The sequence below is a fragment of the Fictibacillus aquaticus genome (genome assembly GCF_002245695.1).
Lineage (GTDB): Bacteria > Bacillota > Bacilli > Bacillales > Fictibacillaceae > Fictibacillus > Fictibacillus aquaticus.
This window is the reverse complement of record NZ_NOII01000001.1, coordinates 1,257,509-1,315,179: the sequence shown is the minus strand read 5'-3', so window position 1 is coordinate 1,315,179 and position 57,671 is coordinate 1,257,509. Positions and strand designations below refer to the sequence as shown.

Here is a 57,671-nt window from a genome sequence, read left to right as displayed (position 1 = left end):
AAGTGATTTGTCTTATCAGTTGGCAATGTGAAGATGAACGTCCATCGGAAGAGTGTCGTCTTCTCAAAGATCTTTGTCTGCAGATCGCCGGTTCGGGCTGTTGCCTTCCAGTGAATCCTTCCAAATGAATCACCTGGTTCATATTCACGGACGCCTGAAGGAAACGTAACGTCTTCATAAAGCGAGTGAGGATAACGGTGGTCGCCCAGTCCTGATTGCTGAAGTTTTTCTAAGCCAATAACGTGAAGAGGCTCAGGGTAAACAACAATTTCAGTGTGAAAAGTCTTGTCATACTGCAAATATTGTATTCCAAAAGAAAACATGTCACGAACTTGAACGTTCATATTGCTTATGCGCGTCACACCCCGCCGCAATCCTTCAATTTGAAAAAGGTGGCGCTGCTGCTGTCCGCCGCCTATAAAGAATGACCGGTCTAGCAATTTCAGCTTTTTTTCACCAAGCGAGACCTCTTCAACCTCAACATCTCTCACAATATCTTTATAAGCAAACGACAAGCACCCTTTTATTGACGGCCAGCGTCCGTTGTATCCGATTTCGATGGTAATGTTTTCTATGTCTCCGGGAAAAAGACGGTAAACCCGTTTTTCGTTAACAATATATAGACCGTTGTGAGCTGATTTAAAGAAGTTAACAGTAGCCCAATAAAGCATCACAATAAGGACACCTATGAAAAATAGAAGTGCTCTTCCTTTAAACATGCCGATCAATATTAGAAATGGCGGAAATAAGAGCAGCAACTGAAAAATTTTGGTTAAAGAAGATTGTTCACGCCACAGCATTATAGTCCAGCTCCTGACTCTACTGGCACCTCGACCTTCTCAAGAATTTCCTGCAATACTTGGTTCTTTGTTTTCCGCATTGCTCCCTCCATAGAAAGAACGATTCTGTGAGAGAGTACATAGCCGGCTACACGCTGAACATCATCAGGTGTGGCAAACAGTCTTCCGCTAATATAAGCAGCCGCTTGAACGGCACGCATAAATGCCAATGTACCTCGCGGACTGGCACCCGTCTCAATGTATTCATGGCTTCTAGTCAGATGAACGATAGACAAAAGATAGTCCTCAACATCACTTGCAATCCTGACCGATTTAACTTCCTGCTGCATGTGCAGCAGTTCATCAATTGTGAAAACAGGAGCTAATGATTCAAGCGGTTCTTCATCACGATATATTTGCAAAATCCTTTTTTCTTCCTCAAAAGTTGGATAACCTGAAGGTACTTTCATGAAAAAACGGTCAAGCTGAGCTTCAGGAAGCGGGAATGTACCTTGAGATTCAATAGGGTTCTGTGTGGCGATAACCAAGAACGGAGAGGGAAGCTTGAGCGTTTCTCCATCGATTGTCACTTGCCGCTCTTCCATTACTTCAAGCAGGCTGGACTGCGTTCTTGGTGTCGCACGGTTAACCTCATCGGCCAACAGTATGTTCGTCATAACAGGACCAGGTTTCATAATGAATTCCTGCTCTTTTGGATGAAAAAACTGGATGCCTGTGACATCGCCTGGAAGGATATCGGGTGTGAACTGAATCCTTTTGAAAGTACCGCTTATTGATTTAGCGAGGCTTTTGGCAAGTGCAGTTTTTCCAGTACCGGGCACATCCTCAAGCAGCAGGTGGCCTTTACTTACTAAAGCAATCATCGCAAGCTCAGCAAGGTTCTCTTTGCCAATCAGCACTTTTCCAATATTCTTTTTTAACGCTGCAACCTTTTCAGCAATTTCCATAATATCCCCCTTAAATCTGTCTATCTATCATTTCTTGTTAAAGGAAGAAAATCCCTGTCGAATAACATACTTTTTTAGCGCAAAAAAAGAGATGGCTTGTAAGCCATCTCTCCAATTAAGTATATTAATTGATTACTGTTATTTGAACCGTTCTTCTGCCATAGTTCACAGCATCGTCATGGTCTTTCTTATAAACATCAATTTCGTTTCCGTTAATGCCTCCGCCTGTGTCACCGGCAACAGCATAGCCATAGCCTTCAACATATACTACGCTGTTTAGCGGAATAACATCTGGATCAACAGCAATTACTTTAGCATAAGGGATTTCTTTTAAGTTCGTTCCGTTAGCTGTCGTCCCGCTGCAGCCTTCACAGTCAGCCGTATATGCTGTGGCTTCTACTGTAAGAGAGCGTTTTTGGAAGCTGCTGTTTTTTAGAGCAGAGAATGTCTGCGGTCCAGCAATACCATCAACTTTTATTCCTTTTGCACGCTGAAATTTCGTTACAGCATCCTTTGTTACCGAACCGTAGTATCCTGTTGTTGCTTTATAGTCGAAGTATCCTAATGCTTTTAATTTAGCCTGAAGTTCGTAGACATCAGAGTCCCAAGTTCCTTGGCGTAGAGTTTCGTCTCCCATTGCTGCTTGTCCGATTACTGGCGAGAACATCATAGCGCCTGCCATAACACCTGCTGCGACGATTTTCTTCATCAAAATAAATTCCCCCTATTTCTTTATTAGGCAAAATTGCCTCATGGGAAAATTATATCGGGATAATGTGACAGGAGGGTTAGAGCGATATAACAAATTCATAACGAAAAATAGGATAAGATGCCTATACATGGAAAAAGACAGACTTTTCAGAATCGCAATAACGAATAATGGCGAAAAACTATCGACAAATTTCCCGGGGAATAGACAGTAATGATGCCGGAATATTTCCAATGATTAAAAAGGGTTTTAGTATTTGTTAGACAATTTATGTTTAGGAGGAAGACAATCTATCGTTTGATTTGATAGATACACGGTAAAGATAGAATAAAAGGGAGTGTGGAGTAAAATGCACCATTCATTTAATGTAGCGCTGATGCTGTTAGCTATAGCCGTAGGTGTGACGGCTCTGGCGAAAAAAACAAACCGTCCTTATCCAATCGCGCTAGTTATTGTCGGTGCGGTAATTGGCCTCGTACCAATTAGCGGGCTTGAAGGCATAACGGAGTTCATAGCCGAAGGGGAAATCTTTCAATTTATTATTATTTCGTTGCTGCTGCCTGTCCTTTTAGGAGAAGCCAGCTTGAAGCTTCCATTTTCTCATCTTAAACATAACGCGGTCCCTGTATTCGTGCTTGCTTTAGCTGGAACGCTGTGCACGTTCTTTCTCGTTGCTGCCGGCATGAACATAGGGCTGGGGCTGAGCTTGCAGACAGCTTTTGTATTCGCAGCTTTGATGAGCGCCACAGATCCCGTCTCTGTACTAAGCATTTTCAAGACATTAGGGGTCAACAAAAAATTGTCGACGATCATTGAAGGAGAAAGTCTTTTCAATGACGGGATTGCGGTTGTGCTATTTATGATCAGCTCAGTGTATTTGACAGAATTCCTGCAGGAAGGGCCAGCTGGTATCGTCTCATCTATACTAGTGTTCGTTAAAGTGGCTGCGGGAGGACTTCTAGTAGGCGGAGCACTAGGATACATATTTTCAAAGCTTACTTCATGGTACGATGATTATCCGTTGGAAATATTATTCTCGCTGGTCTTGTTTTACGGCAGTTTTTCTATAGCGGAAGCTTTTCATGTATCAGGAGTTATTGCTGTCGTCACGGCTGGTATCATATTCGGAAATTATGGTGCAAAAATAGGTATGAGCCCGACTACAAAAGTTAATATTCATTCATTTTGGGATGTGCTGGCACTACTTGCAAACAGTGTTGTCTTTTTCTTGGTAGGGCTTGAAATTGCTTACATTGATATCGCGAATAAATGGGGACTTATTGCAGGAAGCATTGTTATCGTTCTTTTATCCCGTGCAACTGCTGTATACGGAACATTGCTGCCGGTGAAAGGGATTCCGATGCACTGGAAGCATGTATTGAACTGGGGCGGGTTAAAAGGTTCCCTTTCAATTGCGCTGGCGCTTAGTCTTCCAGCTGATTTCAGCGGACGGGAAGACTTGATCGTGCTTTCTTTCAGTGTCGTCTTTTTCAGCCTGCTCGTTCAGGGAACAACCATTTCCCTTTTAATCGAAAAACTGAAGTTGAAAGGCGCTGGTGCAGAAAAGAAGGAGTATGACCTTATCCTGAGCAGAATTCACCGTTACCGGTCAGCTTTAAAAAGATTGGGAGACATTGAAAAGGATTTAGTTATTTCACCTGTGGTTCATTCAAGCATGCAATCACTTTATGAACAGAAAGTTTCAGAGGCAAAGTCTGAACTGGAGAATAAATATAAAGAGCACCCAGAGTGGAGGAAGGAACAAGAGAGGTTAGCAGGCATTGAGGCGCTCTACGCTGAGTATGCAGCAGTTGAACGGCTGCTGCGAAAAGAAATGATTCCAGGTGACCTGGCAGAAGAAGAACTGGAAAAGATTTTAGATAAGATTGAGGGAATGAATGATGAGAAGCACGATTAAAAATTTTTTATAATAGTAAAAAATTTGTACTACCCCTGCTGCTACCTATACCATCTCTATGAAACGAGCATATAGTAGCTAGTAGGGGAGGTATGATAAATGGAAGGGTTTTCTCTTTTTGTTCAGTTTTTAGACGGAGAATATGCGTTTATGCTGCCGGTATTATTTTTACTTGGCTTGCGCCTTCATTCAACACCGCAAGTTCCGCAATGGTCTATTTTTTGGATATTGATGATAATCAGCATGATGATTGCCTTCTGGAAATTCGGCTTTCATGTCATGGCCTTTACAAACGGAATCCTGGCTGCCGGCATATCATTCTATGGACTTATCTTATATACGAAAACAAATAAATAACGGCGGATGCCGTTTTTTTGTTTGTATAAGAACACGCAGAGCTATTGATTTTCTTTAATCTTCTTTTCCGTGGAATAAAACCCTCAAAGATGAATGATATAGCGCCTCTTTGCTATAATGGTTAATAGTGCAAAAAATGGGAAGGAGGCTGGCCGTGAAGAAGATATATGAAAACGAAGAAGAACTAAACCGTCTCGTTCAGAATACATCATCACTTAAAAGCTGGAAGGAATTTTTTAATCAAAAATTCGATCAGTTTGAAAGAAGAAAACTGCAAAATATCTCCTTCAGGGATCTGGCCGAAGGAAACGAGAAAAATTACAGCTTCGTTCATATCCATAAAGAATATTATCCATCTCTCTTAAACGCTGGCCAGTTTTTTGATGAGAATTTGAGCGGCCTCTACCGTTTTCACGCGCAAATAGAGACATTGATCAAGCTAATTAAATTTGAACAGTCCTATGGCGTGCCCCCATTCTTAGAGGCTACTTACGAGATGACCATTGACCGTCTCGCAGAAAGCATCTATGCGACGATAAAAAAAATTGATGTTTCGGAGCTGCATGCCCAGCATATTGATTTGACAGAAGACAGTCTGCGTCATTTTCAGCAGATTTTCGAACTTCCTCAACGCTGGAGCGGCTTGTTATTTTATTTATTCCAGATTGGCTGGTCAACGCTCTATCGCCATTCAGCCTGGATTGAAAAATACGAAGAGCAGCTTAAAGAAGAAAAAGAAAATAAACAGTCTTCACTAATGCTCGAGCTTGCCCTCGTTCATTTCGCTTTTTTGAGGAAAGACGATAATGAAGCGTTCCAAAAGCTCAGTGAAATTGGCAGCAAAGCAGGAAGCGAATGTTTGTCTACATGGCTGTCTCTCCTTCTCGATAGGCAGGAATGGGACAGAATGCTTGATTGGCTTCTTTATCTTCAGCCTGTTCTGCATTCTCATATGAAAGACTATTATTACAACAGTGAGTCAAGGGAATTCTTCCATGATTACCTTCATTATTTTTGGAAATATGCTCAAAACACCGGTAATGAAGACGAATACGAGACGATGCTTGCCGATTTTCTTCCAATAACTTTTTACGAATACAGTGAATTTCTCATGGTGCTTGGAGAAGTGGAGCGATGGGCCGAGCTGCAAATCGTGATGGGGTATTCTCCAGATATTATACAGAGAAAAGATTTAAAAGAAGCGAAAGAGCTGGATTCCAAAACCTTGCTTCCTATCTATCATCAGTCGATCGATAAGCTGATAAATGACAGGACCCGCAAGTCGTATCAGACGGCGATCAAGTATTTGAAGGAACTTCGTTCGCTCTATGCATCACAGGGGAACGAAGAGAGGTTTAGAGAATATATTGAAATGCTTTCGGCTGAATACAGCCGCTTAAGAGCTTTTATAGAAGAATTAAAGAAAGGAAAGTTTATCTCATGATTGATGTTAACGAGCTTATTCTGCATACCGAATGGAAGCCTCCGCATGTTGTGCTGTGGGCAGAGCGGAATGGCTCCGTTATCCATGTGAACGACTGGAAGCCGCTCTTTTTCGCATGGCATGAGTCAACGTTTTACGGAACCTTCCTTCAGACCGACAGTGCTCAGAGAATTTATTTAAAGCCGTTTCAGGCTTGGGAGCTGTTTTTGACATTTCCACCAAGCTATTTTCAGCTTCAGCAGTTTACACCGGGAACAGCTGAGATGGCAGAGATGGTAAAAGAAACTGAAAAAGCGTATGTTTCCGGTCAGCTTAAGCCGGATTTTTCGGCATGGAAATCTGGGCAATATGGCTGGGTGATGAATGAAGAACCCGTTCGCGCACCTTGGCTGAACGCAGCGTTGAACGAAGTGATGAAAAACGATGAGAATAAAACGGAGTTCGCAGATCGTTATTATTCTGAAAGAAATGCAGCTGGCCTTGAACGAGCGTTCAGTGCGCTGAATGAAGAAAGGTGGCTGCAAAAGATTGGCTGGGAGAATGATCCGTCGCCTTTCCGGCTTCAGTTTATTCTTGAAGAGCCTGACAACGATAGCGAGAAAGAATGGACGCTCCTTCTTTATTTAATTGAAAAAGAGGAGGGAATGAGGCTAGCCTATAATGGAACCTCTACATTGCTTCCGGAAGAATGGAAAGAGCACAAAGATAAAATTACGGAGGAAATAGCTCTCACAAAAGAACTGATTCCTTGGATGAAAAAAGGCCGTGAACTAAAGGAAAGACTGTCTGAAAAAGAAGCATATGATTTTCTTTCTGTCAGAAGCGAGCAGCTCCGGCATCTTGGGATCGATTCGGTCTTGCCAGCATGGTGGAATACGGTAAAGCAATATCAGCCGAAAGTGAAAGCTAGAATAAAAGCATCACAGTCACCAGGCTCTCCAGTTTCTTTCGTAGGCATCAATGCCCTCATGCAGTTCGACTGGCGCCTTGCACTTGGCGATGCTGACCTGACAGAGGAAGAATTCCGCAGTCTAATGAGCGACAGCCAGTCTCCGCTCGTTCGGATTCAGGGTGACTGGTATCAAGTGGATCAGGAATGGATGAAACGCGTTCGGCAGCTGATGAAGGAAGTGGATAAGAACGGTCTGCAGCTTAAAGAAGCATTAGAACAGCATCTGCTTTCACAAGACGGCATGGATGGCGAAGAACTTCCGTATACGGTAGAGTGGGATGAATCATTGTCTGGAGTGGTCGGACAGCTGACTGAAACATCTGAGATTCCGGTCCTTCCAGCATCCTCAAAGCTCAATGGCGAGTTAAGGGACTATCAGAAAATGGGCAGTTCATGGATGTACTTTCTACGGAGGTTTGGACTTGGAGCATGCCTGGCAGATGATATGGGACTAGGCAAGACCGTTCAAACAATCGATTATCTTTTAAAAGTGAAAGAGGATAAGGGATTAGTTTCTCCTGCCTTGCTCATCTGTCCGACTTCAGTTATGGGGAACTGGCAAAAGGAGCTGGCGCATTTTGCACCTGATTTAAAGGTTGGACTCCATTATGGAGGCACACGGAAAAAAGGTTCAGATCTAGCCGAAAACATCTTGAAATATGACGTGCTTATCACATCGTACACCACTGCTCAGCTCGATGAATTAGAGTTGAGCGCGTATGAATGGAGCGCGATCATATTAGACGAGGCGCAAAATATAAAGAACAGCTATACGAAGCAGTCGAGAAGCATCCGGCGTCTAAAAGGGCAGCATAAGATTGCCCTTACAGGGACACCTGTAGAAAACAGACTGCTGGAGCTTTGGGCAATCTTTAATTTTCTCAACCCTGGGTATCTAGGGAGTGAGATATCGTTTCAGAGAAGATTCGTCCAGCCGGTCGAAAGAGGCAGTGATGGAGAGAAGCTCATTCAGCTCCGCCGTCTCGTTCAGCCATTTTTGCTGAGGCGCACGAAAAAGGACCCTGCTGTTCAGCTCAATCTGCCGGAAAAACAGGAAATCAAAGAATATTGTCCGCTATCTTCTGAACAGGCATCATTGTACGAACGCACAGTTCAGGAAACGTTTGAGCAGCTGGAGAAAGCGGCTGGCATGAAGCGGCGCGGTCTTCTTCTTGCGATGATCGGCAAACTGAAGCAAATCTGCGATCACCCTGCACTGTATGGAAAAGAAATGAAGCCAGGCAAGCTTGAAGAGCGGTCGGTGAAGTTTGCCAAGATGGCTGAGCTTGTGGAGCAGATTTTAGAAAAAGAAGAGAAATGCCTTATTTTCACTCAGTTCATTTATATGGGAGAGGCTATCAAACACCATCTTGAGAAAAAGTATGGCAAGCCTGTCCTATTCCTCCATGGAAGCCTGCCGAAGAAAAAGCGGGATGAAATGATCGAGCAATTTCAGGAAAATGATAAAGAGTCCATCTTCGTCCTATCGCTTAAAGCAGGCGGCACAGGCCTGAACCTGACAGAGGCCAACCATGTGATCCATTATGACCGCTGGTGGAATCCCGCTGTCGAAAACCAGGCAACTGACCGTGCGCACCGAATCGGACAGAACAAATTTGTGACGGTTCATAAAATGATCACGCTTGGCACGCTTGAAGAAAAGATCGATGAGATGCTTGAAAGCAAAAAAGAGCTCAGCGAAAAAGTGATACAAAGCGAAAACTGGATCACCGAGCTTTCAACCGAAGAACTGAAAGACATCCTCACCCTCCGAAACGAGTGGATCGAGGCTTAAGTGAGAAGCAATAACATTTGAACATATGGGGTACGGTACCATTCCTTTTGAAGCATCGCTAATGCTGGCGATGACATGAATGGTACCGTACCCCAATTCTTTTAATTATTAGACTTTTCATTCTTGCTAGATGCTATAATTTGCTAAACTGAAACTGCAGAAAAAATGATAATAAGATCGGAGGAAACGTCATGAACGAGGCTGTAAGTTCATTAGCAGTATGGAAAGAAGACATTGTACGCATCAGTGAAAGCGTTAGTGAAGGAACCTGGAAAACACCAGCCGAAGCAGGGAAATGGAGTATAGGCGAAGTGGTCGGTCATATTCTTTATTGGGATTTGTACTTGATTCAAGAAGGGCTGCCGTCCATCCTAAACACACAGTCTATCTCATTTCCTGATCATGATGAATACAATGCCAAATCAATAATGTACATAGAAGGAAAGTCAAAAACAGAGATCGTGAATGAGGCACTTCGGCAGAGAGATGCGCTGCTGTCTGATCTTTCCGGGCTATCAGAAGAAAAATGGGAAAATCCGATTTCTATTAACGGAGTTACTGCTGATGAAGATAGCATGCCTTATACTTTGAAGAGCCTGATGCTTGAATTTGCTGAACATGATCGTCATCACGTCAATCAACTATTAAAGATTGGAGCTGGACTATGAACTATTTACCGTCATTTTCACTTGAAGGAAAAACTGCACTTGTAACTGGAGCAGGTAGAGGAATCGGCCGGGCTCTGGCGATAGGAATGGCGGAGGCAGGAGCTGACGTTATTCTTGTTGCAAGAACAGCAGCAGATCTCGAAAGCGCAGCTTTTGAAATTGAAAAGCTCGGGAGAAAAGCGTGGATGTTTCGTTGTGATGTCACGAACAAGGAAGATGTGGCAGGTGTGTTTGAGCAGATGGACGCCCAATCTATCAGCCTGAATATATTAGTAAACAATGCAGGCATGAACATACGAAGCAAGGCGATGGACGTGACCGAGGAAGAATGGAACACGATCATGAATACAAACCTCAGATCTGCATTCTGGTTTGCACAGGAAGCAGGAAAAAGGATGAAGGAAAATGGCGGAAGAATAATTACCATTGCTTCTGTTGCTGGAACAGTTGCATTAAGAACCGGGGTTGTTTATGCAGCTACAAAAGCTGCCATCATACAGATGACTAAGAACCTCGCCCTTGAATGGGGGCATTACGGCATTAACGTAAATGCGATCGGGCCGTGGTATTTTAAAACTCCTCTGACAGAGAAGCTATTAGCAGACGAAAACTACCTTTCTGATATCCTTGCAGTCACACCGCTAAAGCGTGTAGGAGAACTGCCAGAGCTCGTCGGACCAGCAGTCATGCTTGCCAGCGAAGCCGGAAGCTACATAAGCGGCCAAACACTGTTCGTAGATGGCGGAATGACAATACAAGGTTTCTAAAAGGGCTTTTGTAAAAGAGTGTTGCTAACAAAAGGTTTGGTTTTGTAAGTAACTAGAGGAGTTACCTTCTAAAACTTCAATGCTTAATTAAAATGACCATTTTAGGTTGATTGGCTGACTCTATCATTAGATCATCTTGAATTCTTCATTGATTAAGTTGATCGGAGTGTAAGGCGCCGACTCTAGCGGGATGAGTGAGACAGGTGAGACCTTCCAATGGCGCATGCGACGGAAGGGCTCACCGCTCACCCCGCGGAAAGTGTGCGCCTGAAACGGAGATTAACTTCTTCTCTGATTTCTTTAAAAACCTGAAAAATTCACTAAAAAAATCTGAACAATATGTATATTTGATAAAAACCCGTCAATAATGGCAGATAAGAAATGCCATTTTAAGATTTTAGGAGGTTTTTTCAAATGAGAAAAACAGATTTAATTGATGCAGTCAAAAATGCAACCAACATGAATAAAAAAGACTCAACACTGGCGGTGGAAGCGGTTCTCGAAGCAATCACGAACGCGCTTAAGCAAGGCGAAAGTGTTCAGCTGATCGGCTTTGGCACATTCGAAACACGAAACCGCAACGCCCGTAAAGGACGCAACCCGCTGACGGGAGAAGAAATTCAGATCCAGGCTAGCAGCGTACCTGCATTCAAACCTGGAAAATCGCTAAAAGAAGCGGTAAAAGCAGTTTAAATGACATCGGTTTAAAAGCACTTCCTAGGAAAAAGGAAGTGCTTTTTGTCATTTTATGGCGCATCGCGCATGAATTTGTCGCACTATTTTTCCAATAAATCAAAGGAAATAGAAGGCAAGTATCCAATTAGTACTATCGGGGATATGCAATAGTAAAAGGGTGATTATGATGATTAGTATAGATAATGAACTTCTGCCGCCTTTAGGTCCGTTTAAAAGAATGATAGATGTCATTCCTGAATTTATCTGTATAAAAAAGCCCGATGGAACTTGGCTTGAAGCCAACCAGTTTGCGCTGGATATGTTCGGAATCCTGATTGAGAACTACAGAGGAAAATCGATCGAATTCCTGCAAAGCCACTTGACGGCTTCAACGATTCAGAAATGCCGTATAAGCGACCAAGAAGCATGGGAAAAGAGAGAAGCTGTCAAGACGGTCGAAGAAATTGAGACACTCCATGGCAGCAAGGTTGTTCTGGAACTGGTCAAACAGCCAACATTCGACAGGGACGGGAAACCCTTAATTTTAATCATCACCGGACGAGATATCACACCGCATAAACAAAAAGAAGAAGAGCTCAGTGTAGCGCTTGACCTTCTGGAATCCGTGCTAAAAGGTGCAACGGATGCGATCCTGATTTTAAATACAAGAAGAGAATGCATTAAAGTAAATGAAGCCTTTGAAAAAATGTTTGGATGGACAGAAGACGAATTTATTAACTTTGAAGATGAACCGCCTGTCATCACTCCGAATCATTTAAGAGACGCGTCCAACAAAATCATGGAACAGCTGCAGGAAGGCACTTCTATTCCAATTTATGAAACACAGCGGATTAAGAAAAATGGGGATATGATCGATGTCTCGGTCTCATTCTCTACCATTTCTGATATGGATGGGCGGCTGATGGGATTTGTCATCATCTACCGCGACATCACCTCACAAAAGAAGGTTGAAAGGGCGCTAAGAGAAAGCGAGGCAAAGTATAGGCTTATTGCAGAGCACTCTACAGATCTTATCGCTGTAATAGAACCTGACGGCAAGTTCCAATACACATCGCCATCTTATTTTCATGTGCTAGGCTATTCGAATGATATTTTAAACTGTTCTCTCGTAGATCTGCTTCACCCTGACGATACGGAAGAGCTTATTAACTGCTTTACTCAAGTTCTCGTTAAAAAGCAGCCCTTTCAAGTGGAGTTTTGCCTGAGACATGTAAACGGCCACTGGATGTCGATCGAAACTAACGGCGTACCGATCCTGAATGATCATGGACGAGTCGAAAGCATCGTGACGTTCGGCCGGGATGTCACAAAGGCTAAGAAAACAGAAGAGCTGATCAGGAAGTCTGAAAAGCTTACTGTCCTTGGTGAACTGGCTGCCGGTGTAGCACATGAGATTCGTAATCCGCTCACCTCCTTAAAAGGCTTCACAAAGCTCTTGCATGATGCGGACGGTGACATTAAAGGAGAATATTTGCGGATCATGGAATCCGAGCTGAACCGGATCAATGAGATTGTCGGGGAGCTGATGCTAGTAGCTAAGCCGCAGGCCGTCAGCTTCGAGTATACAAATTTGAAGGAGATCATAAACAGCGTCGTCCTGCTTCTGGAAACACAGGCAATCATCAAAAACATTCAAATTATCGTAAAAATGGAAGACGATCTGCCGCATGTGTACGGTGTGGAAAACCAGATCAAGCAGCTTTTCATTAACTTGCTGAAAAACGCTATTGAAAGCATGGAACAGGAAGGAATCATCACACTAGAACTGGAAAGGAAAAATAACTTGGTTCAGATGACAATTCAGGATCAAGGATGCGGGATTCCAAAAGACAGGCTGAAAACACTTGGAGAACCTTTTTATACTACGAAAGATAAGGGAACAGGCCTTGGGTTGATGGTTTGTTTTAAAATCATGGAAGAGCATTCAGGAAAGATTGAGTTTTCATCTGAAGAGGGAAGAGGAACAAAGGTGGAGGTATTACTGCCGACCAGTCCTCCGCCGAAACCGTTTAAAACGCATCGCTAAGGTTTAATTCACGCGAAGACTGCCCACACTTTTAACAAGAAGGAGTGTGGGAAGATGGAACGGTACAGGCTGTTTTATGTATATAGGATCAAGAATTTATCCTATCTGCATGTACACGGAATGGATATGGCTGAGAAGAAGCTGTTCACGCTTCTGCTTTATGCCCCTGACAGCGGGATTGACCTGCAAGCAGGAACGTCTGCTTATCCGCGTGAGCTGCTGGATGTTTTGGAGTCTGAGAAGGAAAGAATTGAAGCGGGGAATTACGATATTCTTCATTGGGAGCCAGATCTTTTTCAAGAACAAAGATTATCTTAATAAGATTGATGAGTATCTGACAGTGGCTTGCTGTCAGGTATTTTTTTATTCAGTTTTTTGAACGAAAAGTGTAAAATGTATCTAATCGTGTGAAAGAAGGTGCCTCGTGAACAAAGAGGATGTAATAGAATTGCTATGGCCGAAAGTCAAGCTCGTACGAACCGAAAAAGGATACACACAGGACAAAATGTCTGAAGTGCTCGGTATCTCTAAAAAGACACTCGTTCAGATAGAAAAAGACCGCCTCCAGCCAGGCTGGACGCTTATCGCTGCAATGTGCGCCATTTTCCGCCAGTCTGAGATTCTCCGTGCAGCACTTGGCGGAGACCCAGTTGATGTGATCGAAGTAGTCTCCCATTCTCATGTCAATTCAGTAAAAGAAAAAACGTGGGGAGGGCATGTCTGGTGGCGGGAGTTGAAGAGAGAAGGAACATACAGACTGCAGCAAAACCTGATCAGCCAGCATTATAGAATATTGAATAATAATGACTATCGCGTTTACAGTTCTTTTGATGAGAAAGAAGCGAGAGAGAGACTGACAGAGCTTGCAGAAAAATAAAATGCCGCAAAATGCGTTAATATTTAAATTGATGTAATAATCTCTTAACATTTCCTTGCTAAGCTAGTGGTAACTCTAGCTGAAAGGAAGTGCAGCCTGTGAACTGGAAGCGTAAAGCCGTTGTTCTTGCAGCCGCATCATCACTCGTTATGCCGATGGGAAATGCATTTGCCATTCCATCTGTTGATAAGCAAGACGGAGGTATTGGTAATTCTACTAATTATTTAGACAGTGCTCCTAATATTGCTATAGATCCAAAAGTAGAGAATATTATTTATCCATTAATGGCGACACCTGCAATAAAAAAGAAGAACACAGACTTAACAGTAAAAGTGGATACTAAAGGAAAAAATCCTGCAGGATGGGACGTTTCACTTAATCCGACGGAAAATGCAAAGGTGGATGGAGAATTCAAACTTCCAGTTAAATCTGTACAAAAAAGCTCGGAATATTGGAAGAACAGCGATTCGGTCTATGCTGTAACGGTTACGATTCCTGAAGAAGTTTCAGAAAATCTTTATGACTTAAAAATTTCCTATACGGGAGACGGAACGCGCATTACAGATGACGAGCCTAATTCCGTAAAAGTGGTCGATGAATTTAAAAAAGATTTTAATTTTATGCACCTGACCGACATACACGTTGGCTCTCCTAGAAATATTCAAGACCCAGCTAACGCGACTGAAGCGGGTATGTGGAATCCAGATGAGTCGAAACGCTGGCTCTACTTGCAGAAAACCATTCGTCAGGTAAATCTGCTTAAGCCTGATTTTGTCGTCATGACCGGAGACCTTATGTTCGGCCAGATGAATCCTCAAGAATATATTTATGAATATGAAGAAACTTACCGCATACTGAAAAAGTTTAATGTCCCTGTCTATATTGTTCCTGGAAATCACGATTATTACGCACAGGATGCAACGCTTGCGGACGGGGCGAAATATTGGGAGCAGTATTTTGGGCCTCAGTACTTCTCGTTTGATTACGGCCCTTATGCACACATGATCGGCTATAACTCGTTTGACTGGCATAAGTTTGACCGCCAAGGCCATGGAACGGTTTCTGTGCCGACATGGGGCGGACAAATACGCGATGAACAGATGAACTGGATCAAGGACGATCTAGCAAAAAATGCTCAAACCGCGCAGCCTGAGCAAGTTAAAGGACTGTTCTCTCACCATAATCCTATATGGCGCGACCGTGATATATGGCCGTCATCAGACAGTGAAGTACAGGATTATTGGAAAGAATATGATGCAAAGCACAATCCTCGTGACTTATCGACCTTGATCAAAGCAGAAATACTTGGACAGAAATATGACCAGCAATGGCATGGGGAAGGGTCGCATGAGCTGATTGACATCATGAAGCAAAACAATGTAGACATTTCGCTGCACGGACATACTCACATTGACAACATTACTGAGCAGGACGGAATCCTTTATTCAACAACAGCTTCAATCGAACTTAGTGCCAAGCCATGGGTGGGTTACCGTGTATTCCAAAAGGATCCGGCGAGCAGCAAGTTTAACGGGTATGTGTATGAAGGACCTGACCGCTCGATGCCTGTTTATGAAAACGGCGATACTGCAGCAGGAACTGTAAGTTTTCAAAATGAATATTCTCTGCCGAACGATGGAACGCAGGTAACACAGACAGCAACTCTCACGAACCGTTGGAATAAAGCGGCGACAGTTTATGTACCGTTTTATATGAAGCAGGGGACGTACACTCCGTCAGCAGGAGAAGTTTCACAGTCACAGCTTTATGGAACGAAGCAATATGTAGAAGTTAAAATCACCATACCTGCCAACTCATCAAAGAAAATTGAACTTAATAGGTAATTCTATAAATCAGATGCTGAATCATGGCATCTGATTTTTTTTGTTAAATAAACTTAACTATCTTACCGATATAATGTGAAACCGCTTTATGAAGGGACTGTGTGTTCATCATGGCTGCAGCCAAAAATATTATTGTTATGACAGCAGGGCTTGAGAAATACGCCATATCGGTATCAAATGTCAGTTCAATAGAAAGAGCAGAGATAAAGAAGGAAGATGGAAATATTCTCGAGATGTTGGAAATTCGGGGAGATATCATACCTGTTATGCCGCTGACTAACATTATGGGAGCTCCTGAAGGAAAACAGAGTGATGAATGGAAAATTGTCGTGCTTGAAAACAAAGGTATGAAGGCAGGACTTTTTGTTGAGGATGCGAGTCCGGTTACAGAACTGATTCACGAAGCACACTCATTGCCTAAGGTGCTCGGAATGGAAAAAGGGAGCTTGATCAGCGGAGTCGTGCAGTATGAGGAAAAGCTGATTGTTTTGCTCGATTCACATGAACTAATTATGAAATTGTCTGAAATGAGGATAGCTGGATGAAATTGACGCTTAGAAAAAAATTAACGGGTTCATTTTTGATTATTTCATTGCTTTTTGCAGGGGCTTCTGGCGTGTTTTTTTATTACCTAAAATCAATGGAATCTTCCTATAATGATTTGCTGGGCAGACGGAGTGAAATCCTGGCCAACATGAAAGAGATTCAGCTGCAAGGCGCAATGCAGAGCAGCAGTATGCGAGAGTATCTTCTTCAGCAGTCTCTTGACAGCCAATCAAAAATCGGACAGAGCGGAGCGAATATTAATATTCTTGTGCAGGAAACTCTCGCTCTTGTGAAAGTTGATGAAGATAAAGAAAATTTAAAGAAAATCAGCAAGCTGAACACTGAATATATGGATGAAGTTAAAAAAGTCACGGCAACTGCATCTGTAGACCTAGTGAAAGCAAGGGACGAGGCGAATAACAAAGTCTATCCGCTGAGCCGTGAAATTAGGACGCTATCGGGAAAACTGGCTGAACGTCAGCAAAAGCTAATGGAAAAGGGCAATCAAGAAGCTATGGCTCTCGTTGAAGAAATTATCTTCATCGTTTCCATCATCGGTGTAGCTGTAGTGGTGCTGGCCATCGCTGCCGGTACGTATATTTCCAGGATGATCTCCCGTCCGGTCAGCCGGATGACTGTTATGCTGAAGGATATTGCTGAGGGCGACTTGACAATGGATCCAATACAGGTGAAGAACAAAGATGAAATCGGTGATCTAGCTGACGGAATCAACAGTATGGGTACTAATCTTGCTAAACTGATACGGCAAGTGCGGACGAGTGCAGAGCATGTCGCTTCGTCAGCTGAAGAGCTTACAGCAAGTGCCGGCCAGACGGCTCAGGCAACAGAACAGATTGCTTCTGCTGTCGAAGAGGTGGCAGGCGGGTCACAGCATCAAGTAAGAAGCGTAGAACAAATTGCAGAATCGATCGATGCGCTGAAAAATGGGACACTCCAGATTTTTGAGAGCATGAATAAAATGGCTGAAGCGTCAGGCAGCTCTCTTGAGGCAGCGGCTGGCGGTAATGAGGCTATTACTAGAACAGTAAGCCAAATGGATGTTATCTCAAAGAGCATTACAGAAACAGCATTTGCGGTAAAAGACCTTGGAGAAAAATCGCAGGAAATCAATAAGATCGTCGATGTTATAACGGATATTTCTGGCCAGACAAACCTGCTCGCTCTAAATGCAGCGATAGAAGCTGCGCGTGCAGGTGAACAAGGTAAAGGATTTGCCGTGGTAGCAAATGAGGTAAGAAAGCTTGCTGAACAGTCAGCACAGTCTGCTAATCAGATTGGAGAGATCATTTTTATGATCCAAGAACTGACAGATAATGCGGTTAAGGCGATGAATAAAGGAACATTAGAGGTGGAAAACGGCACACACCTCGTAAGGGAATCTGGTCAAGCTTTTACCGTATTAAAAGAATCTGTCGTCCTTGTATCTAAGCAGGTAGATGAAGTCGCTGCAGCCACTGAAGCGATAAATTCCAATACAATACATGTTGCAGATTCTATTCAATATATTTCTCAGATGGCTGAAACAGCTGCTTCTACAACCCAAGAAGTGTCAGCATCGACTGAAGAACAGCTAGCTTCCATGGAGGAGATCATGTCATCATCCACTGCACTCGCAGATATGGCAGAAGAACTGAACAGCTCGATCAGGCAGTTTAGAGTATAGAGAGAGGCTTTACTTCCGAATTGGGGGTAAAGCTTTTTTTCATGTTTTCTCAAATTATGGTGCTTTTAAAGAATTCACGGAGTTAGTTGATCTCCGTTTCAGGCGCACGCTTTCCGCGGGGCGGGCGGTGAGCCCCTTTGCCGCTACGCGCCTTAAAGGGTCTCACCTGTCCCACTCGTCCCGCAGGAGTCGGCACCTTACACTCCGATCAACTTTGTCAATGATGGATTCAGGATGATCAAGTGAATGTGAAAGATGTGCAAGCCAACGTAAATTCAAAAATTCCTTATAAATTAGGCTTTGAAGCGTGCACTTCATTGTCAACTACTCTGAACTTTCTTATAAAACAAATAGATCAAAAGCCATAACATCTAGAAATGAGCCATAACAAACACAGGAGTTTATACAGAAAAGGCGAATTTAACGTTGAAAGGAAAACAAGGTTAATTTGCTAGTGAAAAAAGGAATGGTTTAGTAAAGTGGATATTCCGCTTTTTAATGAAAAAGGGTAATTTTGCTTACAATAGTCATTGAGGTGAAATGACATGAAAAAAAGGATATTTCTGCTGACAGCCGTATTTTTACTGATGATGGCGGCGGGCTGCGGAAACGGACAGGATAATTCAAAAGAGAAGGGGGAGCCAGTGATGGGAGACGGGCAGAATAAGAATGAAGCCAAGCGTCAGGAGAAGCGTCCGGGCAATGACGGGCAAGGGATAGCTGCAGGTGCTATCGAACCTTCGTTATCGGTTTTGGAAGAAAAACCAGGACAGGTTCTGTTAAGATATGAACTGAAAAATCAGACTGAGCAAGTAAAAGAGCTTCATTTTACATCAGGTAAAAGGTATGACTACACAATAACCGACAAAGAAGGGAATGTTGTGTATGAATTTTCTAAAGAGCACATGTTCATGCAAGTGCTCAATAAAGTAACCATCAAACAGGGCGATTCTTATGTGCAAGACATTATGATCAAAAATTTGCCGCCTGGAAAATATAAGGTGGAAGTATGGCTCACAGCAAAGGATGAACCTCAGAATTACAGAAAAACGATCGAGGTAGAATTAAAGTGATAAAGAATAGAAGGCCGTTGCAAAAAGTGCAATGTGCCTTTTTTTATTTGTCAGGATTTAACCATAACTGATTAGGGAAACGTAGTGATAACCCCATCCTGTTTAATTATCACTTTTAAAAAATATGAGGCAAAGTACTTGAAAGTCAAAAAAGGTCAAAGTATAATACAATCATAAGGTCAAAGAAAGTCAAAGTCAGACCGGCGTTATTTAACCTTACTAAACATAAGTACTTATCATTTAAAGGAGGAATTGTTATGCGTTGTGAACAATGTAATGCGAATCCTGCTTCTATCCATATGAATGTCTCATTTAATCAAAAACGTAAGCAATTTAAACTATGTACGGATTGTTACCATAAAGTTAAACAGGAAATGAATGCAGGAGGAATGGGGATGAATTTTTCTTCATTTGATGACATGTTTAAACAGATGATGGAGAACAGCCAGCAGTTCGGCTTTCAGCAAGGCACAGAATCTGGACCAGCTGTTAAAAAGGGCGGCCGCGGAGGTTTTATCGATAAATTTGGCCGTAATTTAAGCGATGCCGCTAAAGCAGGACTGATTGACCCTGTTATCGGGCGTGATGACGAGATCAGCCGGGTTATTGAGGTGCTTAATCGCAGAAATAAAAATAACCCTGTCCTTATTGGTGAGCCAGGGGTCGGGAAAACTGCTATAGGTGAAGGACTCGCTCTAAAAATTGCTGAGGGCAAAGTGCCGGCAAAGCTATTAAATAAAGAAGTTTACTTGCTTGATGTAGCTTCCCTTGTGGCAGACACAGGCATTCGCGGGCAGTTTGAAGAACGCATGAAACAGCTTATTGCTGAATTACAAAAGCGAAAGAATGTTATTTTATTCATAGATGAAGTACACCAGCTTGTTGGTGCAGGATCTGCAGAAGGTTCCATGGATGCAGGGAATATTCTAAAGCCTGCTTTGGCAAGGGGAGAACTGCAGGTAATTGGTGCAACAACACTTAAAGAATACCGCCAGATTGAAAAGGACGCTGCCCTTGAGCGCCGATTCCAGCCGGTTCTCGTCAATGAACCGACTCCTGAAGAGGCACTGGAAATCCTGAAAGGGCTCGCTCCAAGATATGAAGAGTATCATAATGTGAGCTATAGTGAGGAAGCGCTAAAGGCTTGTGTACAGCTGTCACACCGCTACGTACAGGACCGTTTCCTTCCAGATAAAGCGATCGACCTAATGGACGAAGCGGGATCAAAAGCAAACCTTCTTCACGAAACGGGCGAGATCACAGCGATTGAAGAGCGCCTCATGGACATTGTGAAAGAAAAAGAAAAAGCGGCTGTTGATGAAGATTATGAACGTGCCGCTAAGCTGCGGCAGGAAGAATTGCAGCTTGAGGAAAAGTTGAACGAGCAGGAAGTAAACAAGAAATCTGCAGTTATTGAAGTGGAATCCATTCAGTATATCGTGGAGAAGAAGACAGGTATTCCTGTCCGCAAGCTTCAGGTCGACGAGCAGTCTAAGCTTAAAGGTCTTAAAGAGCGTTTGAACGAAAAGGTGATCGGTCAGCAAGAAGCAGTTGATAAAGTGGCGAAAGCGGTGCGAAGAAGCCGCGCAGGTATTAAGTCCAAAAATCGCCCGATTGGTACATTCCTTTTTGCTGGACCAACAGGAGTCGGGAAGACAGAATTGACGAAAACTCTAGCGGAAGAGTTGTTTGGTGACCGTGATGCAATGATCAGGCTAGACATGTCTGAATACATGGAAAAGCATGCGGTATCCAAGCTGATCGGTTCGCCTCCAGGATACGTAGGTCATGAAGAGGCTGGCCAGCTGACAGAACAGGTCCGCCGCAAGCCTTACAGCATCATCCTGCTTGATGAGATTGAAAAGGCTCATCCTGACGTTCAGCACATGTTCCTTCAGATTATGGAAGATGGGCGTTTAACGGACAGCCAGGGCCGCACGGTAAGCTTTAAGGATACAGTCATTATAATGACATCCAACGCTGGCGCCGGTGTGAAGCATATGAAGCCGCTCGGGTTCGCCGGTTCAGATAATGCAGGAAATATGAAAGAGTCAGCGATCCTTGATGTGCTCGGCAGCTACTTTAAGCCAGAGTTTTTGAACCGTTTTGACGGTATCGTTCAGTTCCAGTCACTGAAGGAAGAACATATGGTGAAAATTGTGGATCTTATGCTTGCAGAGCTTGAAAAGCAGCTGGAGGAGCAAAATATCACCATTGAAGTGACGGATGAAGCAAAGAAAAAGCTTGCCGAACTCGGTTATCATCCTGCATTTGGTGCACGGCCGCTGCGCAGGGTGATTCAAGAGAAATTAGAGGACGCCGTAACTGACATCGTTCTTGACTCAGACACAGAGGTTACTTCTATTAAAGCAGATGTTCAAGATAATGAAATTACAGTGAATATAGCAGAATAAATTGGTTAGAAGCTGTCCCCTTTATGTTTAAGGGACAGCTTCTTTTTAAAGAATTTAATGAATGCAAAAAAAAAGCTGCGCAGCAAATGCTCAGCTTTTTAATAAAATGCTACGTTATTTATGAATTATCTTTGGAGCGGATAATGGTAAGAACAAGCATTGAAAATCCGATCATTAACGATATGGCTTCAAATACTGTCATGACCCATTCCCTCCCTTTCATTCTTAGCCGCATCGATTGTGAAAGCTAGAGAGATTCACTGCTATATTATTCCTATTTTATCCATTTTAAGGAAGTTAGACAAGAACCCATATATCTATTTACCATAAAAATAAAGTAGTCCTAAAGATTTGGATTAGAGTAGTTTAGGGAAAGGATTGTAAATTAGTAAAGCGGTTTAGGGTCTAAATACCTATTTGCGGGATAGCTATTCATCTAGAAGATAGGACCCTCCAATAAGGCGAGGAGATTTTAGAACAAAAAAACGAACAATTAATTCCTTTAAAAGGCAATAAATTAGTTCGCATGTTGGATGACTTATGAAACTTATAATACAGAACAATGCATGAGATAATCAAGTCACCCCTATACATATAGAAGCGCCCAGGCTGTAGCACTGAGGCGCTTCTTTGTTATGTTATTGAATCAATATGTTCGTGATCGTGATGAAAGAAATCGGACAGTTAAACTGCCGGGCTATTTTCCTTTGCACAAGTTCGTGCAGCCTTTTCTGTTTTATGTCCATCTGGAAGACGATATTACCGTTTGTCCGTTTGTTACCTTCATGTTTCATTTCAAAACAGACTTGAAGTTTGGCCATATCATGATTCCCCTTCCTTTGACATCTTTCATTTATTTTACGAATATTTCGTCTATTATTAAACCTTTTTGACGGTTTCTGTGAAAAACAGGAAAAAAGACCTTGAAGAGGCTTGTATCACGGTACCATTTTTAAGTGCCTATACACTCATGTCCCTGTCCATTACTGTGGAAAAGCATATGCTGAATGTGAAAGGTAATATGCATTGACAGGAGGTTTATCATTTGAGAGAACAAGCTTATCACTTATGCTGCCAGTACATGGGTCAAAGTGTAAGGATCGCGTGCAAATGCGGCACTGATTATTATGGTACAATTCAAAAAGTTGACAGCGAAAATGTATATATCCAGCAATATTCCAATCAAGGCGGCAGATGGTTTTTCGCCCCTGCTTTGGTGGGATTAGCTTTAGGAAGCATCGCAGGCATTGCATTGACTCGTCCGCGTCCGCCATGTTTCGGCTGTGCGCCATATCCTTACCCAGCACCGTACCCATATCCGTATTATTAATAACTGAAGATGTCCGCTCTGTGTGGACATAATATTAAAAATGTCCATTTGCGGTACCGTACCCCTGCAAGGACACCATAATGAAGGAATTGCCCCCTTGGCGGAGAATGCTAAAGGGGGTTAATTTATTTAGGGGGTGCTATTGTATGCTGGAATTTAAAGTGATGAAATCGGATGAAGTAGAGACTTGGCTGGATTTGCTCGACAAGGCTTATCCAGGCTTTAAGGCGCCGAGAGAGAAGATGGTTTCATTTTTGACAGATATTATTGAAAAGGAAAAGACACAAGACTTGTACGGATTGTATGATAATGGAACTTTAGTAGGCGGTGTGAGGCTGCTTCAGTTCCAGATGAACTGTGGAGGAGCCATCGTGCCGGCGGGCGGAATTGGTCTTGTAGCGATTGACCTTTTGCGCAGAAGAGAAGGGCTGGCAAAAGTTCTATTAAAGAAATCTATTGATTATTTTAATGAACGCGGTGTACATATAGCGGCACTTTACCCGTTTGAGACATCGTTTTATAAAAAAGCAGGATTTGGACACGGCGTGCAGATTTCTCAATATAAAATAAAGCCAGGAAGTTTCTCGAATAAAGGAAATAAGGAAAATCTGAAAGAATGGCGCGGCAGTGTGGAAAATCGCCGTAAGCTGCTGCAGTGTTATAATGCTGTTCTTGAAAAAACAAATGGCATGACAGAACGAATCGATCGGAATCTAGATTCAGTGTTTAAGGATGGCCAGCATACAATCGTGTATGAGAACGAAAATGGAACTGTAGAGGGTTATCTCACTTTTTCATATAGAAACGAAGCCACTTTTATAAACAGTATGGATGTTAAAGAGATGATTTATCTGACACCGCAGGCATTAAACGCTTTCTGTTCCTTCTTTTATTCACAGAAAGATCAGCTGGAGAGGATCATTATTTCTTCGAACGATGAATACTTCCGGTATTTAGCGGACGATGCGCGCAATGGTGATGTTGCTGCTTTTGATTCAATTTATCTTGAGACACACGTCACGGCCGATGGTCTGATGTACCGTGTGCTCGACACGAAGAGGTTTCTGCACCAGCTCAGCAGCCGCAACTTTGGAGGTTTGAACGGTCAGCTGAAGCTATCAATTAATGATTCATTTCTAGACGAAAACAATGGACCAGTTTACGCATCTTTTACTGAAGGACAGATTGAAGTGATAGAAGAGGGCGATGCCAGAGTTGAACTCAACATGGATATCAGCGATTTCTCATCCTTGATCATGGGTGCGGTGGACATGAAAGGATTGCTTCGTCTAGGACTTGCCGAAATTTCAGACGAGGCAGCGGCCGATACAGTAGGACGTTTGTTTGCTCTCGACAGCAAACCTGTCAGCATGATCAGTTATTAACAAAATCATAAAACATCATGAAGTAGGAAATCCACTGAAAATCCGGTGAAATTTATTTAACCGGGTTTTCTTCTTATATGCTTTTCGGATAATCTATGTAGAAATCAGAGAAGAGGTTGATCTCCGTTTCAGGCGCACGCTTTGCGCAGGACAAGGAAAGCTTCGGCAGCATAGCATCCCACGAAGAAAATGTGCAGTTCATTTTCGAAGAATCGGCACATTACACTCCGATTAACCTTATGAAGAATGGGTAAAACCGCCTCGGCAATGCGAGTTGGTCTTACCTTTTTTCTAATCATTTGTAAGCAAAATTTGTTGTGATTGGAGCGGAAGGGTGCGAGACTCCAGCGGGACGAGCGGGAAGGTGAGACCCTTTAGGTCGCGTAGCGGCAAAGGGGCTCACCGCACGCCCCGCGGAAAGCTCAGCACCCTGGAGCGGAAATTACCGCTCCAAACTTGTGAGTTAAATTTTTTCAGTGCCCTCGCCTTTTTTTACATAAGCTGAGAATCATTCATGTCATCGAGAAAATTCACGATGCTTTCCCCTTCATAATAATAAGGCTCATTTTCGTAAAGCCATTTTTGGTAAGTTTGATAATCTTCTATAAAGTTTCCACTGAAAAAACGTTGTTCGATCTCGTTAGTTTCGGTGTTAATCAGCACGATGCCGCGGTACGATTCGCGGTCCGGCTCATCATAATCACATGCAGCATAAAAAGGCACAATCATTCCTCCTTAAATTCTCTATTAGTAATGTGGCAGAACAGGAGAATATTCATACCATATTTTTGGAATGCGAACATACAATGGTTTTTATAAATGATTGGCCGGACAAAACTGTTGCCGAGCGGTCAGTGAAGAGGATGAAGCGAATATGAAAACGTATTTTTTGCTGCCGGGAAAAATGGAATCCAGAAGAATTCAAAATATGGTATATAAGGCGAATGAGTTCGAACAATGCCAGATTTTTATTGAGTATAACGATATCCGGCTGAACGCTAAAAGCTTTCTTAGCATGAGTCTGTTAACCGGGGCAGAAGGGTTGTGCTGTCTTCATGCAAACGGGAAAGACAGCAGAGAAGCGATTGAAAAAATGCGGGCTGTCTGTACTACGGCTATGTAAGGAGCGGCGCTTCAAATAGAGGAAGCGCCGCTCATCACGCGGATAAAATCAGCTACAAAAGCACTGTAATCAAATTGCAGGATGATATTTTGCTGTTTACCGGTTTGCTCATGGCTGGAAAGAGGTCTGAAGTCTGCGATGCTTAAGCCTTTGTCGCTTAAGTTCGTTTCCACAAAAACTTTCCGGCGAACTGATCGTACTTTGTCTGGATTCATCAGTGCCCATAATGTAAAAACATCGTGCATAGGAGTTCCTTTTATGCCGGGAACCAACTTCTGATAAGCTTTGAAATAATAATTATGAATAGGCTCCAGCAGGTGAGTAAAAGCGAAGGATGAATGCTCGGTAATGTACCGGATGTCTTGCGGAGCGATAATTGCAAAGTTGGTTACGTTCAGAGGTGTGATCGTGACATGGGGTGCATTAGCCAACACAGCGTTTACAGCAACAGGATCACCATGGAAATTGGCTTCGGCAGTTGGTGTGACATTCCCGGGAACAAGGAAAGCTCCACCCATCATAAATACTTCTTTCACACTGTTCATTATCGTGCTGTCAAGAATGTAGGCTGCCGCGAGTGAAGTCTGCCGGCCAACATCGACAATTGTCACGTCATGATAGCGGCTGATCACTTCATAAATGGTACTGAAATTGTTCAGTGTGCTGGGGAGGCCTTCAGGCGGGTGGATAGGGCCAAGTCCGTCAGGCCCGTGAATTTCAGGGTAATAGTCATCAACGTCTCCAGTCAGAGACCGTGTGGCTCCGCCAATTATAGGGATATCAAGCCTTTCAGCAAGACTGAGCAGGTAAAAGGTGTTCTGAATCGTCTGCTTGCGGCTTACATTGCCATAACCGCATACAATTCCGATCAAATTAATCTCGGGATGCAGCAGAGCATAAATGATAGCAAGTGTATCGTCTATTCCTGGATCACCGAATAATAGGATATTTTTCACCGCATGCACCTCCTTCCTTATCATATGGCAAAGGTTCATGTGCAGAGCCTTTCCTGAGAAAATGTCAAATCTTTTATTACTAAAGTTTTCGAGTATGGTCAGATAAAACAAAAAAACGCCAGCTGGCGTTTTTTTGTGCTGGAGTTAATCACTCTGCATTAGTCGCACTTATTATGATGCGTGTAAGCAGTACCTACGATAATGAGAAGGATGAATAGAACGACGATGATGGCAAAACCGCATCGGCCCCATCCTCCACCTCCACAATATCCGTAACCGCCGTACATTGGTGCGTTTGCTAATGAAGCGTTTGCTAAAGGTGCATTTGCATACATTCTAAATTCCTCCTTACGATTGGTTGCTTGACTTCCATATATCATATGGAATACTTGGAAATCGGGTATAGGCGGATGCCCGGTTATGAGCGAAATAGGCATAATGGTCAAGAAATTGAAATGAGATTGTTAAATAGGAAAGGTTTTGAAAAAGATGCAAAAGGGGTACGTTAAGTTAAAAGGAGGGGTTACACATGAATACTACTTACCGTGGAAACCGCTATAACTGGATGTTGGTCGGGCTGGGTGCGTCGCTTGCCGTGTGGCTGTCTTCCAAACCTAACCGGATTAAAACAAAGTCAATGATGAAAGATGCGAAACGAAAATTTATGCCTTCAAACATCGAACGAAGTAAAGCACTTCCTGTCGAGAAGGGCGGTGTACCGGACCCTTATGATACAGATGACAACAAGATGGTAGACGAAGGATCTCAGTACTCTGTAAATTATTACAATGAAAGAAAACAGTAAAAAAGAAACCGGAACAGCTCACTGAAGCCGTTCCGGTTTTTACATGATTTCAGGATTTTCTTTTTAAAGACTCCAAATCTTCCTCAAGGTTCATCAGCTTATCTTCGGTCATCTTCTTCGCATCTTCAATTCCTTGGTTGTACATATGAGGACCTAATGTATCGATCATAAATTGAAGAAGGTTTTCAGCTGCCAGCATCCCGATTTCTTCGCCTCGTTCATCCCAGAAAAAGGACTGTATGTTCCTTACCGCATCAGCTTTTTGCTCTTTCGACCATTTCATCAACATCTTCATCTTCCTTTCGCGTCACTTCTGATTATGTCGTTTTTTCAATAAAAAAGAAACAGATTTTGTATGTATGTGTAACTTTATCACTTCTTTTGCTGAATCTATTTTCTTCGTCAAAAAAATTATACATAATGAGGTAAGACGCAGGAAAAAGAACAAAAATGAAGAAAAGGAGTGCAGGGCCGATGGCGACATTGGAAGCTACTAAAAGCACCTTACAAAAGGATATCGGATTGAAAAAGGACGAATTGCTGAAACTGGCCGCATTAAGAGGATTCACGAATAAGGATACTGTAAAGTGCAGTCAGGAACTAGACCAGCTGCTGAATGTTTATCAGAAGAGGTATTGCTGCTAATTCTTTTTTTCGATGATTAATTCATCTGTTAGCTGGTCGATGCGGAGCAGGATTGCTTTCTTTGTAACAGCAGGATAGTTGTTGCGGAATTCGTTTAACAGTTCGAGAATTTCCCTGATCAAGGTAAGGTCTTTTTCAGGCGCCTGCTTTTCATCTAGTCTTCGTATTAAATCAATCACATTATTCTTCATGGAAAAACACCTACTTTTTCATTAATAGAAGTCTCCATCAATCATTCTGTATATATAACATTCAATAGTGAATTGGAAATCCCTTCAAAAGTCGAAATGTTTCCTTTGTATGTGAAATTGTGACAAAATGATTTTGACATTACATAAAGGAGGCATTTTCGTATGGCAGCAAATTTACAAGATACAGTGACACTGAATAATGGAGTAAAAATGCCGTGGTTTGGCCTTGGCGTTTTTAAAGTAGAAGAAGGAAACGACACCATTTCTTCTGTTAAGGCGGCTATTAAGAACGGCTATAAATCAATTGATACAGCCGCGATCTATAAGAATGAAGAAGGTGTAGGACAAGCTATCCGCGAATCAGGCGTATCTCGTGACGAACTATTTATCACGACTAAAGTGTGGAATGCAGATCAAGGCTACGAGACAACTCTTGCCGCTTTTGATGAAAGTCTGAAGAAGCTTGGTTTAGAGTATCTTGACCTTTATCTTGTGCACTGGCCAGTAAAAGGGAAATACAAAGAAACTTGGCGCGCGCTTGAAAAGCTTTACCGCGACGGACGTGTTCGTGCGATCGGAGTCTCTAACTTCCATGTTCACCACCTTGAAGACATCCTCGCTGACTGCGAAGTAAAACCGATGGTAAACCAAGTCGAATACCACCCTCGCCTTGCACAAAAAGAGCTTCGCGAATTCTGCCGCAGTAATGAAATTCAGCTAGAAGCATGGAGCCCGCTCATGCAAGGGGAGCTTTTGGATAATCCAGTATTAAAAGAAATCGGTGAAAAATACGGAAAGTCTGTTGCACAGGTTATCCTGCGTTGGGATCTTCAAACCGAAGTCATCACCATTCCAAAATCGATTAAAGAACACCGCATTATTGAGAATGCTGACATTTTTGATTTCGAACTTTCAGCAGAAGACATGGAAAAGATCGACGGCCTGAACGAAGACCGCCGTGTTGGTCCAGATCCAGATAACTTTGACTTCTAAACAAGCTTCCATTTAGAAAGCTCCCTTCCCCCAGCGGAAAGGGAGCTTTATTTTTTTGGGGGGTATGGGGTACGGTACCATCTCGAATAAATGCAGTATAATGCAGGCTTTGATGGCAATGGTACCGTACCCCAGACCAATGGGCAGCAGCAAGGCGGTTAATTTGCTTAAACTAAAGGAAATATACAGAGTGGACATCGAACTGTTTTAAAATTATATATAGTTACTTGACAAAAGTAAGTGATATGATTATGATGAAGGTACAAACAACAGCAAGTTATTCTGAAAGGATGATATTATCATGCGTACAGCAGGAATACATCATGTCACAGCGATTGTCGGAAACCCTCAGGAAAATGTGGACTTTTATGCTGGGGTGCTAGGGCAGCGTCTTGTCAAGAAAACGGTCAATTTTGATGATCCAGGAACATACCATTTATATTTCGGAAACGAAGGCGGCGAGCCTGGTACGATCATGACGTTCTTTCCGTGGCCAGGAGCGCATAAGGGTCGGATCGGTTCGGGACAGGTAGGAGTGACAAGCTTTGTCGTTCCAGCGGGTACTCTGGAATTTTGGGAAAACAGGCTATCCAAATTTAATGTTCAGTTTGAAAAAACAGCACGTTTTGGAGAGGATTATCTTCAGTTCAATGATCCGCACGGACTGAAGCTGGAAATCGTGGCACGTACAGAAGGCAAGAACAGCGAATGGTCCTTTGGCGGAGTAGAGGCAGAAAATGCGATTAAAGGCTTTGGCGGCGCAACGCTTCTTTCAGCTCAGCCAGAAAAAACGGCTGCACTTCTTGAAAATGTGATGGGTCTTGACCGAATTGGGGAAGAAGGCGGCTATATCCGCTTCAGCTCTGCAGCTGATCTTGGCAACGTCATTGATGTTAACACAACCGTTGAAGCTCCGGGGACTATGGGGACAGGAACTGTTCATCATATCGCATGGAGAGCCAGTGACTATGAAAATCATGAACAATGGAAGACTCATGTCGCAAAGAGCGGCTATGGCGTGACTGATGTCATCGACCGCCAGTACTTTAACGCGATTTATTTCCGAGAAGAAGGGAATATTCTGTTTGAGATCGCGACCGATCCGCCAGGCTTCACGAGAGATGAAAGCTTCGAGGAAATGGGGAAAGGCTTGCTGCTCCCGCCATGGCTTGAACCGCACAGAAAACAGATCGAGGATAATCTGCTGCCGGCAGAGGCGCGAGTGCTAAAGGAGGATGAATAAGATGAAGCATATTTTTAGAAAAGGAACAGACGAGACGAAGCCGGTGCTGCTGCTGCTTCACGGAACAGGCGGGAACGAAGAAGATTTGCTGCCGCTTGCTGATATGATTTCACCTGAATCATCCATTCTGAGCGTGCGCGGGAATGTTTCCGAGAACGGCATGCCGCGTTTCTTTAGACGATTGTCTGAAGGTGTTTTTGATGAAGAGGATTTAATCTTCCGTACGAATGAGCTGAACGATTTTTTGCAGGAAGCATCTGAAAAATACGGTTTCGACCGCGGCAATATTGTGGCAGTCGGCTATTCGAATGGTGCAAACATTGCGGGTTCGCTGCTGTTCCACCATCACCGCAGTCTTAAAGGAGCGCTTCTTCACCATCCGATGGTACCAAGGCGCGGGCTCGAGCTGCCTGACCTGTCAGGTGTCCCTGTCTTTATAGGTGCGGGCAAGAACGATCCGATCTGTCCGGCACATGAAACGGAAGAACTTGATCAGCTGCTGACAGGCGCTGGTGCTTCGGTTGAGGTGAAATGGGAGCAGATGGGACATCAGCTTACGCGCGCAGAAGTTGAGGCTGCTGCTGATTTCTTTAAAAAGGAGCTGCTTTAATGAAGGCGGTCGATCCGAATTCTCTCGATGTGAAGGGGAATTACAAGTTCCTGACAGGCAGTGTAATTCCGAGGCCGATCGCTTTTGTGACATCGGAGACAGAAACCGGCGTGCTGAACGCTGCTCCATTCAGCTATTTTAACGTGATCACCGCGGACCCGCCGCTCATCTCCATCTCTGTCGGCAGGAAAAACGGCGAGATGAAGGATACGGCTCGTAACATTTTTCATAAAAAAGAGTTTGTTGTCCATATACCGGATGAAAGCTATATAGAAGCGGTGAACGTTACCGCAGCAAGCCTTCCGCCTGATGAAAGCGAGGTGGAGCTGGCGGGACTCACAACTGTGGAGAGCACGTCCATCCATGTTCCCGGCATTAAAGAAGCAAGCATCCGTATGGAGTGCGTGCTTGAACAGATCATCCCATTGGGCGGGACAGCCGATAATCCGGCAGCGGATTTGATCATAGGGCAAGTTGTACAATATCATATTAAAGAAGAACTATATGATAACGGCAGAATTGATGCCGAAGCACTGAAGCCTGTCGGCAGGCTTGCCGGGAATGATTATGTGAAGCTTGGCGAAACTTTTGCAATTAAAAGACCTGAATAATAATGTTTGCCTTCAACTCAATTTAGTTGAAGGTTTTTCTTTTGCAAAAACAGAATTAAGAAGCAGAGGTGATAAGATGGCAAGGCTGCTTCTTGTTTTTTTGCTCGTTTTGCTGATTGGCGGATGCAGTGATTCTGATAAATTAATAAGAATTGATATAATAGAGGAAACGCTTGATAAGCCAATTATGAACAGTGAAAAGATAACAGATATTGAAACGCTGTTTGATAAAGTCACTTGGGAAACGTCGAAAGTACAGATGGCGAGGAAAGAGGACGTACGCCTCACTTTCTTTTACCAGTTTGATAAGAATGAGCCAGAGAGGCTAGAAGAATATTTGATATGGTTTAACGATCGCGGAAAAGCGGAAATGATGGACAGAAATAAGCCAGGTTCTTATGGCACCCTCGGTAAAGCGGATGCTGAGAAACTGAAAAAGCTTTTGAACGAAAAAGGAGACAATTTGAAGTGAACAAATTTTTCAGGATTGGAATGATCACAGCCATTTGCTCAGGCTGGCTGCTGTATTATCCGTATATCATATTTAATAAAACCTTCGACGCGGCACTGCATCTGCCATTTCATCTGTGCAGTCTGATGGAGATCGCGGTTCTCTATGCATGCTTGAAAAATAACACAAAGGTACTGGAAATTATCGCTTATCCGCTTGTTATAGGACCTGCGCTAGCTCTGTCTTTTCCGACAGGTACGTTCGATCTTGGCGGCTGGCACACAGCGTATTTTATTTATTATCATGCCCTGCTCATCACTTCAGGTGTCTATATCATTTTGAAAAAGAGATTTTCCTTTTCCCGCTCCGCGATCTGGAAAGCAGCGCTCTTTATATTCGCTGGAGATTGTGTTGCGGTTTGGGTGAACATGCTTACAGGCGGAAACTATATGTTTATCGGAGATCCGGTTGTTTATCCAGCTATAGTGTATTATCCTTTGCTGTTTGTACTTGTCTGGGTATTTCTTGCGGGCTTTCATTTTCTCGTGGCAGGAGCCGATGCGGTCGTTCGGCTAAGGCAAAAGCAAAACCTTGCTCAGTAACTTTTCCTTGTCTCGAACGCCAAAAGTGACTATAATGATTAATGTCACATGGCTCCGTAGCTCAGTGGATAGAGCGTCGGTTTCCTAAACCGTGCGTCGCAGGTTCGATTCCTGCCGGGGCCGCCATATTACATACAAACATAATTGAAAGCTTTCCTGTACATGTGCACAGCATTTTCAGGAAAGCTTTTTTGTTATTCTGGTGTAAAGAAAATTTTGAAAATTTGTTCAACTATGGTAACATATTATTGAAAATATTTACATATAAGAGGAGGCTGTTATGAAAAAGGGGTTTGGATTGCTTTTAACAGGTATATTGGCATTTTCATTGTCGGCGTGCGGTGAAAAGGTAGAAACAAAACCGGCTGGGTCGAAGGAAAAGGGCAAAGAGAAGACTGAACAGATCTCGATCGTAACAGGCGGCACAGGCGGTACATATTATCCACTTGGCGGTGAGATGGCAAAAATCATCAAGGATAACGCCGGGTATGAGACAAGCTCACAAGCATCTGGAGCGTCAGTTGAAAATATGACACTCATCCAGGACGGCGAGGCAAACCTTGCTTTCACACAGACAGACATCGCGAGCTACGCGACTGAAGGACAAGAAATGTTCAAGGACGGTAAGCTCGATAAGATTCAGGCAATCGGAACACTGTATCCTGAAACGGTGCAGATCGTGGCATTAAAGGATTCAGGCATCAAGTCTGTTGATGACTTAAAAGGCAAAAAAGTATCGGTCGGAGCTCCGGGAAGCGGAACATATGCGAATGCCGAGCAAATTCTAAAAGTTCATGGAATCACGATGGATGACATTAAAGCACAGCACTTGTCGTTCGACGAGTCAGCTGAAGGCATCCAGGATGGAAATATCGATGCAGCGTTCATCACAGCTGGAACACCGACTGGAGCGGTAGAGGCACTTTCTGCTTCTAAAGGCGTTACCATCCTTCCTATTGCAGCTGACAAAATTAAAGCGCTGATGGAAGAGCACAAGTTTTATATTGAAGACACGATTGCTTCAGGTACTTATAAGCTGGAATCAGAAGTGAAGACGGTTGCGGTTCTTTCCATGCTAGTAGCGAGCAAGGACCTTAGCGAAGAAACGGTCTATGAAATCACGAAAGCTATTTTTGAAAACACAGATAAAATCACTCATGCGAAAGGAAAGCTCATCAAAGGCGAGAATGCGCTTAACGGCGTAGGAATCGAGCTTCATCCCGGAGCTAAGAAGTATTTTGACGAAAAAGGCATTAAGTAAAGAAAGGACGAGATCATGGGCTAAAGTAATCCTTTAGTCCATGTCTTTATTATGAAAAGACTATTTCTACTTACATTAACGATATTGCTTACTGCCGCTGTTCTTTTTGTTCCAGTTAAACGTGCCTTGCTGTTTGAGGAAGGAAAGAGCGGAAAACTAGTGGCGCACCAGGTAATTGAAGACGGTGAAAAGTTTCAGATCAAGTATACGCATTCTATCCATAAAACGCCGGTGATCGAGACGTACAAGGCAAGTGCTGATCTGATCATACAGCAGTCCATCGCTTATCGGAACTTTGGCGTGGGCATGCCGGATAATGCAGGTGAGGGGGAGCGGTTCAGAAAAGTGGATGGCATGTATGTGCTTGATCAAATGAACCGGGAGTTTCCGCATCTGGATCTTCGTACAGGAAAAGTGATCGCCAACCACAAACTGATCGTGGACGGAAAGGAGAGGCCGTTTTCGTCCTTTGCCGAACCAGGATCGTGGCTGCGCATCAAACTAGAGAGAATCAGTTTATGGGACATCTTGAAAGGAGGGAACATCGTTGACAACTAAACAGTACGATGATCAGCAGATTTCAGAAGAGCACATTCAGGAATTAGCGGCTAAATATGACCCAGAAGCCGGGTTCCGCAAGCTGGCTGGCCCGTTGTATTGGCTGGCCTTGATCGGCCTTATTTCATTTTCTTTATTTCAGCTTTATACGGCTATTTTCGGTGTGCTGCCAGCGCAGATACAGCGTACGGTCCATCTCGGATTTGCGCTTACATTAATATTCCTATTGTTTCCTGCTTCAAAAAAACAAAAATCAGCAGGCAGGAAAGGTGTGCCTTGGTATGATCTAATCCTGGCAGCAGCAGCGACAGCAGTTGGGTCGTACTGGTACATATTTATGGACGATCTTGTTATGCGTGTCGGCCGATTGACGACAAACGATTTTATTATTGGAGTTATTGCTATTGTGCTTGTACTGGAAGCAACGCGCCGCGTAGTCGGGATGCCGATCACGGTGATCGCCTCGATCTTTTTGGCTTATGCTTATCTTGGTCCGTACATGCCAGGATTTTTAGAGCATAAAGGTCTGACGATCGAGCGGATCGTTCGGACGATGTTTTTTACGACAGAAGGTATTTTGGGCACACCGCTTGCGGTTTCAGCTACTTATATATTCCTGTTCCTGCTTTTTGGAGCGTTCTTGATCAAAACAGGAGTAGGGGAATATTTTAATGATTTATCAATCGTTATTGCAGGAAGACGAATCGGCGGACCGGCGAAGGTTGCGATCTTTTCAAGTGCGCTGCAGGGGACGATTTCGGGCAGCTCGGTAGCGAACGTTGTGACGTCAGGAGCGTTCACGATACCGATGATGAAACGCCTTGGCTATAAAAAAGAGTTCGCCGGAGCAGTAGAGGCAGCCTCGTCCACCGGTGGACAGATCATGCCGCCTGTTATGGGGGCTGCAGCCTTCTTAATGGTAGAGTTTATTGGTATTTCGTACTGGGAGATCGCGAAAGCTGCTGCTGTCCCTGCGATCCTTTATTTTGCGGGCATCTGGATCATGACCCATTTTGAAGCAAAAAGGATCGGGTTAAGAGGAATAGAGAAGCATGAGATTCCGGACAAAAAAGAAGTGCTGAAAAAGCTGTATCTGCTAATTCCAATCGTTGTGGTTGTGTACTTGCTCATGTCGGGTATGAGCATCACGAAGGCTGCTTTATGGTCGATCGTGAGTGCTGTTCTAGTCGGCATGCTGAACAAAGAAACGCGGATGGGGCCGAAGCAGCTTGCTGAAACGCTGGCAGACGGAGCTCGCTCGGCATTAGGCGTTGCAGCGGCTACGGCTGCAGCTGGAATCATTGTGGGTGTTGTAACGGTAACCGGTGTCGGCTTGAAGCTTGCGAACGGCCTTTTAGAGCTTTCAGGCGGATACTTGCTTCCAACGCTCATTTTAACGATGATCGCATCACTTGTTCTTGGCATGGGATCACCGACGACGGCAAACTATGTTATCACATCAACGATCGCTGCACCGGCATTGCTTATGTTTTCGGTGCCAGAGCTGTCAGTTCATATGTTCGTGTTCTATTTCGGAATTATCGCAGATATCACGCCGCCGGTCGCGCTGGCAGCCTTTGCGGCGGCAGGTGTTGCCGGGGCAGAGCCGATACGGACAGGTGTCATATCAGCAAAACTGGCCATCGCGGCGTTTATCATACCATATATATTCGTCATCTCGCCGCAGCTCATGCTGATCGATACAACCTGGTGGGAAGCATCATGGGTCATTTTCACTGCCTTTATCGGCATGATCGCGATCGGCGCTGCTATGATCGGCTATTGGATGAGAAAGCTGAACATTTGGGAACGCGCTGTGGCACTGGCGGCTGGGATGCTGCTTATTTATCCAGAGGGGATTTGGAGCTATATCGGTTTAGGCGTGTTTGCTGCGATGCTCGCTTTTCAATATTATCTATTGGATAAAGATAAATGGTCACGTGGAGCTTCTGCTTCGGTGTAATTTTAATTACTAGATGTTAAAAACAGACTCAGGAATAGTGCTGAGTCTGTTTTTTTATAGTTAAATTTAAGAGGTTTTGTGATTTGCGGGTCTTTTTTTGATTTTACGGGTAAAAATGATAGATTTGCGGGCAATTTTCAAAATTTGCGGGTCAAAACATCGATTTTGCGGGTTTTACCTGATTTAGACGGTTTATGGGGTACGGTACCGCGGGTACCGTACCCCATAAACCCCAAACAAAAAAGGCGACCCGATATCGGGACGCCTTCTCTTACTATTCAGCTTGCAATCTCATATCATCGTTGTGTGCGTTTCTGCTATGAAGAACGATAAATACAGCAAGTGAAAGCAATGTGAAAAGAATCAAGAATCCAAGAAGGACCATCGCGTTGCTCCACAGGTAGCTGTAATCGTTCAGTGTGATCAGTGATCTGAAGCCTGCGTTAGAATATGTAAGCGGCAGGTAGACGCTTAGCGCGCGCAGGTTTTCAGGCAGCATGTCGATCGGCAGGTTTGACCCTGTTGTAGAAAGCTGCATCACAATCAATGCCAATGCTATGAATCTTCCAACGTTGCCAGCGAGTACAACCAAGAAGAGGATGATCGACAGGAACGTTAAGCTGACAAAGATTCCAAACAAGATAAACAAGAAACCGCTTTCAATATTGTAATTTAAGAAAGTAAGCATTGTTACGGTGATTATAACGGCCTGCAGAACAGCAAACAGTCCAAGCTGCATCGCCTTTGCCGCGAACCAGCTGAAGCCATTTGCAGCAACAGCTGCTGGCTTTCTGAAATCTACTACAAACGACATGAGCAGAATGCCCACGAACAGCGCCAATGATAGAATGTAAGGCGCGTTAGAATCACGGTAGAATGGAAGCTTGTTAATCTCTTTGCCTTTTACATCAAGAGGTGAAGAGAACATCGAGATCGTATCATCGCTGACTTTCAGCTGACTCGTCTCTTCAGCTCCGTTTTTCAAGCCGTCAGCAAGCTGCATGCTTCCGTCGTTCAGTTTGCCTGCACCGTCATCTAGCTGAGTCACACCGTCAGTTAAGTCACCCCAGCCTTTGTTCACCGACTGGTTGCCGTCATTGATCTGAATTGCGCCGGAGTGAAGCTGAGTCACACCAGAAGTCATCGTACCCCAGCCAGTGTTAACTGAGCTGTTGCCATCTTCAATCTGTGATGCACCGTCGTTAAGAGCAGTGACACCGTCTGTCATCGTACCCCAGCCCGTTTTAACGGTTGCGGTGCCATCTTTAATTTGAGAAGCTCCATCATTTAGAGCAGTGACACCATCTGTCATCGCTCCCCAGCCCGTTTTAACGGATGCTGTGCCGTCTTTTATTTGAGAAGAGCCATCGTTTAAAGCCGTAACCCCAGCTGTCATGGTGGCCCAGCCCGTTTCAACTGTTGCCGTGCCGTCCTTGATCTGGGAAGCTCCTCCGTTCAGTGCGGTGACTCCAGTTGTCATATCGCTCCAGCCTGTTTCAACAGCAGCGTTCCCGGCTTTAATCTGAGAAGCGCCGTCTTTCAATGATGTTACACCGACTGTCAGTTCGCCCCAGCCTTTTTTGACTGAGTCAGTTCCGCCTGACACGAGAACCGAACCAGCTGCCAAAGCTGCAGCTCCGTCTTTTGCTTCTGTCTGTCCTGCTACAAGAGCATCAAGACCATTTTTCAGTGTGCCTGAACCGGCTGCAGCTCTTGCAGCACCTTCAGAAACTGATATCGCTCCTGCCTTTAACACAGGTGTTTGCTGAGTCATTGAAACAAGACCGTTTGTGACAACTTTGCTTGTCCCAAGAAGAGTCATAAAATCAACATCATTGGCAAGCGCAGGATTTTTTGCAAGCATTGCTTCAAGCCCTGCAGTTACAGCTTGAGAACCGCCTTTTAACTGGCCTGCACTTGCATCTAAGCTAGTTACACCATCAGCAACAGATTTGCTGCCTGGAGCAAGCTGCTGAAGCCCTGTGTTTAATTCATTGCCACCTGCTTGTGCACTTTGCAGTCCAGCAAGGATTTGTGCTGCTCCATTTTTCAATCGATCTGCACCTGCTTGAAGATCTGCAGCCCCAGCAGCTAAAGCGGTGATATCGTTTACTTTTGCTTGAAGAGACTGCAAAAGCAGTGAAGTACCGCCTTCTAGTTCAGCAGAACCTTTTGCTAGTTTGGAAATATCACCAGATTTGGCTTGAAGACCGCTTAACAGCTGCCCTGTTCCGTCATACAGGTCAGAAGAACCTTTTGCCAGACGAGATATGTCACCTGATTTCGCTTTTAAGGAACCTAGCAATTGTCCAGTTCCGTCATGCAGGTCAGCAGATCCTTTAGCCAGCTTTGAGATATCTCCGGACTTTGCTTTTAAAGAACCTAGCAGCTGTCCAGTTCCATCGTTCAAGTCTGAGGAACCTTGCGCTAGGCGAGAGATATCGCCTGATTTAGACTGCAATCCGCTCAAGAGCTGACCGAGACCATTATGCAGATCAGCTGTGCCTTTCGCGAGCTTTGAAATATCTCCTGCTTTTGACTGCAATCCGCTTAACAGCTCTCTGAGACCGTCAGTCAGCTGTGTCGTTCCGTCAGCAAGCTTCGAGATGTCTGAAGATTTAGCGGTAAGCGATTCTAGCATTTTGCTAGTCCCGTCATGCAAGTCGCCTGTTCCAGCAGAGATTTTGTCAGCTCCTTCATACGCGGTCTGAAATCCTGATGAAACTCCGCCAAGGCTGCCAAACAAGTTCTTCGTATATTTTTCCGTGATCTTGTTTGCCAGCTGTTCACGAATTTGTTCTGTCGCTTTTTTCGTGACTTGAGCCGCCATGAAGTTTAAGCCTTCATTTTGCGTGTAGCGCAGTTCAGGCTTTTGCGGATTCTCGTCCATGACCGTTACGGTCTTGGCTGAAAAATCCTCTGGGATTTCAATAACCATATAATATTCCTGGTTATTAAGTCCTTTTTCAGCTTGCTGTGCTGTTACAAAATTCCAGCCCAAGCTTTTGCTTTTCTTTAAATCTGCGACCAAGTCATTTCCGACGTTGATCGGCTCATCGCCTGACATGGCGCCTTTGTCGCTGTTAACAACAGCAACTGGCAGATTGGAAAGATTGTCGTACGGTCCCCAAGTTGGCTTTAGTATGATGAGTGCGTAAACGAGTGGAACGAGAAGGACAGCGATAACAGAGACAATCAATCCCTTTTTCGCTTTTAATTTGGCTAGTTCAGCCATAAACAAACCCCAAGCAGACAAAATGAACCCCCCTTTATTATGTTTTTTCAAGCGAAAAGTCTTGAATATTCTATATATTCCAAAATTAGTAGTAAATTCCTGCAACCTTAGTCACAATACGATAAATTTTGATTACTTTTGTACTTTTTTTATATATAAAGGAGAATCTTGATTAATCGCAGGCTTGCTTGGGTATTGTGGTTAATACTGATAGAAATGGAGGGGCTTTATGAAGAAGACAACAGTGCTAGTAGCAGCAAGTGCAGCCCTGCTGATCGGCGGCATTATTTTTTTTATGGTTAAAGGAAACCTGCCGGCTGTCCTGCAGTCTTATTTCACGTTTGGAAAATCAGAACTGCAAGACAAGGATGAAACGGAATTAACGGCGATTGGCGATTCTCTTGCGTTTGGAGTAGGAGATGAGGATGGCGCTGGGTACATAGGAGACGTAAAGGTGCGGTATGAGAAGGCAACAGGGAAAACACTCGAACTGAAGGATTTCGGAGTGCCGGATGATACGAGCGGCAACATGCTAACGCGCATGAACAGAGGCAATCTGCTGGAGGAAGTAAAAGAGAGTGATATCATTCTCGTCAATATTGGAACGAACGATCTTCTGAAGTCCACAAATGATCTGCAGGACTTAGACGAAACCAAGATTAATCGAGCGAAAGATAAGTTTAACCAAAACATAGAAAAAGCGTTCAGACAGATCGAAAACAACCAGCGAAACGTACCGATCTATATCATCGGTCTTTATAATCCTGTAAAAGATAAAGAGAAAAAAGAAAAGCTTGATAAGATTATTAATGACTGGAACAGTGAGACCCAGAAAATCGCAGAAAAGTATCCGGCTGTAACGTATATATCAACTGCCGACCTGTTTAAAGGGAAGTCGAAGAGAGAGTATTTCTCCGACCAGCTCCATCCTAACAAGAAGGGGTATGCACTTATAGGAGAGCGCGTTTTTATCGTATTGTCCAAAAAGTAAAATGAAACGTTTCCTTTATTATTTAGAGGAAACGTTTTTTTATGGACAATTCATCTTATTTAACAAATAATAACAGTATCTGTAAAATTAAATGTTTGAAAAGGGGAACAAACGAGATGCTCGCTCAGGCACTTGATAGAAATAATAACGGCATTTATATGATCGATGAAAACTACATTACCGTATTCGTAAATAGAAGGTGCGAGGAGATGTTGAAAATGGACCGCAATGAAGCGATTGGGGTCCATATTGATGTATTTCTTTCGCGTATTCCCGGCTATAGGCGCTTTCTCTCTTTATCTATGGAAAAAGGGGAAGAATTGAGCAAGGACCATATCGAATATGTATGGGAAGGGAAGCGCCGTGTTTTCAATGCACAGACTAAATTCCTTTATGAGGACGGGAAACGAATCGGCGGGCTAGTTGAATTTATGGAGGTTACGAATTTTGTAGAGAACGAGGAAAAGCTGGAACAGATTATTGATGACCTTACAGCGAATATCATTCCTGTTATGGATAGTGTTGGTGTGCTTCCTCTTCACCCGGCTTCTGGAAAAGGGAACGTGTCCTTTAATACAGATCAAACCTTGGGAAAATCAGTTGAGCTGGGACTCGAGCACCTGATTATTGATCTCTCTTCCATAAAAGCGGTGAATGATATGCTTGTTAACGAGCTTCGCCATCTGATCAGCACTCTTAAACTAGTAGGAACAAACGTTTATTTAAGCGGTATAAACCCGAAAGTTTCGGCTCAGATTGTCGCGTCTGGCTATGAACTTTCTGTTGGAAACGGAAATACCTATGCGCATTTAAGACAAATTCTGCGTCAGTTAAGTGAAAAAATATAAATTGAAAACCCCGCTGCAGCAGGGTTTTTTTCTTTTATTGACAAAAAACATCACTTTTTTTCTTTTTTTTATGATCCATATCGGACGGACCTCCGTTAGCTATGGTGACTGAGAAAAAAATAAAAGGAGTGTTTTATTATGAACATGAAAAAATCTTTAGTGGCTATCCCATTAAGTCTTTCTTTATTAATCCCGACAGCGGGTGCAGTAAGTGCTCACGGACATGGCGGCAGCCACTCAGGAAATCATGCGGCGGCAGGGTCGCTTGAAGTATCCAACAAAGCAGTAGATCTTCGCGCAGCTCTTGACGCTCTTCTTTCTGAACACGCCTACCTGGCAGTAGTAACAATGCAAAAAGGTATTGACGGCAGCGGTGATTTTGATGCAGCTGCAGGTGCATTGAATCAGAACACAGAAGATTTAAGCAAAGCAGTAGCTTCAGTATACGGTGAAGAAGGCGGAGCTGCTTTTAAAGAAATCTGGAGCAGCCATATCGGTTATTTCGTTGATTATGTAAAAGCGACCGGTGCAAAGGATGAAGAAGGCAAGAAAAAAGCGATGGCTGAGTTGGACAAGTATCGTGTCGAGCAGGCCGCGTTCCTTGATAAAGCAACTGAAAGCCGCTTAAAGGCGAAAGAGCTTGAAGAGGGTTTGAAAGTTCACGTAAATCAGCTCGTCTGGGCATTTGATAACTATGTAGCAGGCGATTTTGAAAAAACGTATGATAGTGTAAGAGAATCCGTTCATCATATGTATGGCGTAGGAAAGGGATTATCTTGGGCGATAACTGATCAGTTTCCGCAAAACTTTGATAATAAATCAGTAGACACTCCGGCAGCTGACTTGCGCGCTGATCTTAATCACCTTTTATCTGAGCATGCGGCACTTGCGATCCTCGCGATGCAAAAAGGTGCTGATGGTGCGAAGGATTTTGATGCAGCAGCCGGTGCGCTTAGTGAAAATACAGACGATCTGTCAGCAGCGATCGCTTCCGTTTATGGTGAAGAAGGCGGAGCGGCATTTAAGGAAATCTGGAGCTCTCACATCGGCTATTTTGTGGATTATGTAAAAGCAGCAGGAGCAAATGATGAAGAAGGCAAAAAGAAAGCAATCGCTGAACTGGACGAGTACCGCGTTGAGCAGGCGAAATTCTTAGAAACAGCAACAGAAGGCAGATTAAAAGCAGCTGATCTTGAAGCAGGGCTGAAGATGCATGTGGATGAACTGCTCAAGGCGTTCGACAGCTATGTAGCAAAAGATTATGCGACAACATATCCAACGGTGCGAGAAGCGTATGCTCATATGTTTGAAGTTGGTAAAGGCTTGTCCACCGCGATTGTTGATCAACACCCAGACAAATTTGCCGGTCAGATGCCTGGTGATATGCCGAAAACAGGTATGGGCGGCATGAGCGAGCAAAACAGCAGCAAAGAAATCGTCATGGGATCAATCATAGCGCTTGCGCTTGCAGGGCTGCTGTCTGCGCTGATTATCCGACGTAAGTCAATGAACTAATACTGAGGTTTAAATCAGGGTGGTGGAGAAAGTGAAGAAAAGTATGATTGCGGCGGCCGCATTTCTGCTGCTGGCAGGATGTACGGCTGATGGAAATAAACCGGAAGAACGGAAAGAAAGTGTTCAAAAAGTAGAATCTGGCGAGGCGGCCGCATCATCTCCGACCGCCTTAACGCCGCCAGATCAGCTGAAAGAAGAGAGTCTTGGCATTCTCCCAGTATCTATTGAAATTCCAGCGATCGGTGTGGATGCGCCGGTGGAGAATGTTGGGGAGCTCGAAAACGGCCAGATGGGTGTACCGGAAAACATCGATGGCGTGGGCTGGTTTGAGCCTGGCACAAAACCGGGTGACCGCGGCAATGCCGTCATGGCTGGACACGTGGACAGCAAAACGGGACCTGCTGTCTTTTATAAGCTGGACAAGCTTAAGCCTGGGGATGAAGTGATTTTAAAGGATAAGTCAGATACGGTTCGGACCTTTGTTGTAACAGGCAAGAAAAGCTTTCCTAGAAAAAAAGCACCTGTTGAAGACATTTTCGGATTTTCGTATCAAAGCAACCTGAATCTGATCACGTGCACAGGTGAATTCAATCGAAAAGCACGCACGCATGAAGAGCGGCTTGTCGTCTATACGGAATTGAAAAAATAAATGAAAACCGTCCATCATGGGCGGTTTTTATATTGGGTTGGGAGTCCGTTTATGTAGCATGAATGGGGAATAGGGTCACCCTTTTATTTCCATATATGCTATATTAGAAAAAGGGGACTAGGGGGTATTCAAATGAAATTAGCTGGCAACAAGAAGAAAATCCTTTTGATTTATGGCGGGTTGATTTTAGCAGCAGCAGTCGTGCTGGGCAGTGTGAAAATGCTCGAGGGCGGTTCACTGCCAAGTTTGCCTTTAATGGAGACAGCAGCACTTAAAAAGAAGGTGGAAGAAAAAGAAGGATCGCCTGTTTCACTGGGAAATCAAAAAGAATTAGATTTTCTGAAAAAATTCAAAACACTTACATATGAAAAAGCAGTTGCCTTTCAAGATGGAGCTGAAGATGACGTTCAAAACATCATCTCTAAACAACATGGTTATTTGAACGATTTGGCCGGCTACGGCGGAGCGGATGTATTTAATGGTGAAGCGGAGTCGTATAGCAGTGAATGGAATGAACTTAAGCATGACATTGAGTGGCTTCGGTCTTCCGGGTTTGCTGCATCAAGAGTTTGGAACGATATGGACCGCGCGAAGGCTTTGGCATTTGTGGCTGTTTATTACGATGACTCCATGTCACTGAGATATTTGCACCGCATTTTTCATGATCTGGACGTTAAGCTGAATGATTATGAAGATAAGGATAATCAATATTGGAATGCGACAGATGCGTTCGGTGACAACAGTGATAATGTTCAAGATCATTTGGATGGAGCTAGATAGGGGAATGTTGCGAAGAAAGCTGGGTGCCTGCTAAGATAGCAGGCTGCCTGGCTTTTTCTTTATAAGCTGGGTTCTGTAAAAAAAGAGCCGGCCTTACAAGTAAGGTCAGCTCAAATTGTCCATCTCAGGTGGAAAAGTTGGAAACATGTCCATTTGGAGTACCGTACCCCCAACACCCCCAACAAAAGAAGCTGTCTGAGAACCTTTTCGTCCGCCAATTATCTGTATACGTATGGGTCGGATGGTTTGGTGGAGGACTTCCAATTGTCGACTTTAACATATGGGATAGTAGCTTTAAATGGCTGGTAATAGATTTCTGAGATCTTGCCGCTTACGGTGATCCATTCGTCGTCTTTTAAGTTCATGTCTTCTGGAAATTCGAGCAGCATCCCAAAAACACCGGAGTCAGCGACACAATGTATGATGCCAAATCGCAAGAGGAAGAGCTGCTTCTTATTCTCCAGTTCCTTGCTGTTAAAGGTGAAGCCTTTCATCTGAACCTGTTTTCCGGTGAATTCGCCCGGAGCGTAGTAAATGAGTTCAAGGCCTTTAAGGTAATCTTTATCTGTTAAGACGATTTTTTCTTTGTTTTCAAAGCCTTTCTTTTCTTTGCCGATAATCTCTGCGTAGCCTTCTTTGCCATAATAAACACTTAAGTCTGGCTTGAGGAATTGATGCTGCCCGTTATCACCTTCATTTTCCACGCCTTTGAACGAAAATCCTTTTGTTTTAACTGTCTGAGAATCAAGCGTTGCGACAGGCAGAAACAGCCCGGTAACAATAGGGATGAGCAGCACGGCATTCACGAGCAAAGAGCGCCAGCCAGGCTTCTTCTCATGTGAGTGGTCGTGGCCGCAGTCCGGGGTGCAGCAGTGATCTTCAGTCTGGTCTTCTTTGCCGTACAGGTAAAACTGAACAAGCATGAGCAAGCCAAGCAAAAAGATAGCGGAAAACGAAATGTAAGAATATTTCATGTTGATGTATTTGCTAATGTCTCCGGTGGCGTGCAGATGCATGAACAAGAATGTATAGCCGAGGAGAATGAAAATTCGTATCATGAGTACACACCGCCTTTAAAAGAATAATGAACCGGTAAAAACAAGTATTGTGACATATATGATGATGCTGATCACGAGGCGTTTCTTGAAAGTTCCGAGCATCATAAGCGTATTTTTCACATCGAGCATCGGTCCATATACAAGGAACGCAACGAGTGATCCAGTCGTAAAGGTCGTCTGGAACGATGAGGCGATGAACGCATCAGCCTCAGAGCAGAGCGACAGAACGAACGCTAGTCCCATCATGACAAGGGAGGAAGCAGCCTCGGTCTGGCCGATTTCAAGCAATGTTGAGGTCTTGATAAACGTCTGCATGGCTGCAGCGACTAGTGCGCCGATCACTAAATATTTTCCTACAGAGAAAAACTCATCCACTGCATGTGTGAGCGTACCGAGAAGCTTTTTTCCGAACGGCGTCTTTTGTGCAAGTGCAGATGATGGTATTGGATGAATCAGCAGCTGTTCGTTTTTATATTGAAAAGAAAGAGCAATGCCCACAAGTGCGGCAACAATTAAAGCAAGACCACCGCGGTAAATCATCATATCCCATTGGTTCCCGAAAGCTACATATGTAGAAAAAAGAACGACAGGATTAATCACAGGGCCAGTCAGCATGAACGCAATGCCGGCATATATCGGAACGCCTTTTGAAACAAGGCGCCTGACAATCGGAACGATGCCGCATTCGCAAGCTGGAAAAAGGGCACCGAGGAAGGTAGCCATGAGTACGGCGAGAAACCGGTTATTGGGAATGATTCGAGCCACCATCTGTTCAGTTACGAACATCTGGATGATGCCAGCTATAAAGACGCCGATTAGTACAAAAGGAAGTGATTCTATTAATATAGAAATAAATACGGTATTCATCTGCAGCAATGTTTTTTCCATTACGGTTGGATGCCTCCAGAAAAACAAGATAGAATAAAGCGATGAAATTAGTATACAGTAAAATGCGTAAATCCATAAATGTGTATAAAGAATAATGTGTATTACAGGGAACGAGGGGAAGGATTCCATGTTAAGAGTTATAGCAAAAAGAGAAAAAGAACTGGTCTTTGACGTTCCGCTTGAGCAGTTAAAAGATCCTGATATAAAGTGGTACTGGGTCGATATTTCAGAGCCGGATGCTGAGGAAGAGAAACTTCTGCTCGAATTCTTTCAATTTCACCCGCTCGCTGTTGAGGACTGTTTAAATGAGCTGCAGCGCCCGAAGCTGGAGTATTACGACGACCATCAATTTTTAGTGGTTCATGCAATCGATGAACAGACAATGAAAACAGACGAAGTGGATATCTTTTTTGGATCTAACTTTGTCGTGTCATTTCATCTAGCAAAGCTGAAGGAACTCGATTTTGTTTGGAATTATGTGGTCAACACAAAAAAAGCGGACCAGATCAATCCGATGCAGATATTATATAAAATTATGGACAAGCTTGTGGATTCTTATTTTCCGATCCTGCACAACATGGAGGATGCGGTCATTGCGCTTGATGATGAACTGGAACTGGAAAAACCGAAGCTTATCAATGAACTGTTTGACATTCGAGCTGAACTTTTGCGCTTAAGAAAAACGATCGTGCCTATGCGGGAACTGCTGTACAGGATGCTTGAATCGAAAAGGATTACGATCAGTGATAAAAGAAAGGCGTATTTTCAGGACATTTATGATCATCTGATAAAACTGGCTGAAACATTGGACTCTATTCGCGAAATGACGTCCGACATAAGAGATAATTACATCTCTTTGAGTTCACACCGGATGAATACAATCATGAAAACACTGACGGTGATCACGACGATATTCATGCCGCTAACTTTTATCGCCGGTATTTATGGCATGAATTTTGCTCATATGCCTGAACTGAATTATCGCTATGGCTATTTTGCCGCCGTTGGATTCATGGTGCTGATCGGTGCCAGCATGTTCTGGTGGTTCAAGCGTAAAGGCTGGTTTGATCAAAAGTAGATGGAACAATTTGTTTAGACCTTACTGGACCGGGTACATAATAAGATAAAGAGGAACCCACAGGAGGGATAATCATGAAAAGGCATATTGTCGGTGCTTATGAGAAGGAATCAGAAGCAGTCAGCGCCATCAATTCATTGACAGAACGAGGATATAACACGAAGCACATCTCGATTGTGGCAAAAGACGATGACACACTCGAAGCGATTGCGGATAAAACGCATGTTAAAGAAGAACGCGTAGTGGAGGACGACTTGGATAACGCCACTTATGGCACGATTGCAGGTTTTCTAACGGGAATTGGCGGAGGAATCGCTGTTCCAGGACTTGGTGTGCCCGGTGTGGGTCCGCTGCTGGCTGCAGGGCCTTTCGCTTCCATGTTCACTCATGACGAGAAAGATTTTAAAGAAGTTCTATTGGAACTTGATCTTTCAGAAGAAGAAGCAGAACGATACACGAATGACTTGATCGACGGCAAGATTATCGTGATGGTCGACGAAACCAGGACAATGTTATAGAATTTATGAAAACACAGGACTAAACCTGTGTTTTTTTCGTTCGTTTCATGATGTCTGCTCAAGATATCCTCGCTTCTGCCATCTTCTAGATCGTTATGTTTTAAACTCGTGGAAAAAATAAATTATATCTCCTTAAACCGCATCAGCATAGTGAATGAGCGGCAAAAATAAAAATAATTTTCAGAAAATGTGTTGACGGATAGAAATGTGATGTCATATAATCCTTCACAAGCAATAAAATACATCTAACACCAAAATTTAATAGCAACTCTTATCCAGAGCGGCGGAGGGAATAGGCCCTATGAAGCCCGGCAACCTTTAAACAGCAAGTTTAAAAAGGTGCTAAATCCTACAGATCAATTGGTCTGGAAGATAAGAGGAGGAATTTACATAACCCTCTTCTTATGAAGAGGGTTTTTTGATGTTCTTCAGCCATCTGTGCCCTCTTCATAATCCTCAGCATGACTTTAGCCAATCCAGCCAAACATTTTTAACTTTTTTTGAAAAACAACCATAAAAGCGGGGTGTATATCTAATTTTTATTCCGAGTTATCCGATTGATTTTATTAAATATTAAAAAGGAGAGATAAGTAATGACAAATTCTTTTGACAGTTATGATATCGATACAGTGCTTTTGCATGGAGGGCAGTCTCCAGATCCGACAACAGGATCACGTGCGGTTCCGATATACCAGACCACTTCTTACGTGTTTCATGATACGGACCACGCACAAAGTCTTTTCGCGCTTGATGAGCCTGGCAACATTTATTCACGTATTGGAAATCCAACGGTAGATGTTTTTGAAAAACGAATTGCACTGCTGGAAGATGGCGTAGCGGCGGTCGCAACGTCATCAGGTATGGCAGCGATCACGCTCGCTATTCTGAACCTAGCTCATGCAGGAGACGAAATCGTAGCAGCGACTAACTTGTATGGCGGCACATACAACCTGTTTTCGACGACACTTCCGAAGTATGGGATCAACGTAAAGTTTGTAGATGCATCTGATCCTGAAAACTTCCGAAAAGCCATCACGCCAAAGACGAAAGCCCTTTTCGGAGAGGTGATCGGTAATCCGAGCCTCCATGTCCTCGATATTGAGTCGGTGGCGGATATCGCTCACGAAAATGGGATCCCGCTAGTCGTGGACAGCACGTTTGCCACGCCGTACCTTTGCAAACCGCTGACGTGGGGAGCGGATATTGTCGTTCATTCTGCTACAAAATGGATCGGAGGCCACGGAACAGCGATCGGCGGAGTCGTTGTGGACGGCGGACGGTTTAACTGGAACAGTGAGAAGTTTCCTGGTTTCACCGAGCCTGACAAAAGCTACAACGGTATCCGGTACGCGACTGATTTTGGAACACTAGCGTTCAGCTCCAAACTTCGTGTCCAGCTGCTTCGAGACTTTGGCGCCTGCTTGAGCCCGCAGAACGCGTTCCTTCTTTTGCAGGGACTTGAAACACTGCACTTGCGCATTGAGAAGCACACGAAGAACGCACTTGAAGTGGCTCAGTATCTTGAAAAGCATCCAGCGGTTGATTGGGTGTCATACCCCGGGCTTTCTACCCATCCTGCGCATGAGCTGGGACAAAAATATTTGCGCAACGGCTTCGGCTCTATCGTAAATTTTGGCATAAAAGGCGGGAGAGAGGCTGGCAAGAAAGTGATCGACAATATTTCGCTCTGGTCACATGTAGCGAATGTCGGCGATGCGAAATCCCTCATCATTCATCCAGCATCCACTACTCACCAACAATTAGCGGGAGAAGAGCTGAAACAGACAGGTGTAACGGAAGAGCTGATCAGACTGTCGATTGGACTCGAGTCGGTGAAGGATTTAGCTAATGACCTTGACCGCGCGATCCAGATCGCCACAGGCAAATCGTTTAACGGCAATGAAAAAACGGAGGTGGCAGTCAACGATGAGGGAGTGATTCGCTGGTCGCTTCAGTCTCCGATCTACCGAGCGACAGAGAACGGGCAGGAAATTCAGCGTCCGAAAACACTTGCTGTCGTAGGTTTAAGCTCGAACCCGGCAAGGCCGAGCAACAGGCTGGCACGTAAAATGCAGCGTCTCGGCTACAAAATCGTACCGGTCAACCCTCGGGAAACGGAGGTGCTCGGAGAAAAGGCATATCCTGATCTTGCTTCTGTACCGTTCCCGCTTGATATCGTACAAATATTCAGAAGTCCTGAAGCGGCGATTGAACTGGCAAAAGAAGCAGCTGTCGTTCAGCCTAAAGTGTTCTGGCTGCAGGAAGGCGTCATTTCCCCTGAAGCAGCAAGAATTGCAAAGGAAGCGGGCATTGATGTTATCCATAACCGCTGCACATATAAAGAAGCACAGCGTCTGCGCGGGTCGATCGTAACCTATGCATGTGAAGTTTAAATAGAGAATAAAGGAGAGAGACCATGAAAAAATGGAGTAAAGGATTGCTGATGTCAGCAGTGGCAGCGGCATTTCTGCTTGCAGGCTGCTCAGATAAAGCGAGCGGCGGCGATGAGAAGCCAGAAAAGATTACGCTCGATTATGCGTATTATTCGCCAACGAGCCTTGTACTGAAAAAATTTGGCTGGGCAGAGAAAGAGCTGAAAAAAGACGGTGTTGAAGTTAAGTGGGTGCAGAGCCTGGGCAGTAATAAAGCACTGGAATTCTTAAACTCCAGCAGTGTTGACTTCGGATCTACAGCAGGAGCGGCTGCTTTTATCGCCAAATCAAAGGGCGCTCCGATCGAGTCAGTTTATATTTATTCTCAGCCTGAATGGACAGCACTCGTGACTAAGGATAAGAAAATAAAATCTGTTAAGGACTTAAAGGGGAAGAAAATAGCGGCAACAATCGGTACAGATCCATACATTTTTCTCCTTCGCGCGCTGAAAGAAGAAGGACTCTCGTCGAAGGATGTAAAAATCGTCAACCTTCAGCATCAGGACGGTGCGAACGCGCTGCTGTCAGGAGAGGTGGATGCTTGGGCGGGGCTTGATCCGCACATGGCAAAGGTAGAGCTCGAGTCTGACGGGAAGTTTTTATACCGCAATCCAGACTTCAATACGTACGGCACGCTGAATGTACGGTCAGAGTTCGCCAAAGATCACCCGGAATATGTGAAAAAAGTGATTGCATTGTATGAGAAAGCACGTCAATGGACGCTTGAACATCCTGATGAGGCGGCAAAGCTGCTGTCAGAGGAAGCGGGATTGTCGCTGGAAGTAGCAAAGAAAGAGCTGGAGCGCAACAATTTTGAACAGCCGGTTCCTGGAGATGAGCAGCGCGAAGCCATTTCTTCAGCAGGCGAGGTGCTTAAAGCAGAAAAGGTGATCAGCCCTGATACCGATATCGACAAGGTAGTTAATGAACTGATCAATCCGTCATTTGCAGAAAAGGCTGTGAAATAGTCAGGAGGGCAGCATAATGGCAAGCAAAACAGAGTTATGGCAGTCACGTGCAAGTGAAAAGAAGAAGGAACTGCTTCGGCCGCTTTTAAAAGAAAGGCTTCAGGGCAGCTGGCTCGGGCTGATCATCCCAATGATCCTGCTAATTAGCTGGGAGATTGCGAGTGTAAGAGGTGTGTTTGAGGCACATCTCCTGCCGGCGCCAACTGTAGTTTTAGCTAAAATTTCAGAGATGGCAGCGGACGGATCGCTCTGGAGCCATATTTGGATCACACTGTATCGTGTGTTCATCGGATTCGTAATCGGAACGGCGAGCGCAGTGGTGATCGGTTCGTTTGTCGGCTATTGGAAGCTAGCCGAAAATTTGCTAGACTCACTCGTTCAAGCATTTCGTTCTATCCCTTCATTGGCGTGGGTGCCGCTTTTCATTTTATGGATGGGAATCGGTGAACCTTCCAAAATTGTGCTTATCGCAGTCGGTGTTTTTTTCCCGGTTTACTTGAATATTGTGGCAGGCATCCAAGGGGTAGACAGAAAGCTGATCGAAGTCGGGAAAATCTATCAGTTTAGCAGCCTGCAAATCGTCAGGCGAATCATCCTCCCGTCAGCTCTTCCAAGTTTTATTACCGGAATCAGAAGCGGACTTGGAGTAGGCTGGATGTTCGTCGTAGCGGCAGAGCTCATGGGTGCAAGCGAAGGGCTTGGGTATCTGCTCGTAGAAGGGCAGAATACGTATGCGCCTGATGTTGTCATCGCGAGCATTCTATTATTTGCACTGCTCGGGAAAGGATCCGATTCAGTGTTAAAGCTAGTAGAAACAAAGGCGCTTCACTATCAAGATACTTTGGCGAACCAGGGATAGGGAGGGAGCAGTATGCTGGCAGTTCAGCAGCTTAAGAGAGTATTTAAAGGCGGCAGCGCAGGTTTTCGCAATCTTCATTTCACGGTTCAGGAAAGCGAAATTATTGGCATTCTTGGAACGAGCGGATGCGGCAAGAGTACATTGCTCAGAGTGCTGGCCGGGCTTGATCAAAATTTTACCGGAAAACTTAAAAACAAAGACAAAGACGGCAAGCAGCCAGGCATGATGTTTCAGGAACCGAGGCTTATGCCATGGCTGACGGTGAAAGAGAATATCGGTTTTGGCGTAAAAGATGGAGCCGGAAAAGAAGTGGAGATTCAGCAATTCATCGATCTTGTCGGACTGACAGGGTTTGAGAATCATTACCCTAAAGACTTAAGCGGCGGGATGGCACAGAGGACAGCGATTGCAAGAGCGCTTATCACAGACCCGTCTGTGCTGCTGCTTGATGAACCGTTTAGTGCGCTTGATGCTTTTACAAAAATGCAGCTGCAGGATCTTTTGCTGTCTCTATGGGAGAAGCGCAAGACTACGATGGTTCTTGTCACGCATGATATCGATGAAGCGCTGTATTTATGCGACAGGATCTTTGTTTTGAAAGGGCAGCCTGGCGAACAGTATGCTGAGCTGATTTTGGATGATATAAAAAAACCGCGGCAGCGCGGGAGCCATGAGCTGGCAGAGCGTAAGTCGAACATTTTAAATTTGCTTGATTTAAGCAGACAGGAGGCGAATTAGAAGATGGCAGCACAGAGATTAGTACCTGTTGTTGAAACAAGCAACATTGTGAAAGATGGAGGACGCAATTCGCTTTCTTGGAATGAGGCTAAGAAACGGTTCAAAGGATTTTCAGAGAATAAAGTAAACATGGCATATGAATGTGTTGACAGACATGTGGAAGAAGGGCGCGGACAGAAGACAGCATTGCATTATTTAAATGAAGGAAAAGAGCAGAAAATTTCCTATGATGAGCTTAAACAAAGGACGGATCAGCTGGCGGCTGTTTTAAAAAAGCACGGTGTGAAAAAGGGAGATTTTGTTTTTGTATTTCTGCCAAAGCATCCTGACTGCCATATTGCTATGCTGGCAGCGATAAAGCTGGGAGCAGTAGTCGGACCTCTATTTGAAGCGTTTATGTCTGATGCCGTCCGGGACAGGATCGGTGACTGCCAGGGAGAGTATCTCATCACGGACCGTGAGCTTTTACAACGAGTCCCGCGAGAGGATCTTCCAAGCCTGCATACGGTTTTTTTAACAGATGGAAGCGGACAGAACGGAGAAATTTCTCTGCCAGAGGCTTTAAGCGAAACGCTGGATGAAGAATTTGTACTTGAATGGGTAGACGCGGAACACGGGTTAAATATCCATTACACGAGCGGATCGACTGGAAAGCCGAAGGGCATTATTCATGCGCACCGTGCCATGGTCCATCAATATCAGACCGGACGCTGGGTACTTGATCTGAATGAAGATGATGTTTATTGGTGCACGGCTCATCCTGGATGGGTAACAGGAACAGTTTACGGCGTATTTGCACCGTTATTGAACGGTGTAACGGTCGTTGTTCACGGGGGAAGATTCAGTGCTGAACAGTGGTATCACACATTGGAAACCGCTGGGGTGACCGTCTGGTACAGCGCACCTACTGCTTTCCGGATGCTGAAATCAGAGGGCGATGATCTGCCGGGACAATATGATTTGTCAAAGCTGCGTCACATTCTCAGTGTAGGAGAACCGCTCAATCCTGAGGTCATCTACTGGGGTGCAGAAACACTCAAACACCGCATTCATGACACATGGTGGATGACCGAGACAGGGGCGCAGCTAATCGTGAACCTGCCGTCAGAGACCATCAAGCCAGGTTCTATGGGACGTCCGTTTCCCGGAATCACCGCGGCAGTGCTCGATGATAACGGAGTAGAGCAGCCAAGAGGAACGATCGGCCATCTTGCTGTAAAAGCTCCTTGGCCTGGAATCATGAAAGAAGTTTGGAAGAACGAAGCGAAATACAACTCTTATTTTCCATATGAAGGATGGTATGTGTCCGGTGATCTCGCTGTCATGGATGAAGAAGGTTATCTCTTCTTCCAAGGACGCAGTGATGACATGATTAATTCCTCCGGTGAGCGGATCGGGCCGTTTGAGGTGGAAAGCAAGCTGATCGAACACCCGGCAGTTGCAGAGGCTGGGGTCATTGGCAAACCGGATCCAATCAGAGGTGAGATTGTCAAAGCGTTTGTTGTACTAAAAAAAGGATATACAGAAACGCCAGAGCTTAAGGAAGCGGTCAGAAAGTTTGTCCGAGGAGAACTGGCGGCTCATGCAGCTCCGCGCGAGATTGAGATTGTAGCAGAACTTCCGAAAACAAAGATTTCAGGCAAAATCTTACGAAGAGAGTTGAAAGCCCGTGAACTTGAAAAGCTTGGCGCCGGCGCCTGAAAGATTAACAGGAAAAGTTAATATCGGCAGTCTGAAGCTCGATAGCGGAGAGCAGCTGCATGATGTGGAACTCGCTTATGAAGCCGCAGGAAATATGAAGGGCCCAGCTATTCTCGTGTGCCACGCACTTACGGGCAGCCATCACGCAGCAGGCACTGAGGCTGAGCCTGGATGGTGGTCGGGTCTGATCGGGTACGGCAAATATGTGGATACATCATTGTTTTGTGTGGTTACTTTCAACGTTTTAGGAGGATGCAGCGGCTCAACAGGCCCTATGTCGGTCGATCGGAAAACGGGTAAGCGATACAGGTCGCGTTTTCCGTTTATTTCAGTAAGAGATATGGTCAGGGCACAGAAAAAAGCGCTCGATATTCTGGGGATAACGGAACTGCATGCTGTTATAGGCGGATCACTTGGCGGGATGCAGGCTTTTGAATGGGGTGTTGAATATCCGGCTTTCATGAAACAGCTGTTTATCTTTGCGGCGACCCCGGCACTGAGTGATTATGGCATCGCGTTTAACCGGATCAGCATCGAGGCTATTAAAAATGATCCAGGATGGAACAGCGGAGATTATGAAGACGGTACGGTGCTGAAAGGACTGGAAATCGCCCGTATGACCGGCCTCGTTACGTACCGTACCCCGGTCCTTTTTGACGGCAGGTTTCAGCGCGAAGAGGCGGCACATGAAAGTGCTGGACCTTATTATCAGGTGGAATCTTATATGAACTATCAAGGTATAAAGCTTGCAAAAAGATTTGATGCAAACAGCTACCTTACACTGCTTTATGCGATGAACGGACATGATGCCGGCAGAGGACGAGGCGGCTGGGAAGAAGCGGCTAAGCTGATTCGAGCTGACCTTTATGCTTTTGGCTTTGAAGGAGACATCCTATATGACCCAGAGACTATCAAGGATAGCGTGCAAGCTGTGCCAAACAGCACATACGTTCATGTGAATACACATTTTGGGCATGACGGCTTTTTAACTCAGTTCGAAAAGTGGGGTCTTCATGTGGAAGCAGCACTGAATGATCATCGGTAATAATGATAACAACAATGATGGGGTACGGTACCATTTTAATATGAAGCGCGATTCTGCAGTGATTTCAAGAAATGGTACCGTACCCCGAAAACATCCAAAAGGGGGAGTGACATGACGGTGATTAAAGCGGCTTTACTTGGATTCGGTACGGTCGGACAGGGTGTTTATGAAGCCGTTCAGACACATGGCGAACAGCTTAAGGAGCTGTTCGGGGCAGAGCTTTCAATAGAAGCAATCCTCGTTAAAGACTTATCAAAACACCGAAACGGAGTTCCGGAGACGCTGCTGACCGATGACTTTGAACACATTATCAGCATTCCAGACCTGCAGGTTGTCTTTGAAGCAATCGTAGGAGAAGAACCTGGATTGAGCTATTTAAAGAGGTCTATACAAAGTGGCTGCCATGTGATTACGGCAAATAAAGTCATGTTTGCCAGACATGGCGCCTCGCTGCTTAAGGAGGCGGAAGAAGCAGGAGTATCAGTAGGTTTCGAAGCTACAACAGCAGGCGGAGCACCTGTTATCCGGACGATTTCTGAACTGCTGAAAGTGAACAGAATTCAATCTGTGGAAGGAATCTTAAACGGCACATCCAATTTCATCTTATCAGTGATGAGAGAGCAAGGTCTTTCATTTGAGCAGGCGCTGGAGCTTGCACAGCAGAAAGGATATGCCGAAGCTGATCCTTCAGCAGATGTTGAAGGCTTTGATGCTTATAACAAGCTAATGATCTTAAGTCAGCTTGCTTTCGGCGAACAGCCTGACTGGAAGATCGAGGATGTAGAAGGTATATCGTCTATCACACCAGAGCAGGTAACTGAAGCAAGCAACAGAGGATTTAGATTTAAGCATATAGTGAGGGCGGAGCAGACAGAGCAGGGCATAACAGCAAGTGTAAAGCCAGTCCTGCTAACAGAAGAACATCCGCTTTACAGTGTGGAAGGTGTGATTAATGCGGTGACAGTATCAGCCAGCCTGGCAGGACTCGTAACGGTGCAAGGAGCAGGAGCAGGCAAGCTGCCTACTGCAAGCGCGATGGTTGAGGACGCGGCAGCGCTTGCCGGCAAGCTGAATCTTAACAGTACCGTGCAAAGTCAGTATGCATAAAAAGACAGGCGCTAACATCCGCTTGGATGCTGGCGCCTGTCTTTGTATTACTTAGAATGACGGTCGCAGTAAACATGCATCGCATCTTTCAAGAAAGAAGCCAGGCCTTTCTTGTGTTTATCGATGTTTTTCGTGAAGCGCGGATCGTCTACGTAGAGATCGCCAAGCCCCCTGAAAATATCAAATGTACAGTCGTAAAAATTGTCGGTGATCAGCTGCCGCCATTTTCCTACTTCTTGCTGGACTTCTTCATCCTCGGGTCCGTAATCCATACGTGATGCAATTTTCTTATAGATTTCCTCCGTTTTGGAGGAGATATTTGCCCAGTCTTCCTTTGTATATGAATCTGTTTTTCTCTCTGTTTCAGACACAATTGCAGCACCGTATTTCTTCCGTGCTTCTTTACTGTATTTTTCTTTATGTTTCTGAATATCTTCCATGCTGAATCCGTCAAACATTTCTTTTTCCTTCATTTTCAATCCTCCTTCAATCGATTGAATTGTCTTTTCTACCGTCTCGATGATGCTCTCTAGCCTGTTCTTCCTTTTAATCAAAAGCTCTTTATGCGCCATCATTGCTTCCTTACGGTCAAATCCTGGCTGGTCAAGAATCTCTTTGATCTGTACAAGCCCGAAGCCGAGCTCTTTGAAAAATAAAATCTGCTGCAGACGTTCAAGGTTGGTTTTTGAATAAAGACGGTAGCCGGAAGGAGAGAAAGAATCAGGGATAAGCAGACCGATCTCGTCATAATGATGAAGCGTCCGGACACTTACACCAGACAGATCAGCCATTTCCTTTACTTTGTACATCTAACTCACCTCCATATATGTATCGTAAATCATCACGCAGCGTCAGGGTCAACATAATTTTTTCTTTTGGGGTACGGTACCATTTTTTCTAAACAGCGAAGCGGCGCATCGCAGAAGGAAATGGTACCGTACCCCGACTTACCGGCTTAACACAGCCAGAACAACAAACAGCGGAAAAGCCCCATTCGGCTGAAAGGGGTTTTTCCGC

The 57,671-nt window shown here is 44.3% G+C and carries 57 protein-coding genes, 1 tRNA gene and 1 riboswitch (1 of these 59 cut by a window edge); of the genes, 44 read left to right on the top strand and 14 right to left on the bottom strand.

Annotation, left to right across the window (positions count from 1 at the left end):
* The 3 genes from CGZ90_RS06855 to CGZ90_RS21275 all read right to left on the bottom strand — a co-directional run.
* Window positions 1-800, bottom strand: the 5' portion of a protein-coding gene (locus CGZ90_RS06855; protein ID WP_094251562.1) for a DUF58 domain-containing protein. Its footprint begins 421 nt before the window's first position; only the first 800 of its 1,221 coding nucleotides appear in the window; its start codon is at window positions 798-800; its stop codon lies off the left edge, out of view.
* Window positions 800-1,747, bottom strand: coding sequence for an AAA family ATPase (locus CGZ90_RS06850; protein WP_094251561.1), 948 nt, complete (start codon window positions 1,745-1,747; stop codon window positions 800-802). Before CGZ90_RS06850 ends, CGZ90_RS06855 begins: the two co-directional genes overlap by 1 nt.
* Before the next feature lie 124 nt (window positions 1,748-1,871).
* The gene (locus tag CGZ90_RS21275) at window positions 1,872-2,456 is read right to left on the bottom strand and encodes a peptidoglycan-binding protein (protein WP_094251812.1); all 585 of its coding nucleotides are present in this window, start codon (window positions 2,454-2,456) and stop codon (window positions 1,872-1,874) included.
* Between the two features lie 349 nt (window positions 2,457-2,805).
* Here CGZ90_RS21275 and CGZ90_RS06840 point away from each other — a divergent pair, with 349 nt between their 5' ends.
* The 15 genes from CGZ90_RS06840 to CGZ90_RS06770 all read left to right on the top strand — a co-directional run bounded on the left by CGZ90_RS06840 (window position 2,806) and on the right by CGZ90_RS06770 (window position 21,517).
* Window positions 2,806-4,374, top strand: a complete 1,569-nt coding sequence (locus tag CGZ90_RS06840; RefSeq protein ID WP_094251560.1) for a cation:proton antiporter — start codon at window positions 2,806-2,808, stop codon at window positions 4,372-4,374.
* A gap of 99 nt (window positions 4,375-4,473) precedes the next feature.
* Window positions 4,474-4,731, top strand: coding sequence for a phage holin family protein (locus tag CGZ90_RS06835; RefSeq protein WP_094251559.1), 258 nt, complete (start codon window positions 4,474-4,476; stop codon window positions 4,729-4,731).
* Between the two features lie 154 nt (window positions 4,732-4,885).
* Window positions 4,886-6,175 carry a hypothetical protein gene (locus tag CGZ90_RS06830; protein ID WP_094251558.1) on the top strand — a complete coding sequence of 430 codons (1,290 nt, stop codon included), beginning with the start codon at window positions 4,886-4,888 and terminating at the stop codon, window positions 6,173-6,175.
* Window positions 6,172-8,922, top strand: coding sequence for a DEAD/DEAH box helicase (locus CGZ90_RS06825; protein WP_094251557.1), 2,751 nt, complete (start codon window positions 6,172-6,174; stop codon window positions 8,920-8,922). The genes CGZ90_RS06830 and CGZ90_RS06825 overlap by 4 nt, the downstream gene beginning before the upstream one ends.
* A gap of 191 nt (window positions 8,923-9,113) precedes the next feature.
* Window positions 9,114-9,590: a DinB family protein gene (locus CGZ90_RS06820; protein WP_094251556.1), complete on the top strand. Its 477-nt coding sequence runs from the start codon at window positions 9,114-9,116 to the stop codon at window positions 9,588-9,590.
* Window positions 9,587-10,357, top strand: coding sequence for an SDR family NAD(P)-dependent oxidoreductase (locus CGZ90_RS06815; RefSeq protein ID WP_094251555.1), 771 nt, complete (start codon window positions 9,587-9,589; stop codon window positions 10,355-10,357). The genes CGZ90_RS06820 and CGZ90_RS06815 overlap by 4 nt, the downstream gene beginning before the upstream one ends.
* Before the next feature lie 414 nt (window positions 10,358-10,771).
* A complete protein-coding gene (locus tag CGZ90_RS06810; RefSeq protein ID WP_094251554.1) occupies window positions 10,772-11,050 on the top strand; it encodes an HU family DNA-binding protein in 279 nt (92 codons plus the stop codon).
* 166 nt (window positions 11,051-11,216) lie between these two features.
* Window positions 11,217-13,079: a PAS domain-containing sensor histidine kinase gene (locus tag CGZ90_RS06805; protein ID WP_094251553.1), complete on the top strand. Its 1,863-nt coding sequence runs from the start codon at window positions 11,217-11,219 to the stop codon at window positions 13,077-13,079.
* 54 nt (window positions 13,080-13,133) lie between these two features.
* The gene (locus CGZ90_RS06800) at window positions 13,134-13,397 is read left to right on the top strand and encodes a hypothetical protein (RefSeq protein WP_094251552.1); all 264 of its coding nucleotides are present in this window, start codon (window positions 13,134-13,136) and stop codon (window positions 13,395-13,397) included.
* Between the two features lie 106 nt (window positions 13,398-13,503).
* Window positions 13,504-13,956: a helix-turn-helix transcriptional regulator gene (locus CGZ90_RS06795; RefSeq protein WP_094251551.1), complete on the top strand. Its 453-nt coding sequence runs from the start codon at window positions 13,504-13,506 to the stop codon at window positions 13,954-13,956.
* Between the two features lie 98 nt (window positions 13,957-14,054).
* Window positions 14,055-15,800 (top strand): metallophosphoesterase family protein, encoded by a 1,746-nt coding sequence (locus CGZ90_RS06790; protein ID WP_094251550.1) that lies wholly within the window; start codon window positions 14,055-14,057, stop codon window positions 15,798-15,800.
* Between the two features lie 110 nt (window positions 15,801-15,910).
* Window positions 15,911-16,345: a chemotaxis protein CheW gene (locus tag CGZ90_RS06785; RefSeq protein WP_094251549.1), complete on the top strand. Its 435-nt coding sequence runs from the start codon at window positions 15,911-15,913 to the stop codon at window positions 16,343-16,345.
* Window positions 16,342-18,030 (top strand): methyl-accepting chemotaxis protein, encoded by a 1,689-nt coding sequence (locus tag CGZ90_RS06780; RefSeq protein WP_094251548.1) that lies wholly within the window; start codon window positions 16,342-16,344, stop codon window positions 18,028-18,030. Before CGZ90_RS06785 ends, CGZ90_RS06780 begins: the two co-directional genes overlap by 4 nt.
* A 545-nt stretch (window positions 18,031-18,575) precedes the next feature.
* Complete coding sequence (locus tag CGZ90_RS06775) at window positions 18,576-19,103, top strand: BsuPI-related putative proteinase inhibitor (protein ID WP_094251547.1); 528 nt, start codon at window positions 18,576-18,578, stop codon at window positions 19,101-19,103.
* A 257-nt stretch (window positions 19,104-19,360) separates the two neighbouring features.
* The gene (locus CGZ90_RS06770; protein WP_094251546.1) at window positions 19,361-21,517 is read left to right on the top strand and encodes an ATP-dependent Clp protease ATP-binding subunit; all 2,157 of its coding nucleotides are present in this window, start codon (window positions 19,361-19,363) and stop codon (window positions 21,515-21,517) included.
* 118 nt (window positions 21,518-21,635) lie between these two features.
* Here CGZ90_RS06770 and CGZ90_RS21290 read toward each other — a convergent pair whose 3' ends face one another.
* Together CGZ90_RS21290 and CGZ90_RS06760 are read right to left on the bottom strand one after the other, a co-directional pair.
* Window positions 21,636-21,719, bottom strand: coding sequence for a putative holin-like toxin (locus CGZ90_RS21290; RefSeq protein ID WP_379675187.1), 84 nt, complete (start codon window positions 21,717-21,719; stop codon window positions 21,636-21,638).
* Between the two features lie 436 nt (window positions 21,720-22,155).
* Entirely contained in the window at window positions 22,156-22,338 is a 183-nt protein-coding gene (locus CGZ90_RS06760) for a hypothetical protein (RefSeq protein ID WP_094251544.1), read from the bottom strand.
* A 224-nt stretch (window positions 22,339-22,562) separates the two neighbouring features.
* On the opposite strand from CGZ90_RS06760, the gene CGZ90_RS06755 reads away from it, so the two are divergent.
* Together CGZ90_RS06755 and CGZ90_RS06750 are read left to right on the top strand one after the other, a co-directional pair.
* A complete protein-coding gene (locus CGZ90_RS06755; protein ID WP_094251543.1) occupies window positions 22,563-22,847 on the top strand; it encodes a hypothetical protein in 285 nt (94 codons plus the stop codon).
* 146 nt (window positions 22,848-22,993) lie between these two features.
* On the top strand, window positions 22,994-24,232 hold the full coding sequence (locus tag CGZ90_RS06750; protein WP_165766792.1) for a GNAT family N-acetyltransferase: 1,239 nt from the start codon (window positions 22,994-22,996) through the stop codon (window positions 24,230-24,232).
* Window positions 24,233-24,724: 492 nt separating this feature from the next.
* On the opposite strand, the gene CGZ90_RS06745 is transcribed toward CGZ90_RS06750, so the two are convergent.
* A complete protein-coding gene (locus CGZ90_RS06745; RefSeq protein ID WP_094251541.1) occupies window positions 24,725-24,955 on the bottom strand; it encodes a hypothetical protein in 231 nt (76 codons plus the stop codon).
* A gap of 151 nt (window positions 24,956-25,106) precedes the next feature.
* Between CGZ90_RS06745 and CGZ90_RS06740 the strand changes: the two genes are divergently transcribed.
* On the top strand, window positions 25,107-25,355 hold the full coding sequence (locus CGZ90_RS06740; RefSeq protein WP_094251540.1) for an HPr family phosphocarrier protein: 249 nt from the start codon (window positions 25,107-25,109) through the stop codon (window positions 25,353-25,355).
* Between the two features lie 11 nt (window positions 25,356-25,366).
* Here CGZ90_RS06740 and CGZ90_RS06735 read toward each other — a convergent pair whose 3' ends face one another.
* Together CGZ90_RS06735 and CGZ90_RS06730 are read right to left on the bottom strand one after the other, a co-directional pair.
* A complete protein-coding gene (locus CGZ90_RS06735) occupies window positions 25,367-26,311 on the bottom strand; it encodes a nucleoside hydrolase (protein ID WP_133063560.1) in 945 nt (314 codons plus the stop codon).
* Window positions 26,312-26,469: 158 nt separating this feature from the next.
* Entirely contained in the window at window positions 26,470-26,598 is a 129-nt protein-coding gene (locus tag CGZ90_RS06730) for a YjcZ family sporulation protein (RefSeq protein WP_094251810.1), read from the bottom strand.
* A gap of 242 nt (window positions 26,599-26,840) precedes the next feature.
* On the opposite strand from CGZ90_RS06730, the gene CGZ90_RS06725 reads away from it, so the two are divergent.
* A complete protein-coding gene (locus tag CGZ90_RS06725) occupies window positions 26,841-27,116 on the top strand; it encodes a hypothetical protein (protein ID WP_094251539.1) in 276 nt (91 codons plus the stop codon).
* A gap of 49 nt (window positions 27,117-27,165) precedes the next feature.
* On the opposite strand, the gene CGZ90_RS06720 is transcribed toward CGZ90_RS06725, so the two are convergent.
* Window positions 27,166-27,405, bottom strand: a complete 240-nt coding sequence (locus CGZ90_RS06720) for a DUF2164 domain-containing protein (protein WP_240515361.1) — start codon at window positions 27,403-27,405, stop codon at window positions 27,166-27,168.
* A gap of 185 nt (window positions 27,406-27,590) precedes the next feature.
* On the opposite strand from CGZ90_RS06720, the gene CGZ90_RS06715 reads away from it, so the two are divergent.
* Complete coding sequence (locus CGZ90_RS06715) at window positions 27,591-27,761, top strand: aspartyl-phosphate phosphatase Spo0E family protein (RefSeq protein ID WP_094251537.1); 171 nt, start codon at window positions 27,591-27,593, stop codon at window positions 27,759-27,761.
* Here CGZ90_RS06715 and CGZ90_RS06710 read toward each other — a convergent pair.
* Window positions 27,758-27,952 carry a hypothetical protein gene (locus CGZ90_RS06710; protein WP_094251536.1) on the bottom strand — a complete coding sequence of 65 codons (195 nt, stop codon included), beginning with the start codon at window positions 27,950-27,952 and terminating at the stop codon, window positions 27,758-27,760. The two genes, CGZ90_RS06715 and CGZ90_RS06710, sit on opposite strands and share 4 nt — an antisense overlap.
* A 162-nt stretch (window positions 27,953-28,114) precedes the next feature.
* Between CGZ90_RS06710 and CGZ90_RS06705 the strand changes: the two genes are divergently transcribed.
* From CGZ90_RS06705 to CGZ90_RS06660, 10 genes are all read left to right on the top strand, one after another.
* Window positions 28,115-28,945: an aldo/keto reductase gene (locus CGZ90_RS06705; RefSeq protein ID WP_094251535.1), complete on the top strand. Its 831-nt coding sequence runs from the start codon at window positions 28,115-28,117 to the stop codon at window positions 28,943-28,945.
* 301 nt (window positions 28,946-29,246) lie between these two features.
* On the top strand, window positions 29,247-30,188 hold the full coding sequence (locus CGZ90_RS06700; RefSeq protein ID WP_379675160.1) for a ring-cleaving dioxygenase: 942 nt from the start codon (window positions 29,247-29,249) through the stop codon (window positions 30,186-30,188).
* Window position 30,189: 1 nt separating this feature from the next.
* The gene (locus CGZ90_RS06695) at window positions 30,190-30,798 is read left to right on the top strand and encodes an alpha/beta hydrolase (RefSeq protein ID WP_094251533.1); all 609 of its coding nucleotides are present in this window, start codon (window positions 30,190-30,192) and stop codon (window positions 30,796-30,798) included.
* Window positions 30,798-31,409 (top strand): flavin reductase family protein, encoded by a 612-nt coding sequence (locus CGZ90_RS06690; protein WP_094251532.1) that lies wholly within the window; start codon window positions 30,798-30,800, stop codon window positions 31,407-31,409. The genes CGZ90_RS06695 and CGZ90_RS06690 overlap by 1 nt, the downstream gene beginning before the upstream one ends.
* Window positions 31,410-31,485: 76 nt before the next feature.
* Window positions 31,486-31,881, top strand: a complete 396-nt coding sequence (locus CGZ90_RS06685; RefSeq protein WP_094251531.1) for a hypothetical protein — start codon at window positions 31,486-31,488, stop codon at window positions 31,879-31,881.
* The gene (locus tag CGZ90_RS06680) at window positions 31,878-32,462 is read left to right on the top strand and encodes a TMEM164 family acyltransferase (RefSeq protein WP_094251530.1); all 585 of its coding nucleotides are present in this window, start codon (window positions 31,878-31,880) and stop codon (window positions 32,460-32,462) included. Before CGZ90_RS06685 ends, CGZ90_RS06680 begins: the two co-directional genes overlap by 4 nt.
* A 50-nt stretch (window positions 32,463-32,512) precedes the next feature.
* Window positions 32,513-32,588, top strand: a tRNA-Arg gene (locus CGZ90_RS06675).
* A 154-nt stretch (window positions 32,589-32,742) separates the two neighbouring features.
* The gene (locus CGZ90_RS06670) at window positions 32,743-33,723 is read left to right on the top strand and encodes a TAXI family TRAP transporter solute-binding subunit (RefSeq protein ID WP_094251529.1); all 981 of its coding nucleotides are present in this window, start codon (window positions 32,743-32,745) and stop codon (window positions 33,721-33,723) included.
* Window positions 33,724-33,774: 51 nt separating this feature from the next.
* Entirely contained in the window at window positions 33,775-34,281 is a 507-nt protein-coding gene (locus CGZ90_RS06665) for a DUF1850 domain-containing protein (protein ID WP_094251528.1), read from the top strand.
* The gene (locus CGZ90_RS06660; RefSeq protein WP_094251527.1) at window positions 34,271-36,244 is read left to right on the top strand and encodes a TRAP transporter permease; all 1,974 of its coding nucleotides are present in this window, start codon (window positions 34,271-34,273) and stop codon (window positions 36,242-36,244) included. Before CGZ90_RS06665 ends, CGZ90_RS06660 begins: the two co-directional genes overlap by 11 nt.
* 274 nt (window positions 36,245-36,518) lie before the next feature.
* Here the strand turns inward: CGZ90_RS06660 and CGZ90_RS06655 are convergent, their stop codons facing one another.
* Window positions 36,519-39,500 (bottom strand): YhgE/Pip domain-containing protein, encoded by a 2,982-nt coding sequence (locus tag CGZ90_RS06655; RefSeq protein WP_094251526.1) that lies wholly within the window; start codon window positions 39,498-39,500, stop codon window positions 36,519-36,521.
* Between the two features lie 208 nt (window positions 39,501-39,708).
* Here CGZ90_RS06655 and CGZ90_RS06650 point away from each other — a divergent pair, with 208 nt between their 5' ends.
* The 5 genes from CGZ90_RS06650 to CGZ90_RS06630 all read left to right on the top strand — a co-directional run bounded on the left by CGZ90_RS06650 (window position 39,709) and on the right by CGZ90_RS06630 (window position 44,262).
* On the top strand, window positions 39,709-40,470 hold the full coding sequence (locus CGZ90_RS06650; protein WP_094251525.1) for a GDSL-type esterase/lipase family protein: 762 nt from the start codon (window positions 39,709-39,711) through the stop codon (window positions 40,468-40,470).
* Between the two features lie 116 nt (window positions 40,471-40,586).
* Complete coding sequence (locus CGZ90_RS06645; protein WP_165766791.1) at window positions 40,587-41,318, top strand: STAS domain-containing protein; 732 nt, start codon at window positions 40,587-40,589, stop codon at window positions 41,316-41,318.
* A 138-nt stretch (window positions 41,319-41,456) separates the two neighbouring features.
* Entirely contained in the window at window positions 41,457-42,833 is a 1,377-nt protein-coding gene (locus CGZ90_RS06640; RefSeq protein ID WP_094251523.1) for a copper amine oxidase, read from the top strand.
* A 31-nt stretch (window positions 42,834-42,864) separates the two neighbouring features.
* Complete coding sequence (locus CGZ90_RS06635) at window positions 42,865-43,482, top strand: class F sortase (protein ID WP_240515360.1); 618 nt, start codon at window positions 42,865-42,867, stop codon at window positions 43,480-43,482.
* Window positions 43,483-43,614: 132 nt separating this feature from the next.
* The gene (locus CGZ90_RS06630) at window positions 43,615-44,262 is read left to right on the top strand and encodes a hypothetical protein (protein WP_094251522.1); all 648 of its coding nucleotides are present in this window, start codon (window positions 43,615-43,617) and stop codon (window positions 44,260-44,262) included.
* Between the two features lie 218 nt (window positions 44,263-44,480).
* On the opposite strand, the gene CGZ90_RS06625 is transcribed toward CGZ90_RS06630, so the two are convergent.
* Both CGZ90_RS06625 and CGZ90_RS06620 read right to left on the bottom strand, forming a co-directional pair.
* Window positions 44,481-45,320, bottom strand: a complete 840-nt coding sequence (locus CGZ90_RS06625; protein ID WP_094251521.1) for a TIGR03943 family putative permease subunit — start codon at window positions 45,318-45,320, stop codon at window positions 44,481-44,483.
* A 15-nt stretch (window positions 45,321-45,335) separates the two neighbouring features.
* Window positions 45,336-46,208, bottom strand: coding sequence for a permease (locus CGZ90_RS06620; protein ID WP_094251520.1), 873 nt, complete (start codon window positions 46,206-46,208; stop codon window positions 45,336-45,338).
* Window positions 46,209-46,335: 127 nt separating this feature from the next.
* Between CGZ90_RS06620 and corA the strand changes: the two genes are divergently transcribed.
* The 9 genes from corA (at window position 46,336) to CGZ90_RS06575 (ending at window position 56,654) form a co-directional block, all read left to right on the top strand.
* On the top strand, window positions 46,336-47,286 hold the full coding sequence (corA, locus tag CGZ90_RS06615; protein WP_094251519.1) for a magnesium/cobalt transporter CorA: 951 nt from the start codon (window positions 46,336-46,338) through the stop codon (window positions 47,284-47,286).
* Window positions 47,287-47,360: 74 nt separating this feature from the next.
* The gene (locus CGZ90_RS06610; RefSeq protein ID WP_094251518.1) at window positions 47,361-47,804 is read left to right on the top strand and encodes a general stress protein; all 444 of its coding nucleotides are present in this window, start codon (window positions 47,361-47,363) and stop codon (window positions 47,802-47,804) included.
* A gap of 268 nt (window positions 47,805-48,072) precedes the next feature.
* Window positions 48,073-48,183, top strand: a riboswitch (SAM riboswitch).
* 214 nt (window positions 48,184-48,397) lie between these two features.
* On the top strand, window positions 48,398-50,197 hold the full coding sequence (locus tag CGZ90_RS06605; RefSeq protein ID WP_094251517.1) for a PLP-dependent aspartate aminotransferase family protein: 1,800 nt from the start codon (window positions 48,398-48,400) through the stop codon (window positions 50,195-50,197).
* Window positions 50,198-50,220: 23 nt separating this feature from the next.
* Window positions 50,221-51,204, top strand: a complete 984-nt coding sequence (locus tag CGZ90_RS06600) for an aliphatic sulfonate ABC transporter substrate-binding protein (RefSeq protein WP_094251516.1) — start codon at window positions 50,221-50,223, stop codon at window positions 51,202-51,204.
* Window positions 51,205-51,220: 16 nt separating this feature from the next.
* Window positions 51,221-52,063 (top strand): ABC transporter permease, encoded by an 843-nt coding sequence (locus tag CGZ90_RS06595; RefSeq protein ID WP_094251515.1) that lies wholly within the window; start codon window positions 51,221-51,223, stop codon window positions 52,061-52,063.
* 12 nt (window positions 52,064-52,075) lie between these two features.
* A complete protein-coding gene (locus CGZ90_RS06590) occupies window positions 52,076-52,801 on the top strand; it encodes an ABC transporter ATP-binding protein (RefSeq protein ID WP_094251514.1) in 726 nt (241 codons plus the stop codon).
* Between the two features lie 3 nt (window positions 52,802-52,804).
* Window positions 52,805-54,502 carry an acetate--CoA ligase gene (acsA, locus tag CGZ90_RS06585; RefSeq protein WP_094251513.1) on the top strand — a complete coding sequence of 566 codons (1,698 nt, stop codon included), beginning with the start codon at window positions 52,805-52,807 and terminating at the stop codon, window positions 54,500-54,502.
* On the top strand, window positions 54,471-55,547 hold the full coding sequence (gene metX / locus CGZ90_RS06580; RefSeq protein ID WP_240515359.1) for a homoserine O-acetyltransferase MetX: 1,077 nt from the start codon (window positions 54,471-54,473) through the stop codon (window positions 55,545-55,547). The genes acsA and metX overlap by 32 nt, the downstream gene beginning before the upstream one ends.
* Window positions 55,548-55,658: 111 nt before the next feature.
* Window positions 55,659-56,654, top strand: coding sequence for a homoserine dehydrogenase (locus CGZ90_RS06575; RefSeq protein WP_094251512.1), 996 nt, complete (start codon window positions 55,659-55,661; stop codon window positions 56,652-56,654).
* Window positions 56,655-56,701: 47 nt separating this feature from the next.
* Here the strand turns inward: CGZ90_RS06575 and CGZ90_RS06570 are convergent, their stop codons facing one another.
* The gene (locus tag CGZ90_RS06570) at window positions 56,702-57,463 is read right to left on the bottom strand and encodes a MerR family transcriptional regulator (protein ID WP_094251511.1); all 762 of its coding nucleotides are present in this window, start codon (window positions 57,461-57,463) and stop codon (window positions 56,702-56,704) included.
* Window positions 57,464-57,671 lie beyond the last annotated feature (208 nt).

Excerpts from the sequence above, each read along its gene's own strand:
- CGZ90_RS06650 (WP_094251525.1), top strand. The coding sequence starts at position 39,709 with ATGAAGAAGACAACAGTGCTAGTAGCAGCAAGTGCAGCCCTGCTGATC.
- CGZ90_RS06595 (WP_094251515.1), top strand. The coding sequence starts at position 51,221 with ATGGCAAGCAAAACAGAGTTATGGCAGTCACGTGCAAGTGAAAAGAAG.
- CGZ90_RS06570 (WP_094251511.1), bottom strand. The coding sequence starts at position 57,463 with ATGTACAAAGTAAAGGAAATGGCTGATCTGTCTGGTGTAAGTGTCCGG.
- CGZ90_RS06770 (WP_094251546.1), top strand. The coding sequence starts at position 19,361 with ATGCGTTGTGAACAATGTAATGCGAATCCTGCTTCTATCCATATGAAT.
- CGZ90_RS06835 (WP_094251559.1), top strand. The coding sequence starts at position 4,474 with ATGGAAGGGTTTTCTCTTTTTGTTCAGTTTTTAGACGGAGAATATGCG.
- CGZ90_RS06640 (WP_094251523.1), top strand. The coding sequence starts at position 41,457 with ATGAACATGAAAAAATCTTTAGTGGCTATCCCATTAAGTCTTTCTTTA.
- CGZ90_RS06750 (WP_165766792.1), top strand. The coding sequence starts at position 22,994 with ATGCTGGAATTTAAAGTGATGAAATCGGATGAAGTAGAGACTTGGCTG.
- CGZ90_RS06720 (WP_240515361.1), bottom strand. The coding sequence starts at position 27,405 with ATGTTGATGAAATGGTCGAAAGAGCAAAAAGCTGATGCGGTAAGGAAC.
- CGZ90_RS06575 (WP_094251512.1), top strand. The coding sequence starts at position 55,659 with ATGACGGTGATTAAAGCGGCTTTACTTGGATTCGGTACGGTCGGACAG.
- CGZ90_RS06775 (WP_094251547.1), top strand. The coding sequence starts at position 18,576 with ATGAAAAAAAGGATATTTCTGCTGACAGCCGTATTTTTACTGATGATG.
- CGZ90_RS06610 (WP_094251518.1), top strand. The coding sequence starts at position 47,361 with ATGAAAAGGCATATTGTCGGTGCTTATGAGAAGGAATCAGAAGCAGTC.
- CGZ90_RS06590 (WP_094251514.1), top strand. The coding sequence starts at position 52,076 with ATGCTGGCAGTTCAGCAGCTTAAGAGAGTATTTAAAGGCGGCAGCGCA.
- CGZ90_RS06840 (WP_094251560.1), top strand. The coding sequence starts at position 2,806 with ATGCACCATTCATTTAATGTAGCGCTGATGCTGTTAGCTATAGCCGTA.
- CGZ90_RS06725 (WP_094251539.1), top strand. The coding sequence starts at position 26,841 with ATGAATACTACTTACCGTGGAAACCGCTATAACTGGATGTTGGTCGGG.
- CGZ90_RS06645 (WP_165766791.1), top strand. The coding sequence starts at position 40,587 with ATGCTCGCTCAGGCACTTGATAGAAATAATAACGGCATTTATATGATC.
- CGZ90_RS06800 (WP_094251552.1), top strand. The coding sequence starts at position 13,134 with ATGGAACGGTACAGGCTGTTTTATGTATATAGGATCAAGAATTTATCC.
- corA (WP_094251519.1), top strand. The coding sequence starts at position 46,336 with ATGTTAAGAGTTATAGCAAAAAGAGAAAAAGAACTGGTCTTTGACGTT.
- CGZ90_RS06740 (WP_094251540.1), top strand. The coding sequence starts at position 25,107 with ATGAAAACGTATTTTTTGCTGCCGGGAAAAATGGAATCCAGAAGAATT.
- CGZ90_RS06665 (WP_094251528.1), top strand. The coding sequence starts at position 33,775 with ATGAAAAGACTATTTCTACTTACATTAACGATATTGCTTACTGCCGCT.
- CGZ90_RS06695 (WP_094251533.1), top strand. The coding sequence starts at position 30,190 with ATGAAGCATATTTTTAGAAAAGGAACAGACGAGACGAAGCCGGTGCTG.
- CGZ90_RS06625 (WP_094251521.1), bottom strand. The coding sequence starts at position 45,320 with ATGATACGAATTTTCATTCTCCTCGGCTATACATTCTTGTTCATGCAT.
- CGZ90_RS06690 (WP_094251532.1), top strand. The coding sequence starts at position 30,798 with ATGAAGGCGGTCGATCCGAATTCTCTCGATGTGAAGGGGAATTACAAG.
- CGZ90_RS06670 (WP_094251529.1), top strand. The coding sequence starts at position 32,743 with ATGAAAAAGGGGTTTGGATTGCTTTTAACAGGTATATTGGCATTTTCA.
- CGZ90_RS06605 (WP_094251517.1), top strand. The coding sequence starts at position 48,398 with ATGACAAATTCTTTTGACAGTTATGATATCGATACAGTGCTTTTGCAT.
- CGZ90_RS06785 (WP_094251549.1), top strand. The coding sequence starts at position 15,911 with ATGGCTGCAGCCAAAAATATTATTGTTATGACAGCAGGGCTTGAGAAA.
- CGZ90_RS06700 (WP_379675160.1), top strand. The coding sequence starts at position 29,247 with ATGCGTACAGCAGGAATACATCATGTCACAGCGATTGTCGGAAACCCT.
- CGZ90_RS06815 (WP_094251555.1), top strand. The coding sequence starts at position 9,587 with ATGAACTATTTACCGTCATTTTCACTTGAAGGAAAAACTGCACTTGTA.
- CGZ90_RS06620 (WP_094251520.1), bottom strand. The coding sequence starts at position 46,208 with ATGGAAAAAACATTGCTGCAGATGAATACCGTATTTATTTCTATATTA.
- CGZ90_RS06730 (WP_094251810.1), bottom strand. The coding sequence starts at position 26,598 with ATGTACGGCGGTTACGGATATTGTGGAGGTGGAGGATGGGGCCGATGC.
- CGZ90_RS06705 (WP_094251535.1), top strand. The coding sequence starts at position 28,115 with ATGGCAGCAAATTTACAAGATACAGTGACACTGAATAATGGAGTAAAA.
- CGZ90_RS06710 (WP_094251536.1), bottom strand. The coding sequence starts at position 27,952 with ATGAAGAATAATGTGATTGATTTAATACGAAGACTAGATGAAAAGCAG.
- CGZ90_RS06715 (WP_094251537.1), top strand. The coding sequence starts at position 27,591 with ATGGCGACATTGGAAGCTACTAAAAGCACCTTACAAAAGGATATCGGA.
- CGZ90_RS06630 (WP_094251522.1), top strand. The coding sequence starts at position 43,615 with ATGAAATTAGCTGGCAACAAGAAGAAAATCCTTTTGATTTATGGCGGG.
- CGZ90_RS06600 (WP_094251516.1), top strand. The coding sequence starts at position 50,221 with ATGAAAAAATGGAGTAAAGGATTGCTGATGTCAGCAGTGGCAGCGGCA.
- CGZ90_RS06825 (WP_094251557.1), top strand. The coding sequence starts at position 6,172 with ATGATTGATGTTAACGAGCTTATTCTGCATACCGAATGGAAGCCTCCG.
- CGZ90_RS21290 (WP_379675187.1), bottom strand. The coding sequence starts at position 21,719 with ATGACAGTATTTGAAGCCATATCGTTAATGATCGGATTTTCAATGCTT.
- CGZ90_RS06850 (WP_094251561.1), bottom strand. The coding sequence starts at position 1,747 with ATGGAAATTGCTGAAAAGGTTGCAGCGTTAAAAAAGAATATTGGAAAA.
- CGZ90_RS06820 (WP_094251556.1), top strand. The coding sequence starts at position 9,114 with ATGAACGAGGCTGTAAGTTCATTAGCAGTATGGAAAGAAGACATTGTA.
- CGZ90_RS06810 (WP_094251554.1), top strand. The coding sequence starts at position 10,772 with ATGAGAAAAACAGATTTAATTGATGCAGTCAAAAATGCAACCAACATG.
- CGZ90_RS06760 (WP_094251544.1), bottom strand. The coding sequence starts at position 22,338 with ATGGCCAAACTTCAAGTCTGTTTTGAAATGAAACATGAAGGTAACAAA.
- acsA (WP_094251513.1), top strand. The coding sequence starts at position 52,805 with ATGGCAGCACAGAGATTAGTACCTGTTGTTGAAACAAGCAACATTGTG.
- CGZ90_RS06780 (WP_094251548.1), top strand. The coding sequence starts at position 16,342 with ATGAAATTGACGCTTAGAAAAAAATTAACGGGTTCATTTTTGATTATT.
- CGZ90_RS06805 (WP_094251553.1), top strand. The coding sequence starts at position 11,217 with ATGATGATTAGTATAGATAATGAACTTCTGCCGCCTTTAGGTCCGTTT.
- CGZ90_RS21275 (WP_094251812.1), bottom strand. The coding sequence starts at position 2,456 with ATGAAGAAAATCGTCGCAGCAGGTGTTATGGCAGGCGCTATGATGTTC.
- CGZ90_RS06685 (WP_094251531.1), top strand. The coding sequence starts at position 31,486 with ATGGCAAGGCTGCTTCTTGTTTTTTTGCTCGTTTTGCTGATTGGCGGA.